The sequence below is a fragment of the Ovoidimarina sediminis genome (genome assembly GCF_032586175.1).
Lineage (GTDB): Bacteria > Pseudomonadota > Alphaproteobacteria > Rhodobacterales > Rhodobacteraceae > Ovoidimarina > Ovoidimarina sediminis.
Map to the genome: position 1 here is coordinate 223367 of NZ_JAWHTE010000004.1, position 55792 is coordinate 279158.

The 55792-nt window shown below is 65.0% G+C and carries 55 protein-coding genes and 2 pseudogenes (2 of these 57 cut by a window edge); 36 read left to right on the plus strand and 21 right to left on the minus strand.

The genetic code is table 11. From position 1 onward, the window contains the following. The 3 genes from RXV90_RS07205 to RXV90_RS07215 all read left to right on the plus strand — a co-directional run. On the plus strand, positions 1–354 hold the final stretch of the coding sequence (locus RXV90_RS07205) for a tripartite tricarboxylate transporter permease (protein ID WP_316647837.1). 1164 nt of this gene lie to the left of the window's left edge; the window shows 354 of its 1518 coding nt (coding positions 1165–1518); its start codon lies beyond the left edge, outside the window; it ends in the stop codon at positions 352–354. Between the two features lie 246 nt (positions 355–600). Then, positions 601–1494, plus strand: coding sequence for a hypothetical protein (locus tag RXV90_RS07210; protein WP_316647838.1), 894 nt, complete (start codon positions 601–603; stop codon positions 1492–1494). Next, positions 1479–2162 (plus strand): phosphotransferase, encoded by a 684-nt coding sequence (locus RXV90_RS07215; RefSeq protein ID WP_316647839.1) that lies wholly within the window; start codon positions 1479–1481, stop codon positions 2160–2162. Before RXV90_RS07210 ends, RXV90_RS07215 begins: the two co-directional genes overlap by 16 nt. On the opposite strand, the gene RXV90_RS07220 is transcribed toward RXV90_RS07215, so the two are convergent. Both RXV90_RS07220 and RXV90_RS07225 read right to left on the minus strand, forming a co-directional pair. Next, complete coding sequence (locus RXV90_RS07220; protein ID WP_316647841.1) at positions 2126–3334, minus strand: sigma-54-dependent transcriptional regulator; 1209 nt, start codon at positions 3332–3334, stop codon at positions 2126–2128. The genes RXV90_RS07215 and RXV90_RS07220 overlap by 37 nt on opposite strands. 1 nt (position 3335) lies before the next feature. Then, positions 3336–4715, minus strand: a complete 1380-nt coding sequence (locus RXV90_RS07225) for a sensor histidine kinase (RefSeq protein WP_316647843.1) — start codon at positions 4713–4715, stop codon at positions 3336–3338. A gap of 216 nt (positions 4716–4931) precedes the next feature. Here RXV90_RS07225 and RXV90_RS07230 point away from each other — a divergent pair, with 216 nt between their 5' ends. The 13 genes from RXV90_RS07230 to RXV90_RS07290 all read left to right on the plus strand — a co-directional run bounded on the left by RXV90_RS07230 (position 4932) and on the right by RXV90_RS07290 (position 19070). Next, on the plus strand, positions 4932–5825 hold the full coding sequence (locus RXV90_RS07230; protein ID WP_316647844.1) for a UTP--glucose-1-phosphate uridylyltransferase: 894 nt from the start codon (positions 4932–4934) through the stop codon (positions 5823–5825). A gap of 117 nt (positions 5826–5942) precedes the next feature. Continuing rightward, positions 5943–7502, plus strand: coding sequence for a response regulator (locus RXV90_RS07235; RefSeq protein ID WP_316647845.1), 1560 nt, complete (start codon positions 5943–5945; stop codon positions 7500–7502). Then, positions 7495–8697, plus strand: coding sequence for a glycosyltransferase (locus RXV90_RS07240; protein WP_316647846.1), 1203 nt, complete (start codon positions 7495–7497; stop codon positions 8695–8697). Before RXV90_RS07235 ends, RXV90_RS07240 begins: the two co-directional genes overlap by 8 nt. Then, positions 8697–9869 carry a glycosyltransferase family 4 protein gene (locus tag RXV90_RS07245; protein WP_316647847.1) on the plus strand — a complete coding sequence of 391 codons (1173 nt, stop codon included), beginning with the start codon at positions 8697–8699 and terminating at the stop codon, positions 9867–9869. The genes RXV90_RS07240 and RXV90_RS07245 overlap by 1 nt, the downstream gene beginning before the upstream one ends. Then, on the plus strand, positions 9866–11626 hold the full coding sequence (locus RXV90_RS07250; protein WP_316647848.1) for an ABC transporter ATP-binding protein: 1761 nt from the start codon (positions 9866–9868) through the stop codon (positions 11624–11626). The genes RXV90_RS07245 and RXV90_RS07250 overlap by 4 nt, the downstream gene beginning before the upstream one ends. Continuing rightward, the gene (locus tag RXV90_RS07255) at positions 11623–12825 is read left to right on the plus strand and encodes a phosphotransferase (RefSeq protein ID WP_316647849.1); all 1203 of its coding nucleotides are present in this window, start codon (positions 11623–11625) and stop codon (positions 12823–12825) included. Before RXV90_RS07250 ends, RXV90_RS07255 begins: the two co-directional genes overlap by 4 nt. Further along, positions 12812–13954 carry a phosphotransferase family protein gene (locus RXV90_RS07260; RefSeq protein ID WP_316647850.1) on the plus strand — a complete coding sequence of 381 codons (1143 nt, stop codon included), beginning with the start codon at positions 12812–12814 and terminating at the stop codon, positions 13952–13954. The genes RXV90_RS07255 and RXV90_RS07260 overlap by 14 nt, the downstream gene beginning before the upstream one ends. Further along, on the plus strand, positions 13951–15051 hold the full coding sequence (locus tag RXV90_RS07265; RefSeq protein ID WP_316647851.1) for a glycosyltransferase: 1101 nt from the start codon (positions 13951–13953) through the stop codon (positions 15049–15051). Before RXV90_RS07260 ends, RXV90_RS07265 begins: the two co-directional genes overlap by 4 nt. Further along, entirely contained in the window at positions 15048–15644 is a 597-nt protein-coding gene (locus tag RXV90_RS07270) for a histidine phosphatase family protein (protein WP_316647852.1), read from the plus strand. The genes RXV90_RS07265 and RXV90_RS07270 overlap by 4 nt, the downstream gene beginning before the upstream one ends. 11 nt (positions 15645–15655) lie before the next feature. After that, entirely contained in the window at positions 15656–15862 is a 207-nt protein-coding gene (locus RXV90_RS07275; protein ID WP_316647853.1) for a hypothetical protein, read from the plus strand. Further along, on the plus strand, positions 15859–16707 hold the full coding sequence (locus RXV90_RS07280) for a hypothetical protein (RefSeq protein ID WP_316647854.1): 849 nt from the start codon (positions 15859–15861) through the stop codon (positions 16705–16707). The genes RXV90_RS07275 and RXV90_RS07280 overlap by 4 nt, the downstream gene beginning before the upstream one ends. A gap of 242 nt (positions 16708–16949) precedes the next feature. Beyond that, complete coding sequence (locus tag RXV90_RS07285) at positions 16950–17366, plus strand: universal stress protein (RefSeq protein ID WP_316647855.1); 417 nt, start codon at positions 16950–16952, stop codon at positions 17364–17366. Positions 17367–17414: 48 nt separating this feature from the next. Continuing rightward, positions 17415–19070, plus strand: coding sequence for a BCCT family transporter (locus RXV90_RS07290; RefSeq protein ID WP_316647857.1), 1656 nt, complete (start codon positions 17415–17417; stop codon positions 19068–19070). 106 nt (positions 19071–19176) lie between these two features. Here the strand turns inward: RXV90_RS07290 and RXV90_RS07295 are convergent, their stop codons facing one another. The 4 genes from RXV90_RS07295 to RXV90_RS07310 form a co-directional block, all read right to left on the minus strand. Beyond that, a complete protein-coding gene (locus tag RXV90_RS07295) occupies positions 19177–20133 on the minus strand; it encodes an ABC transporter ATP-binding protein (protein ID WP_316647858.1) in 957 nt (318 codons plus the stop codon). Continuing rightward, a complete protein-coding gene (locus RXV90_RS07300) occupies positions 20130–22013 on the minus strand; it encodes a dipeptide/oligopeptide/nickel ABC transporter permease/ATP-binding protein (protein WP_316647859.1) in 1884 nt (627 codons plus the stop codon). The genes RXV90_RS07295 and RXV90_RS07300 overlap by 4 nt, the downstream gene beginning before the upstream one ends. After that, positions 22010–22957 carry an ABC transporter permease gene (locus RXV90_RS07305; protein ID WP_316647860.1) on the minus strand — a complete coding sequence of 316 codons (948 nt, stop codon included), beginning with the start codon at positions 22955–22957 and terminating at the stop codon, positions 22010–22012. Before RXV90_RS07305 ends, RXV90_RS07300 begins: the two co-directional genes overlap by 4 nt. A 98-nt stretch (positions 22958–23055) precedes the next feature. After that, on the minus strand, positions 23056–24633 hold the full coding sequence (locus RXV90_RS07310) for an ABC transporter substrate-binding protein (RefSeq protein WP_316647861.1): 1578 nt from the start codon (positions 24631–24633) through the stop codon (positions 23056–23058). Between the two features lie 103 nt (positions 24634–24736). Here RXV90_RS07310 and RXV90_RS07315 point away from each other — a divergent pair, with 103 nt between their 5' ends. Continuing rightward, positions 24737–25408: a DUF1028 domain-containing protein gene (locus tag RXV90_RS07315; protein ID WP_316647862.1), complete on the plus strand. Its 672-nt coding sequence runs from the start codon at positions 24737–24739 to the stop codon at positions 25406–25408. Between the two features lie 3 nt (positions 25409–25411). Here RXV90_RS07315 and RXV90_RS07320 read toward each other — a convergent pair whose 3' ends face one another. Then, entirely contained in the window at positions 25412–26179 is a 768-nt protein-coding gene (locus RXV90_RS07320; RefSeq protein WP_316647863.1) for a FadR/GntR family transcriptional regulator, read from the minus strand. Between the two features lie 61 nt (positions 26180–26240). On the opposite strand from RXV90_RS07320, the gene RXV90_RS07325 reads away from it, so the two are divergent. Further along, positions 26241–27464, plus strand: a complete 1224-nt coding sequence (locus tag RXV90_RS07325; RefSeq protein ID WP_316647864.1) for a M20 family metallo-hydrolase — start codon at positions 26241–26243, stop codon at positions 27462–27464. Between the two features lie 11 nt (positions 27465–27475). Here the strand turns inward: RXV90_RS07325 and RXV90_RS07330 are convergent, their stop codons facing one another. The 4 genes from RXV90_RS07330 to RXV90_RS07345 form a co-directional block, all read right to left on the minus strand. Continuing rightward, positions 27476–28900: a hypothetical protein gene (locus tag RXV90_RS07330; RefSeq protein ID WP_316647865.1), complete on the minus strand. Its 1425-nt coding sequence runs from the start codon at positions 28898–28900 to the stop codon at positions 27476–27478. Positions 28901–28916: 16 nt separating this feature from the next. Next, positions 28917–30440 (minus strand): aldehyde dehydrogenase (NADP(+)), encoded by a 1524-nt coding sequence (locus tag RXV90_RS07335; protein WP_316647866.1) that lies wholly within the window; start codon positions 30438–30440, stop codon positions 28917–28919. A gap of 179 nt (positions 30441–30619) precedes the next feature. After that, positions 30620–32350: an L-arabinonate dehydratase gene (gene araD, locus RXV90_RS07340; protein WP_316647867.1), complete on the minus strand. Its 1731-nt coding sequence runs from the start codon at positions 32348–32350 to the stop codon at positions 30620–30622. Positions 32351–32479: 129 nt separating this feature from the next. Then, the gene (locus RXV90_RS07345) at positions 32480–32740 is read right to left on the minus strand and encodes a hypothetical protein (RefSeq protein WP_316647868.1); all 261 of its coding nucleotides are present in this window, start codon (positions 32738–32740) and stop codon (positions 32480–32482) included. Positions 32741–32765: 25 nt separating this feature from the next. On the opposite strand from RXV90_RS07345, the gene RXV90_RS07350 reads away from it, so the two are divergent. Then, positions 32766–33707 carry a sulfatase-like hydrolase/transferase gene (locus tag RXV90_RS07350; protein ID WP_316647869.1) on the plus strand — a complete coding sequence of 314 codons (942 nt, stop codon included), beginning with the start codon at positions 32766–32768 and terminating at the stop codon, positions 33705–33707. A gap of 27 nt (positions 33708–33734) precedes the next feature. After that, a pseudogene (locus RXV90_RS07355) lies at positions 33735–34232 on the plus strand (DsbA family protein); the annotation flags it as partial. A 50-nt stretch (positions 34233–34282) separates the two neighbouring features. On the opposite strand, the gene RXV90_RS07360 reads toward RXV90_RS07355, so the two are convergent. Further along, positions 34283–34477, minus strand: coding sequence for a heavy-metal-associated domain-containing protein (locus tag RXV90_RS07360; protein ID WP_316647870.1), 195 nt, complete (start codon positions 34475–34477; stop codon positions 34283–34285). Positions 34478–34635: 158 nt separating this feature from the next. Between RXV90_RS07360 and RXV90_RS07365 the strand changes: the two genes are divergently transcribed. The 3 genes from RXV90_RS07365 (at position 34636) to RXV90_RS07375 (ending at position 38065) form a co-directional block, all read left to right on the plus strand. Further along, entirely contained in the window at positions 34636–37146 is a 2511-nt protein-coding gene (locus RXV90_RS07365; RefSeq protein ID WP_316647871.1) for a heavy metal translocating P-type ATPase, read from the plus strand. 13 nt (positions 37147–37159) lie between these two features. Continuing rightward, positions 37160–37552: a Cu(I)-responsive transcriptional regulator gene (cueR, locus tag RXV90_RS07370; RefSeq protein ID WP_316647872.1), complete on the plus strand. Its 393-nt coding sequence runs from the start codon at positions 37160–37162 to the stop codon at positions 37550–37552. Positions 37553–37753: 201 nt separating this feature from the next. Further along, positions 37754–38065 carry a hypothetical protein gene (locus RXV90_RS07375; protein ID WP_316647873.1) on the plus strand — a complete coding sequence of 104 codons (312 nt, stop codon included), beginning with the start codon at positions 37754–37756 and terminating at the stop codon, positions 38063–38065. Here RXV90_RS07375 and RXV90_RS07380 read toward each other — a convergent pair. The 3 genes and pseudogenes from RXV90_RS07380 to RXV90_RS07385 form a co-directional block, all read right to left on the minus strand. Continuing rightward, positions 38062–38301 (minus strand): hypothetical protein, encoded by a 240-nt coding sequence (locus tag RXV90_RS07380; protein ID WP_316647874.1) that lies wholly within the window; start codon positions 38299–38301, stop codon positions 38062–38064. The genes RXV90_RS07375 and RXV90_RS07380 overlap by 4 nt on opposite strands. A gap of 89 nt (positions 38302–38390) precedes the next feature. Next, a pseudogene (locus RXV90_RS25830) lies at positions 38391–38606 on the minus strand (hypothetical protein); the annotation flags it as partial. Between the two features lie 95 nt (positions 38607–38701). Further along, the gene (locus tag RXV90_RS07385) at positions 38702–38998 is read right to left on the minus strand and encodes an antitoxin (RefSeq protein WP_316647875.1); all 297 of its coding nucleotides are present in this window, start codon (positions 38996–38998) and stop codon (positions 38702–38704) included. Between the two features lie 175 nt (positions 38999–39173). Here RXV90_RS07385 and dusA point away from each other — a divergent pair, with 175 nt between their 5' ends. The 3 genes from dusA (at position 39174) to RXV90_RS07400 (ending at position 41264) form a co-directional block, all read left to right on the plus strand. Then, positions 39174–40175 carry a tRNA dihydrouridine(20/20a) synthase DusA gene (dusA, locus tag RXV90_RS07390; RefSeq protein WP_316647876.1) on the plus strand — a complete coding sequence of 334 codons (1002 nt, stop codon included), beginning with the start codon at positions 39174–39176 and terminating at the stop codon, positions 40173–40175. Beyond that, positions 40172–40939 (plus strand): hypothetical protein, encoded by a 768-nt coding sequence (locus RXV90_RS07395; RefSeq protein ID WP_316647877.1) that lies wholly within the window; start codon positions 40172–40174, stop codon positions 40937–40939. The genes dusA and RXV90_RS07395 overlap by 4 nt, the downstream gene beginning before the upstream one ends. A 184-nt stretch (positions 40940–41123) precedes the next feature. Beyond that, positions 41124–41264 (plus strand): hypothetical protein, encoded by a 141-nt coding sequence (locus RXV90_RS07400; protein WP_316647878.1) that lies wholly within the window; start codon positions 41124–41126, stop codon positions 41262–41264. On the opposite strand, the gene RXV90_RS07405 is transcribed toward RXV90_RS07400, so the two are convergent. Genes RXV90_RS07405 through ccmI form a run of 3 tightly spaced genes read right to left on the minus strand, consistent with a single transcriptional unit; the run spans position 41261 to position 43205 of the window. Next, a complete protein-coding gene (locus RXV90_RS07405) occupies positions 41261–41509 on the minus strand; it encodes a DUF1289 domain-containing protein (RefSeq protein ID WP_316647879.1) in 249 nt (82 codons plus the stop codon). The genes RXV90_RS07400 and RXV90_RS07405 overlap by 4 nt on opposite strands. After that, entirely contained in the window at positions 41506–41967 is a 462-nt protein-coding gene (gene ruvX / locus RXV90_RS07410) for a Holliday junction resolvase RuvX (RefSeq protein WP_410482351.1), read from the minus strand. The genes RXV90_RS07405 and ruvX overlap by 4 nt, the downstream gene beginning before the upstream one ends. Positions 41968–41978: 11 nt before the next feature. Beyond that, positions 41979–43205, minus strand: a complete 1227-nt coding sequence (gene ccmI, locus RXV90_RS07415; protein WP_316647882.1) for a c-type cytochrome biogenesis protein CcmI — start codon at positions 43203–43205, stop codon at positions 41979–41981. A 185-nt stretch (positions 43206–43390) separates the two neighbouring features. Between ccmI and RXV90_RS07420 the strand changes: the two genes are divergently transcribed. The 7 genes from RXV90_RS07420 (at position 43391) to RXV90_RS07450 (ending at position 50071) form a co-directional block, all read left to right on the plus strand. Further along, complete coding sequence (locus tag RXV90_RS07420) at positions 43391–44638, plus strand: sarcosine oxidase subunit beta family protein (protein WP_316647883.1); 1248 nt, start codon at positions 43391–43393, stop codon at positions 44636–44638. 265 nt (positions 44639–44903) lie between these two features. Further along, positions 44904–45131: a hypothetical protein gene (locus RXV90_RS07425; RefSeq protein WP_316647884.1), complete on the plus strand. Its 228-nt coding sequence runs from the start codon at positions 44904–44906 to the stop codon at positions 45129–45131. Positions 45132–45248: 117 nt separating this feature from the next. Continuing rightward, positions 45249–45434 (plus strand): hypothetical protein, encoded by a 186-nt coding sequence (locus RXV90_RS07430; protein WP_316647885.1) that lies wholly within the window; start codon positions 45249–45251, stop codon positions 45432–45434. A gap of 51 nt (positions 45435–45485) precedes the next feature. Continuing rightward, on the plus strand, positions 45486–45815 hold the full coding sequence (locus RXV90_RS07435) for a sarcosine oxidase subunit delta (protein WP_316647886.1): 330 nt from the start codon (positions 45486–45488) through the stop codon (positions 45813–45815). Continuing rightward, positions 45812–48811, plus strand: a complete 3000-nt coding sequence (locus RXV90_RS07440) for a sarcosine oxidase subunit alpha family protein (protein WP_316647887.1) — start codon at positions 45812–45814, stop codon at positions 48809–48811. The genes RXV90_RS07435 and RXV90_RS07440 overlap by 4 nt, the downstream gene beginning before the upstream one ends. Continuing rightward, positions 48804–49370: a sarcosine oxidase subunit gamma gene (locus tag RXV90_RS07445; RefSeq protein ID WP_316647888.1), complete on the plus strand. Its 567-nt coding sequence runs from the start codon at positions 48804–48806 to the stop codon at positions 49368–49370. Before RXV90_RS07440 ends, RXV90_RS07445 begins: the two co-directional genes overlap by 8 nt. A 101-nt stretch (positions 49371–49471) precedes the next feature. After that, on the plus strand, positions 49472–50071 hold the full coding sequence (locus RXV90_RS07450) for a superoxide dismutase (RefSeq protein ID WP_316647889.1): 600 nt from the start codon (positions 49472–49474) through the stop codon (positions 50069–50071). Between the two features lie 298 nt (positions 50072–50369). On the opposite strand, the gene RXV90_RS07455 is transcribed toward RXV90_RS07450, so the two are convergent. Next, on the minus strand, positions 50370–50909 hold the full coding sequence (locus tag RXV90_RS07455) for a DUF6647 family protein (protein ID WP_316647890.1): 540 nt from the start codon (positions 50907–50909) through the stop codon (positions 50370–50372). A gap of 107 nt (positions 50910–51016) precedes the next feature. Between RXV90_RS07455 and RXV90_RS07460 the strand changes: the two genes are divergently transcribed. Beyond that, positions 51017–51925, plus strand: a complete 909-nt coding sequence (locus RXV90_RS07460) for a LysR substrate-binding domain-containing protein (protein WP_316647891.1) — start codon at positions 51017–51019, stop codon at positions 51923–51925. Between the two features lie 3 nt (positions 51926–51928). Here RXV90_RS07460 and RXV90_RS07465 read toward each other — a convergent pair whose 3' ends face one another. After that, complete coding sequence (locus RXV90_RS07465; RefSeq protein WP_316647892.1) at positions 51929–52480, minus strand: LOG family protein; 552 nt, start codon at positions 52478–52480, stop codon at positions 51929–51931. Positions 52481–52591: 111 nt separating this feature from the next. Here RXV90_RS07465 and RXV90_RS07470 point away from each other — a divergent pair, with 111 nt between their 5' ends. Then, positions 52592–54022: a LysM peptidoglycan-binding domain-containing protein gene (locus tag RXV90_RS07470; RefSeq protein WP_316647893.1), complete on the plus strand. Its 1431-nt coding sequence runs from the start codon at positions 52592–52594 to the stop codon at positions 54020–54022. A gap of 267 nt (positions 54023–54289) precedes the next feature. On the opposite strand, the gene RXV90_RS07475 is transcribed toward RXV90_RS07470, so the two are convergent. Continuing rightward, the gene (locus RXV90_RS07475) at positions 54290–55021 is read right to left on the minus strand and encodes an SDR family NAD(P)-dependent oxidoreductase (RefSeq protein WP_316647894.1); all 732 of its coding nucleotides are present in this window, start codon (positions 55019–55021) and stop codon (positions 54290–54292) included. Positions 55022–55124: 103 nt separating this feature from the next. Here RXV90_RS07475 and RXV90_RS07480 point away from each other — a divergent pair, with 103 nt between their 5' ends. Further along, positions 55125–55792, plus strand: partial view of an ABCB family ABC transporter ATP-binding protein/permease gene (locus tag RXV90_RS07480; protein WP_410482352.1) — the beginning only. It continues 1159 nt past the right edge of the window; only the first 668 of its 1827 coding nucleotides appear in the window; the start codon lies at positions 55125–55127; its stop codon lies beyond the right edge, outside the window.

The following is a 55792-nucleotide window of genomic DNA, read 5'->3' on the forward strand; positions in this document are numbered from 1 at the left end:
CTAAGGATGCCGTTCACGATCCTGGCGCCGATGATCTTCGTTCTGTCGATCGCGGGCGGCTATGCGGCGACGCGGGACATGTTCGATATCTGGCTGATGGTGATCTTCGGGATCGGTGCATTCTTCCTCAGAAAGTTCGACTATCCGCTGGCGCCCGCGGTTCTGGCCATCGTGCTGGGGCCGATTGCGGAGCCAACACTGCGTCAATCTCTTCTTTTGTCCTCGGGTGATCCGATGATTTTCTTCACGCGCCCGATCGCGGGGCCGATCACGGTGATCGCGCTGATCCTGATCTTCCTTCCGGCGCTGAAGCTTCTGCGGCGGGCGCCTGCCCGGCAGGGGGCTGCGGAATAGCCTGGCTGCGCCGGAACTCGCTCATAGGTTGATCGGGGCCACGTGAACTGGGGGAACTCACGCATTATCGGTCCGATGAACTGTGTAAGACCGTTCCGGCACTGTGCCAAAATCGGCAGGATGGGGTTCGAATCTCGATATTCGATGCGGCCCGAACGGATCGCTTTCGTTGGCACCTGCCGTTCGGGTCTGGGACATATTCGCAGGCTGGCCTCGATTGCCAGGCGGCTGCGGTGCCGTGCGCCCATGGGCGCGTTCGACCTGATCACGAATGCGCCGCCCGGCGGCCTGTCGGATCGGGAGAGCGGTGTTTTCTCGAACGTGACGATTTGCGAGCGTGGGGAGATGGCAGGGGCGCTTGCTGGCGGCGGCTACGACCTTGCCGTCTGCGACACCATCCAGATTCCGGGCCTCGCTGCCTATCCGGGCCGTGCGGTTCTTGTCTTGCGGGAGACGCCGGAGGCGCGGCTCGCGGGGTTTCACCGGGACGACGGCAGGCCGTGGGACAGGGTGATCGTGCCAAACCCGGCGGATCACTGGTTGCCCGGGGCGGGGGCGGAGTTCGCGCGTTCGGTGGAGCCGGCGGGCTGGATCACGCGGGCGGCCGGCCTGCGGCAGCCGGGCCAGAGCACCGGTATCGTCGTTGCCACCGGCGGCGGCGGAACGCCGGCGACGCGCGCACTTCTCTATCCGATGCTGGAGGCAGCGATCGGCGGGGCGCGGCGGCTTCTGCGGGAGCCTTTCGTGGTGCGGCAGGCGCTGGGCCCGAGGGCGGAAAATGCGGCGCTGTCAGAGACGAACGAGGTGTTCGACCCGGGCGGGGACCTGAACGCCATCTTTCGTGACGCAGATCTGGTGATCTCAACGGCCGGTTACAACTCGGTGCTCGAACTTGCCGGCACTGACACGCCCGCCTTTCTGGCCGCCGTGCCGCGCAGCCTGGACGATCAGGTGGCGCGGGTGCGGCTGTGGGGCGGCAGGCTTGGCTTCGGGATGGAACCCGACCGGGTGGAAGAGGCATCGCGCTGGCTGGCCGATCAGATCGATCGGCCTCGTCGCCGGGCTCCGGTTGATCTGGGCCCCGACGGCGCGGAGCGGGCGGCGAATCTTATCATGGACATGCTATGCCCGGTTTCGTGAAAACCTATGGCGATGCGGCTGTGGCCGCAGAGGCCATCCGCCGGGCCGCGGCCCTGCGGGCAGGGGGGGTTGACACGCCCTACGGGCGTCTTGGCGCAACGCCGCACGAGGTGGTGTTCGACCGGATCGATGGGGAATCCGGCTTTCCACTTATGCGCGAGGCGGGGGAAGATCTTCTGCGGTGTCTTGCCTGGGTTCACGCATGCGACGTGCCCGACCTGCCCGCCTATGACCCTCTCAAGCGCATTCGCCCGCGGATCGGGCTGGCGACCGCCGACCCGGTGCGCGCCGTTCTCGGGGAGAAGGTGCCGACGGGCACCGCCACGCTGCATGGCGACCTGCATGTCCGACAATTCGTTCGGGAGAGCTCTGGCCGTGTCTGGATCGTTGATCTTGACGACATGGCGCTTGGCCCGCCTGAAGCGGACCTCGCGAATTGCGCCGCGCACGTCATGACGGCGGAGGAGTGCGGCAAGACCCTTTGGGGCGAACGGGTTGGCGCGATGTGGCGAGGGCTCGGCATGGCATTCGACGCGGATATCTTCTTCCAGTTCCTGCGCTTCGCGCTGGTGCGGCGGCACCTCAAGCTGCGGGAGGCGGGGCGGCCCGATTGCGAGGAGAAGGTTGTCGCCTACCTGCGCGGAAGTTCGAACTTTTCCATCCTGTAGCGCAGGGTGTCGCGGCTGATGCCGAGAAGCTCGGCCGCGCGCGAGACGTTGCCGCCGGTTCGGGTGAGTGCCTTGTTGATCGCACCCAGTTCCACGTCCCGAAGCGTCGGTATGTCGCCGGTCTGGCCCTCGCCGATGGCGCGGATGTGCGGGGTGTCGATCTGCCCGTCGGTCTGAAGAAGCATCGCGCGTTCGATGCAGTTTTCGAGTTCCGACACGTTTCCCGGCCAGTCGTGTTCGAGGAGTTTCGCGCGCGCGGCCGAGGTGAAGCGGGGCCGGGCCTCGCCCCGTTCGCGCGCGATCCTGCGGGCGAACAGATCGGCGATGGGTAGAACGTCTGCTGCGCGTTCCGAAAGGGGCGGCATGTCGATCCAGCCGACCTGAAGGGCGTAGAGAAGTTCGGGCAGGATATCCTGCCCCGGGGTGAGGTGACGTTCGGATGTTGCGATCAGGGCCGGTGGCGTCTGGCTCTGCGTCAGAAGGTGCAGGAGCCGGGCCTGCCCGGCGGCCGATAACCCGGACACATGACGCAGAAGAAGGGAGCCGCCCGCCGCCCGGTCGAACAGCGTGTCGAGTTCGGCCTCGTCGGAGAGGGCGCAATCGAGCGTCTCGAGCGGCCTGTCGGGGGCAGCCGTTTCGTGGAGCGCAAGGGCGGCAAGGGATTTTCCGGTTCCTTCTGGCCCGATGATCAGTACGCCGGGGCGCGGGTCGGCGGACTTGCCCAGCTTGCGGATCGTGGCGCGCAGCGCGTTGGCGGCGGAGGACCGGCCGATGATCCGGTCGGCCCCAGTCCTGTCCAGCCCGCCCTGCATCTCGTCCAGCATGAGTTCGCTGGCAATCGCGGCGATGGAGGAGAGCGGCGTGGGCTTAACCAGGAAATCACGCGCGCCGGCTTTCATTGCCCGCACGGCGATGTCGATATCGCCGTGCCCCGTCATCATCACGACGTTCGTCTGGCTTTCGGTGCTGCGGATCCATTCCAGCACGTCGAGCCCGTCATCCTCGTTCAATTTGTAGTCGAGGATAACGAGGCGTGGCGCATCGCGTTCGATCATCGCGCGGCCCGAGGCGGCGTCGACGGCGTAGCTGGCGGAAAAGCCCCGCCGTTCGAGGAAGCTGACGATCGAGCGGGCGAGCACCACTTCGTCTTCGACGATGAGAATTCCGCTCAACTTACGCCCTCGCCGGAACGGTCAGGGTGACTTCGACCCCGCGCTCGGGCCGGTTCTTCAGATCGAGCGTGCCGCCCAGCCTCTCGGCGATCCTGCGGCCGAGGGCGAGCCCGACGCCGAGGCCCGAGGATTTCGATGTCTGGAACGGCACGAAGAGCTTGCGGATCTGTTCGTCGCTGAGCCCGGGGCCGGTATCGGCCACCTCTATCGCGATGCGCCTGCCGGGGGCCGCGTGCCAGCCGATGTTCAGTGTGCCGCCGGTGCTCATCGCCTCGATCGCATTCGACAGGATGGTGTTCAGCACTTGCTCAAGCTCGGCCGAACCGGCGCGGGCAACGGGGCTGTCGGAGCTTTTGGCGAGGGTGACGGTGATACCGCGCTTTTCCAGTTGCGCGGCGAAGCCCGCGAGGCATCGCTGGATGATCACATCCACATGGGCGATGTCGCCGGCGCTGTCGGGCTCCGCGCGGGTGCGGGTTAGGAAGGTGCGGATCCAGGCCTCCAGCCGATCCACCTGATCGGTGATGTCGTGGATCGTGCGGCGGCTGTCGTCGGGGATATCGTCATCGGCCACAAGCTCTGCACAAGAGCGGATCGCGGCAAGCGGGTTTCTGAGCCCGTGGGCGACCGCGGAGGCCATTTCCCCCACGACGGCCAGCCGTTCGGTTTCGACGAGCCGCTGTTCCTGGCGGTGCAGGATGCGGGTGGCGTAGACGACGACCGTCAGGAGGGCGGTGAACAGCACCACGCCGGAAATCAGCGCACCCACCCAGGCGAGGGTGACGACGCCGTGAATCGTTTCTAGAAGGCTGGCGGGGGCCTTGTAGACCTCGACCGCGCCAATCACGCCGTTGCCGTCTTCCGACCAGATCGGAATATAGAATTCGATGAACTCATTGACATGGTCGGGAAGCCCGACGTGTTCTTCCTTCTCGCCCCGGTCGACCACGACGATTTCGGGGTGAAGTTCGCCCCGAAGCGCCGTCTGCAACTCGTCATTGTCGTCGAAGACCAGCCCGATCAATTCCGAGTCGCTTGACCACAGAACCTCGCCCGAGGGGGCGTAGACATTCGCGCGGAATACATCTGGCAGGCGCGAGACGTGCAGGAAGAATTCCTGCGTTTCGGGATCGTCGGTGGGATCGGTGATCCGCGTCATGCCGAGGGAGTAGGGATCTTCCTCTTCAACCCGCACGATGGAATTCAGAAATTCCATCGACACAACGGCATCGCGCATCATCATGTTCCGGGTCATGTAATTGGCCAGGTACTGGCTGAGCACGCCCGTCGTGGTGAAGATCGCAAGGAAGCTCGTTACCACGAAGATCGTGAGCACCTTCATGTAATGCGGTGAGTCGCGAAGTGACAGAATCTGCGGCACCGGCTGTGCTCCCATGGAATCACCTGTAGATGGATACGATCCATCCGACTTTGTCCGATAGGGAGACAATCAACCGGAGTTATAGAGCCGGGATTTGGGCGATATCCCCCAAAAGTTGAGGAACACCTCCCCCAGAACACACCGAACGCGCCGTCGCCCGGCCGCGCCTTGCCTGTCAGTGATCTTGGTCGATGAACCGAGCTGAGGGCAAGACAGATGACGAAACCTTCCGTAACCAGGGCCGTTTTTCCAGTGGCAGGGCTGGGCACGCGATTTCTGCCTGCGACGAAGGCGGTGCCGAAGGAGATCATGACGCTGATTGACCGCCCGCTCGTTCAATACGCGATCGACGAGGCGCGGGCGGCAGGGATCGAAGAATTCATTTTCGTGACGGCGCGCGGAAAGGGAGCGCTTGAGGACTACTTCGATGAGGCCCCGGCGCTGGCTGCGGCGCTGCGCCGGCAGAGCAAGCACGAGCTTCTGGCCGGACTGAAGCGTACCGAAATGGCTTCGGGCGCCATAGCCTATGTGCGGCAGCGCGAGCCGTTGGGCCTTGGACACGCCGTCTGGTGTGCAAGGCATCTGATCGGGGATGAGCCCTTTGCGGTGATCCTGCCCGATGACGTGATCGCGGCTGAAACGCCCTGTCTCAAACAAATGGTGAAGGCCCATGCAGAGATCGGGGGAAACCTTGTAGCCGCGATGGAAGTGCCGCGCGCGCAGGTCTCATCCCACGGCATTCTGGATGCAGGGGGCGTGCGGGGCGACGTGATCAGGGTACGTGGCATGGTGGAGAAACCCTTGCCCGATGCCGCGCCATCGACCCTTGCAGTGATCGGCCGCTACATCCTGACGCCCGAGGTGCTTGGTCGTCTGGGCGGACAGGCGGCGGGCGCGGGGGACGAGATCCAGCTGACCGACGCCATTGCCGCCGAGATCGGCGGAACCGGCGTGCACGGATTTCGTTTCGAGGGCCGGCGCTATGACTGCGGCTCGAAGGCGGGATACTTGCAGGCCACCGTGGCATTTGCGCTCGCTCGTGACGACATGAAGGACGAGTTCGCAGATTTCCTCAATTCCATCATGGAGTTCCGGGTCGCGGCGGAATGACCGAGGTGGGGGATTTCCCCCAAAACGGCTTGGGGCATTCGCCCAAAACGGCGGGGCTGCCGCCTGCCGCGCCCCCGCGTCCTGGGTCATGCTGAAATGGACATCAATGAGGCCGGAATGATACGGATTCTTCTTGCGGAAGACGAACCAGTGCTGGCGCGCAACATCGCGCGCTCCCTCGAACGGATGGGCGCACAGGTGACCCATGCGCCTTCTGCTGCGGCGACACGCGCGGCACTCGCTCTCGGCAGTTTCGATCTTGCGATTGCCGATATCTCGCTGGGTGATGGCGACGGCATCGAGGTGCTTGGCGATGTCTCAGACAAGCTGCAGGGCACGCCGGTGATCGTGATGACGGGGGAGGACAGCGTCGACAACCGGATGCGCGCCGAGAACCTGCCGGTCGCGGCGTTCCTGACGAAGCCCTTCGCGCTGTCACGGCTGCGCGAGATCGTTGGCGCCCTGACGCGGATGTCGGCGCAGAGCGCTTCGCCAGCAACCGGCCCTTCGGTCGTGATGTATTCCCACGATACGATCGGTCTTGGGCATATGCGCCGGAATTCGGCAATCGCGCGGGAACTGGTAGCGCGCGTGCCGGGGCTTTCGGTGCTGATGCTGGTGGGGTGCCCGGCCGGTATGGTGTTCGACCCGCAGCCCGGGATCGATTACGTCAAGCTGCCATCGCTCGCCAAGCTGGGGCGCGGCGTGTTTCAGGCCGGATCGCTGAGGATCGACGCCGAGACGACTCGGGCGATGCGTGCCCGGATCATCGAGGGTGTGCTGAGCACGATCGAGCCGGATATCTTTCTTGTCGACCATGAGCCAGCGGGCGCGATGGACGAGTTGCGCCCTGTTCTCGAGGGTCTCAGGGACAAAGCTCATGTGCGCACGGTGCTTGGACTGCGCGATATTCTGGACGATCCGGCCCGCACCCGCGTGGCCTGGGCCGAAGGCGGGACAGATCGCCTGATTTCCGATTTCTACGACCACGTCCTCGTCTATGGCGATCAGCGTTTTTTCCCGAGCGTGGAGGCCTATGGGCTCGAGGTTCTGAAACCCGGGGCCGTCACCGAATGCGGTGTTGTTACGACGGTTCGTCAGCAGGTGCGTCCCCCATCCCCTCGGGCGCCCTCGCGGATCGTCGTCTCGGGGGGCGGCGGTCGGGATGCGTTCCCCCTCATAGAAGCCGCGATCAATGCGGCCGAGACGCTTCCCAATCGCTGCCGGCCGCGGTTGACCGTAGTGACCGGCCCGCTGATGGATGCCGAACTCAGATCGGAAGCGCTTCGCATCGGTGCTGTTGCGGGCGTTGAGGTGCTGGAGCGCGTTTCGGATCTGCCGGCGCTGATGGGGGAGGCGGATCTTCTGCTGACGATGGCCGGCTACAATTCGATCAACGAGGGGCTTGCGGTCGGATGCCCGATCGTCACGGTGCCCCGGCTAGGCCCCTCATCTGAGCAGCGGCTGAGGGCCGAAGCGCTCGAGAGGCTCGGACTGGCACGTTATCTTCGGCGCGAGGATCTGAGGCCTGAAACGCTGGCCCGGATCATGCGGCAGACCCCGCCGCGCCCCAACCCCCAAAGCCTGAAAATGGACGGGGTGCGCATGGCCGCGCGCATCCTCGCGCGGATGATCGGCGAGGTCCGTCATCCGGACAGGGAGCGCGCCCATGCCTGACCGCCGGATTGCCTATGTGTTGAAACGGTTCCCCCGCTTCAGCGAGACGTTCATCTTGAACGAGCTTCTCGCCCATGAGGCGGCGGGGGCGGACGTGGATGTCTTTTCTCTTCTCGCCCCGCCCGAGGAGCCGCGGCATGCGCGGCTGGCCGATCTGAGGGCCGAAGTCACTGTGCTGAAATCGGTTGGCAAGGGGAGGGCCGGCGCGCCCGGGGCAGGGGATGCCGCACTGTTTTCAGGGAAATCCGTCATGGAGATCGGGGCGCTTCAGGCGAAGGCCGAGGCCATTGCGGAGCGGGCGGCGGGGCGGGGCATCACACATTTCCACGCCCATTTCGGTTCGGACGCGACGACCGTGGCCTGCCTTGCGGCGCGGATCATCGGGGGCACTTATTCCTTCACGGCCCACGCCCGCGATATCTATCACACCTATGTTTCGCCAGAGGCCGATGCCGCGATGCGCCGGGCGAAACTGAGCGAGGCCGCGTTCGTGGTCACCGTTTCGGATTACAATGCGCGGCACCTTCTGACGCTGTGCCCAGAGGCGCGGGTTGTGCGGATCTATAACGGGATCGATCTTTCAGTGTTCCGGCCGGCCCCGGCGGAGGCCCGTGTTCCCGGGCAGTTGATCGCCGTCGGACGGATTGTGCCGAAGAAGGGCTTCGATGTGCTTCTTGCCGCCTGCCGGATCCTCAAGGATCGCAGTGTGCCCTTTGATCTGTCGCTTATCGGAACCGGGCCGGAAGAGGCCGCGCTTCGGGCGCGGATCGCGCGGTTCGCCCTTGGGGGGCAGGTCCGGCTTGAGGGGGCCTTGCCGCAGGAGACGCTCGCGCAAAGGATGGCCTGCGCCGAGGCTGCCGTTTTGCCCTGTGTCGTCACAGAAAGCGGCGACCGGGACGGGTTGCCGACCGTGCTTCTTGAGGCGATGGCGCAGGGGCTGCCCGTCGTGACGACGACGGTGTCGGGCGGGCCCGAGATCGTCGCGGACGGGGTGACCGGGCGGCTTTGCGCGCCGGGCGATGCGGTGGGGCTGGCGGAGGCCCTGCAGGAGGTTCTGGCGGACAGGGCCCGCGCCCGGGCCATGGGCCAGGCGGGCCGGCGGCGGGCGGAGGCGCAGTTCGATCTGGGCGAAAATGCCGCGCGGTTGCGCGCCCTTCTGATGGATCCGGCACTTGCGGTGCGGGAGGCGGCGTGATGCGGATTGTCTATGTCTCCGCCGATCGCGGCATTCCGATCTTCGGGGAAAAGGGGGCCTCGATCCACATACAGGAGATGATGCGTGCGTTCGGGGCGCTGGGCCATGAGGTGCGCGCCGTCACCGCCCGGCGCGGCAGCGGGGATAGCCCGGGGCTTTCGGTCGAGGAGGTTGCGCAGGTAACCGCAGGCACAGAACGCGCGAGCAAGGAGCGCGCGGCCATGACGCAGGCCCGGGCGATCGAAGCGCGGCTGCTGGCGCTTTATCGCGAGTGGCCGTTCGACATGATTTATGAACGCTATTCGCTCTGGTCCGCCGCGGGGTGCCGTGCGGGCACGGCGCTCGGGGTGCCGGTGATCACCGAGGTCAATGCGCCGCTTGTCCTGGAGCAGGCCGCCTTCCGCACGCTTGTCTGCGAGGCAGAGGCGCGCGCCATCGAGGCCGAGGTTTTCGCCCGCTCGACGGCATTGGCTGCGGTATCGGGGCAGGTTCGGGAGTACGTTATCCGCGCTGGCGGCGAGGCGGCCCGCGTGCACGTGACCCGGAACGCCGTGGATACCTGGAATTTCCGGCCAGACGTGCCCCCGGCGGACCTGCCGGATGTGCCGGACGGGGCCTTCGTCATCGGTTTCACAGGATCGCTGAAGATGTGGCACGGGGTCGATACGCTTCTTGACGCCTTCCGGCTGTTCCGGGAACGCGAACCGCGGGCGCATCTTCTGATCTGCGGCGACGGACCGAAGCGGGGCTGGATCGAAGGTTTCGTGGCCGGTGCGGAGTTGCAGAAGGCCGTAACGCTTGCGGGTTGGGTCGATCACGCGCGCCTGCCAGCGATGATTGCGCGCATGGATGTCGCCACGGCGCCCTATCCCGGGTCGGAGGCGCATTATTTTTCGCCGCTCAAACTGTTCGAGTACCTCGCCATGGGCCGCCCGGTCGTGGCGAGCGATATCGGACAGACTTCGGAGCTTCTGAAAGGCTCGGCGGCGGCGATCCTCTTGCCGCCGGGGGATGCGCGGGCGCTGGCCGAGAGTTTTGCCTATCTGGAACGAAACCCGGAGGTGTGCGGGCGCATGGCCATGGCTTCCGCTGCCGAAGGCGCGCGGCATGACTGGACGGACAACGCCGCGCGTGTGCTGGCCCTTGCCACCGGCGCGAGCGTGGCGGCATGAGCCGGCGGTACAGTATCGCGCCGGGCACGCTCTGGCGGCTGTTTCGCCGGATGGGCCCGCATATGCGGCCGCATCGCAGGAAGCTGGCGCTTGGCGGGCTTGCGATGGTCGGCGTCGCCCTGGCCGAGGTCGCACGGCCCTGGCCGCTGAAGATCGTCTTCGATGGCATCCTGATCCTGCAGGAGACGCCCGATCCGGTCACGACATGGCTGACCTCGGCATTTCCCACGGGCGACATGCTTCTTGCCGCAACCGCGGTCGCCATCCTGGGCATCGCGCTTCTTGGGGGGGGCGCGGGGTTCGCGCAGGCCTATCTGATCGCCGCGGTCGGACAAAAGGTGGTGGCGCAGATCCGGCTCGATCTTTACCGCCATATCCAGCGTCTGTCGCATTCCTTCCACGACACTGCTTCGTCCGGCGACATCATCGCCCGGCTGACGGGCGATGTAAGGATGATGCGCGATCTCCTGATCGATGCCGTCGTGTTCTTTGCCGCGCGTATTCTGGTGATCGCCGTGACGATCGGTGTGATGGCCTGGATGGACTGGCGGCTGACGCTGGTGGCGCTTGCGATCCTGCCGCCGCTCTGGGCCGTGACGCGGTATTTCGGCGGCCGCATAAAGGGGGCGGCGCGCAAGCAGCGACGGAAGGAAGGCAAGATCGCCGTCGTGATGACCGAGGGGATATCTTCGATCAATGTGGTGAAGGGCTTTGCGCGCGAGGCCTATGAGGCGGAGCGTTTCGCAAAGCAGAACAATTCGTCGGCCGAGGCGGGCGTCGTGACCACGCGGCTTGCGGCGAACATGGACCGGGTGACGCAGGTACTTCTCGCCCTCGGGACGGCGCTTGTCCTGTGGTACGGGGTGACGCGGGTGCGCGTCGGAGCGATCAGCCCGGGTGACTTGCTGGTCTTCACGGCCTATCTGTCTTCTCTCTACAAGCCCGTGCGGAAGATGGCCGCGATGACCGCCCGGGTGGCGAAGGCGACGGCAAGCGGCGAGCGCCTTCTGGAGATCTTCGATCTGGTGCCGGAGGTGGAAGAAAGACCGGGGGCCGTCGATGCCTGCCGGCTGGAGGGCCATGTACGGTTCGAGGCCCTGACCTTCGCCTATCCCGACGCGGAACCCGTTCTTCGAAATGCAGATCTTGCGATCGATCCCGGTGAGATCGTCGCGATCGTCGGACCGTCGGGGACAGGCAAAACCTCGGCCACGCGGCTTCTGATGCGGTTCTACGATCCGCTGTCGGGGCGTGTGACGGTTGATGGATGCGATATCCGGTACCTCACGCTCGACAGCCTGCGGGGCAATATCGCGGTTGTCCTGCAGGACAGCGTGCTGTTCGGCACCTCGGTGCGGGATAACATTGCCTATGGCAGGCTTGATGCGAGCGATGCCGAGATCGCCGCTGCCGCCCGCGCCGCCGAGGCCGATACCTTCATTCGCGCGCTGCCGCAGGGCTATGACACGGTGCTGGGTGAGCGAGGCGAGACGCTTTCGGGCGGTCAGCGCCAGCGGATCGCGATTGCCCGCGCGATCTTGCGGGACGCGCCGATCCTCATCCTGGACGAACCCCTGAGCGGGCTTGATCCCGTCACGGGACGGAGCCTTCTTGTCGGCCTGCGCCGTGCGGCGGCGGGGCGGACCACCTTCCTCATCGCCCATGATGCCCTGACACTGTCGCTGGCGACCCGGGTGGTACGGCTGGAGGCGGGCCGGTTCGCAGACAGCCCGCCGGACCGGAGCCTTTCGGCATGACGGCGGTTCTGGAGAAGAAGGAAGGCCTGCTTGCACAGTGGGCCTCGGGACGGCCCGTGGCGGGGATGTCGCTTCTGCTGGGTGAGGCGCCGCGCCATGTGCGTCTGAAGCGCGTCCATTTCTCCCGCACCCGTCCCGTGCAGCTTGAGTTCGTCGCCACGCTGCGCTCCGGCCTCGATGTCCCGGTGATTGCCGAGCACTGCCACCGTGAAGCCGAGGCGCATGCGGCGCGCGTGAGCGCGAGCCTGATGAAATCGCGGAACGGGCAGCGCGCGGGCCTTTCGGCGGCGGCTGTCGTTGCAGACCGAGAGGCGGGGCTTGTGCTGCGCCGCCCGGGGCTGGACGAGCGCTTGCCGGGCCTGAAGCTTCTTCACGATCGCGGGGCGGCGCGCGCGGTGCTGGCGGATCTGACCGGGCGCGACCCGGGGCCCGTGGCCGTGCGGCTTGTTGCGCACCGTTTGGGCAAGCGCGCTGTTCTGAGGATCGCCCTGCCGGGCGGGCCGGTCTTTGCACGGCTTCGCACGGTGAAGAGCGGGGAGGGCGCGGATCGGTTGGCACGGCACCGGGCGCTTTGGGAGGCCTTGGGCAGAGAGGGCCACCTGCGCATTCCGAAGCCACTTGGCGCAGCACCGGATCTTGGGCTTGCACTGTTCGGAGCGTTGCCGGGGCAGGCGCCCGCCTTCGGGCCGGAAGATTGCCGGGCCATCGACCGGGCGCTCGAAACCCTTCGCGGGCTCGATCCGGCGGGCCTGCCGGCCCACACCGAAGGGGACGAGGCGCGCCTTCTTCTGGGCTGGTTCGAACGGTGCCGCGATTACATGCCCGCGCTTGCCGACGCGATCGGGCCGAAGCTTCACCGGCTGTTTGCGGAGATGTCGGTGCGGCCCGCCGTTCTGAGGCCCTGCCACCGGGATCTGCACGAGAAGCAGATCCTGATCGCGCAGGGGATTGCGGGCCTCCTGGACTTCGACACGCTGTCGCTGGCCGACCCTGCCCTCGATCCGGGCAACCTACTTGCCCATCTCTTTCTGGCAGGGCGGGAAGAGAGGTCTTTGAACGCAGCGATCGGCGGGCCCGGCGTGCGGCTCTGGCGCCGGGCAGCGCTGTTCCGGCTTGCGATGATCCGCGCGTTTTCCTCTGCACCAATGGCCGAACTTCGGCGCCTTGTGGACGAGGCCAGTGCAGATGATCGCGACTGACGACCCCGATTTGCCGGGCCTAAGCCGGCTTTGCCCCAAGGCCCTGCGGCGGATCACCGGGGCCAAGACGGTATCGCTTGCGCGGCTGCGATACCGACCGGGGCGGCGCGCAATCCTGCATGTGGAGACCGGGGCGGGCGGTCAGGGAGCGCTTTGGTTCTTCGAGGGCGGGAAGGGGCGGCGGCTTGCGAAGCGGAACGGCGCCGCCGTGTACGACACAGAGACCGGCGCGCTTTACGAGCCCTTTCCGAACGATCATCGGATGCCGCAGATCCGCGAATTCCTGGATCGGTTCGATACGATTGCCCCGCCTCTTCTGGGCGGGGCGCCGGATGGCATGCCCGAGGTGCTTCGCTACCGTCCGGGGCTTTCCTGCACGTTTCGCTGTGGGGTGGCGCAGGGCGGGCCGGTTTACGTGAAGCTGATCAGCGGTGAGAAGCCCGAACGCCTTGCGGCGATGAACCGGCGGATATCGGAGGGGCTTCGAGGAGGACCGGTCTTTGTTGCCCGCGCGGTTGGAACGGATGCCGGCCTTTCCGCAATCGCCTATGCCGGGGCGCGGGGGCGACCCCTCGACGCGACCCTGGCGCAATCGGAGGGGATCGAACCCCTCCGGCAGGGGATCGACGCGATTTCGCGGTTCTCGGAGTTGAAGATCACGCCCGAACGTCGGATGACCGGGGCCAATCTGACGGCGCGCGCGGCGGAGAGCGTGGCCATGGTGGCGGCGACGGTGCCGGAGGCGCTTCCCGTCGCCGAGAGAGTGTTCGCACGCGTCGACGGCCATGTGCCGTCGCTTGAATGCTGTCCGATCCACGGGGACGTGAAGCTCGAGCATCTGTTTCTGGACGGCGGCGAGACGACGCTTATCGATATCGAAAGCGTTTCCCTCGGCCCGCCGGACCATGATCTTGCCCAGCTTTACGGGCGTATTTGGATGGCCGAACTCGAGGGTCTCTTGCCGGAGCCCCGCGCGGCGCGAGCAGCGGAGGAGGTGCGCCGCGCGGCCGGGCCGGGTTTCGAGTGGTCCCGGGACGTGGTGGCGCTGAGGCTTGCAAAGTATTTCGCGCAGCGGCCCGCGCCCGAGGCACCGCGCCGGATCGCAGCGATCCTGGAGCGGATGGGGTGACGCATCGCGTGGCTCATGTGCTGAACAGCCCGGGCCGGGGCGGCGTGCCGCGCGTTGTTCGTGCGCTTGTCACCCATGCCGATCCGGGGCGCATCAGCCCCCATGTCTTCTATCTGAAGAACGGGCGCGGGGATGACCTGTTCGAGGATCTGGACATTCCGCGACGCGTGGCGGCCTCTGGCAGCAAGAGCGCGGCGATGACCGAGCTTGTCGGGTGGCTTGATGCGCATCGGATCGACATCCTGCATTGCCATTCCTTCCGCCCGAACCTTTACGGGCGGATGGCGGGCGCGGTGCTGCGGCCCGCAGGGCTGAGGATCGTGGCGCATTACCACAACGATTACAGCGACAAGTGGACAGGGGATGCCCTGCATCTGGAGCGGCGGCTGGCCGGGGTGACGGATGCGGGAATTGCGGTGTCCGAAGCGGTGGCTGACCATGTGGCCAAGCGGGTTGGCCGAGTGCCCGATGTCATCGAGAATGGTGTCGATTTCGGCCGGATCAGGGGCGGGAACAGGGGGGCGGGCCGCGCGCGACTTGGCATCGCGGCGGATGAGCTTGCCGTGGGGCTTGTCGGGCGGATCTGCCGCCAGAAGGGCACCGATATCTTCGTCGAAGCCGCGATCAGCGTTCTGGCGAGCCTGCCACAGGTGCGATTTCTGATCCTTGGTGATCCTGAGGAGGCCGCGCTTCAGCGCCTGTTGCAGGACCGGATCGTTGCGGCAGGGCTTTCCGGGCGGGTCACTTTTGCCGGGCATCGCGATGATATGGCGGATTGCCTGGCGGCCCTCGACATTCTCGCCGCCCCTTCGCGCTGGGAGGGGTTCGGGCTTATGCTTGCCGAGGCGATGGCAGCGGGCGTACCAGTCGTGGCGACTGCGGTGGGCGGTATCCCTGCGGTCGCGAGCGGGGCCGCGACGCTGATCCCCGCAGAGGATCCCGAGGCCCTTGCGCTGGCGATCCTTGCGCTCTTGCGCGATCCCGGCCGACGGGCGGCGATGCGCGCGGCCGGGCTTAGCGCGGCAGAGCGCTTTGACTGGGCGATGTCCGCGACAAAGCTCGATGCGATTTATGAACGGATTGGCGGCGGGCGATGATCCTTCACGTGATACGGCATGGTGAGACGGAGACCAGCGGGAAAACCTATGCCGGGCGGAGTGACGTGCCGCTGAATGATAGGGGTCGGGCAGAAGCGCAGGAGATTGCCCGCCGGCTTGGTGACCAGCCGATCACGCTTATCCTGACGAGCCCGCTGGCGCGCGCGGTCGAGACAGCGGCGCCGCTCGCATCCATCCGTGGCGTTGTGCCGGTTGAGGAGCCTGCGCTGATGGAGATCGATTTCGGCATCTACGAGGGGTGCCCGAAGGCCGAGACGGGCCTGCGCCTGCGCAAGACCCATGCTGTTGACCCTGTGCCAGGGGGCGAGGCGCTTCGGGACGTGTGGGGCAGGGCGGGGCAGGTTCTTCACAAGGTGGGGCGCACCGGTGTCGCGCCCGGCGCGCATATCGCACTTGTGGGCCACTTCTGGATCAACCGGCTGATCCACGGGCGAGCAACCGGCATGACATTCGATGCGGCATGCAGGGCGCGCGCCTACCGTCCACGGACCGGATCGGTCGAGACGGTCGCCTTTGGCGTTGCCGACGATGCCCGCCGATGGCCCAAGAATGGCCACACTGCCCCTGCATAGACGGGCCCGAGATGGGCACGTTTCTGAGCATTCTCTTGGTTGCCGCCGTGACGCTGGGGATCTACTACCTCCTCGCCCGCGCGCTCTGGCGGCGTATGATCGCATTCTGGGCTGAGCTGCGCGGTTGGGTTGGCGCAGGCAACAACGTTGTCGACGAAGTCGTGCCGAGGGCGAGCTACCTGCTTCTGTTCTTTCTGCTTCTGTCGCTTGCGCTATGAGTTTCGTCGAACCCAAGCCACCACTGTCCGAGCGGATCGCCGCAACCACCACGCGAAGCCCGCAGGCCGTCACCATTCTGGTCATACCCGGGTTGGCAATCGTCCAGGAATTCGCGGCAGCCGAGAGCTTCGCTACGCTTGCCGCGGTTTTGGCGAGTGGCGGGCTTTATGCGCTGGCGATATGGGCGTTGATGCGCGGATTCTCGGACGAACAGGCCTTTCGGGCCGCGCCTGAGCCACGCGCGCCGCTGCCGCTGAAGGCCGCGGGTGTTGCGCTTGCCTCCGCTGCGACTGGAATTCTGGCTGGCCTCAAGTGGGGTACGCCGCTGGTGATCTCGCAATATGTGATAGGGTGCGCGGTGCTTGCGGCCCTTTCCTTCGGGCTCGATCCCTATTGGACGCACAAACCCGAAGCCGCGACACCGAGATCGCGGCTTGAGGCCCGGCTGCGCGCCATCGGGCAGTTGCTGAATGCGGCCGATGACCAGGCGCGATCGATCGGTGACGAGCAGCTTTACGGAGCGTTCCAGACGTACCGCGCGTCGGTCGAGCTGCTTATCGAGGCCATTCGCGCGGCACCTGACAGGGCCCATTCGGTCAAGCGGCACCTTGGCCCGCTTCTTTCCGGTGCCGCAGAGGCGGGGCGGCGCTATGTTACGATCCTGCGCATCGCCCCGAATGAGGCGGCGCGGGAAACAATCCTCGATCTTCTGGCCAAGCTAGGGCGCGAATACGACCGCGCTGCCCGCGATTATGCCGCCGGGGATCTTCGCGCCCTGGCGATCGAGGCTGATGTTCTGGAAGAGATGCTTGGCCGGCTTGGGCCGGAAAGGCGTGACGGCTGATCCCCGCACTTTTCACAGCCCGTCAATCGCTGGCTGATCGGGATCCGATGGCCCTTCTGCGACATGCATTATGTCGGTTTCGGCACAAGGACCGCCGTGACCGTTTGTATCCCCGGAAGAGGGCAGGTTAGACTGCCCCAGCAATCGCGCCTCGGTGCGGCGGCTCAAAACAAAGAACGAGCGGGTGTGTTGCTCGGTTTCAAAGGGCAACTCCGGACCCGCCTGCCAAAGGGAGGAGTGCCTTGTTTAAACGGATAATGGCGCCGGTGGATCTGGCGCATGTCGATGGATTGAGACGCGCATTGGATTGCGCGGCCGACCTTGCGCGGCACTACGATGTGCCGGTGTCCTATGTCGGGGTCACGTCGTCGGCACCAAGCCAGCTTGCGCATAATCCAGAAGAGTTCGGCGAAAAACTGAAGGCGTTTGTATCCAGCGAGGCCACGTCTCACGGGGTCAATGGTACGGCGCATGCCGCGGTATCGCATGACCCGACGACCGATATCGACGACGCCCTGATGCGGGCGATCGACGAGACCGGTGCGGATCTGGTCGTCATGGCAAGCCATGTGCCCAATGCGCTTGACTACATCTGGCCGTCGAATGGCGGGAAACTTGCCGAGCACGCGAAGTGTTCGGTCATGGTCGTGCGTCCCTAGGCGACACGCAGGACATAACTGAACCACAATCAACACGGGAGCCGACACATGTCCGACGAAACCGCTAATCAGGGGATACCCGCGCCCGAAGGCGCGTCCCAGATTATCGAGACTGATTACAAGATAGGTCAGGACAACATCGCAACGCAGATCGGGCCCTTCGGGCTTGATATTCACAATCCGGTTTTTGTTATTTCGGGCCTGTCGATCGTGGCCTTTGTTGCTTACGCGCTGATGGCGCCCGATCAGGCGGGCGAATTCTTCGGCTGGCTGCGGCCGACGCTGACTTCGACTTTCGACTGGTTCTTCCTGTGGTCAGCGAACATCTTCGTCATCTTCTGCCTGATCCTGATCGTGACACCCTATGGGTCTGTTCGACTGGGAGGCGAGAACGCGACGCCGGATTACGGGTATGCAGGGTGGTTCGCGATGCTTTTCGCCGCGGGTATGGGCATCGGGCTTATGTTCTTCGGGGTGCTTGAGCCTGTCTATTACTTCGGCACACCCTGGGGGGACGAGCCCCTGGGTGTTGTCCGGCCATTCACCGAAGATGGCGCGCTGATCGAGGAGAATATCGAGGCCGCGCGCCGGATGGCGCTGGCTGCGACCTCGTATCACTGGGCGCTGCATCCCTGGGCGATTTATGCGGTCGTGGCGCTGGCGCTAGCGCTTTTCACTTATAACAAGGGACTGCCGCTGACGATCCGTTCCGCCTTTTACCCGATCTTCGGCGAGCGTGTCTGGGGCTGGACCGGCCACATCATCGACACGCTGGCGGTTTTCGCGACGCTCTTCGGTCTGGCCACATCACTTGGCTTCGGGGCACAGCAGGCGAATGCGGGGCTTGAGTTCGTTTACGGCGTGCCCAACAACGTGACCGTGCAGGTCATCCTGATCATCGCGATCACGGCGGTTGCCCTGATTTCGGTGCTGCGCGGCCTCGACGGCGGTGTGAAGCTTCTGTCCGAGATCAACATGGTAATCGCCTTCGTCCTGCTTTTCTTCGTCCTCTTCGCGGCCGGAGCGGGCACGATCGTGACAGAGTTCGGCAAGGGCATCGTCGCCTATTTCCAGGAGGTGATCCCGCTGTCGAACCCGCATGGGCGTGAAGACACCGGCTACATGCAGGGCTGGACGGCGTTCTACTGGGCCTGGTGGATTTCCTGGTCACCGTTCGTCGGCATGTTCATCGCCCGCGTGAGCCGGGGCCGGACGGTGCGCGAGTTCGTGATCTGCGTGCTGATCATCCCCTCGCTTGTCTGCATGTTCTGGATGGCCGTCTTCGGCGGCGCCGCGATCGAGCAGGTGATCGCTGATCCTTCGGGAAGCGCGGTGAAGGCACAGGTCATCGACAGCTACAACCCGCCCCTGTCGCTGTTTGCGATGCTGGGCGAGTTGCCGCTTGCCGGGATCACTTCGACAATCGGGATCATCCTCGTGATCGTGTTCTTCGTGACATCGTCGGACAGCGGATCGCTTGTCATCGACACCATCACGGCAGGCGGCAAGGTTGACGCGCCAGTGCCGCAGCGCGTGTTCTGGTGCACCTTCGAGGGGCTGGTTGCGATCGCTCTGCTGATCGGCGGGGGTCTTGGCGCGCTTCAGGCGATGGTGATTTCGACGGGGCTTCCCTTCACGATCATCCTGCTTCTGATCTGCTGGGCTGTCTTCAAGGGCCTCGTGGAAGAGCGCCGGTCGACCTGATCCGGGGCGTAACTCGCAGGAAAGACGGGGGCCGCCTGGTTGGCGGCCCTCTTTCTTTTGGGCAGGGGAGTGCAGGGGGCGGATGTTGCCTTGACCGCCCGCGCCTTCACTCCGTCAGCGGATGAAAGCAGGCCACGTCCGACGCCCCGGCGCGTTCGAGCTCCGGTATCTCCGCACGGCATCGATCGCTGGCCCGCGGGCAGCGCGCCGCAAAGGCGCAGCCGGGCGGCGGGTTCAGGGGATCGGGCAGTTCGGTTCCCGTGGCCTCGGGCGCCGACAGGGGCCGGCCCACCACCGGCGCGCTTTGCGCCAGAAGCTTTGTATAGGGGTGCTTCGGGGCTGCGAAGATTTCCGTCGCAGGCCCGATCTCAACCACCGACCCGAAATAGAGCACCGCGATCCTGTCACTTACGGCTTCGACCACAGCAAGATCATGGCTGATGAAGAGATAGGTCAGGTCGAACTCTGCCCTGAGATCCGCAAGCAGGTTCAGCACCTGCGCCTGAACGGAGACATCGAGGGCCGAGACGGGTTCATCCAGGATCAGGATGCGTGCATTCGCCGCCAGGGCCCGCGCAATGCCGATGCGCTGGGCCTGCCCACCGGAGAATTCGTGCGGATAGCGATCAAGAAACTCCTCGCGCAGGTTTACGCTGTCGAAGATTTCCGATATCCGCCTGCGCCGTTCGGCGGCCGGCATCCCGTGAAGCCGCTTCAGCGGTGCTTCCATGATCTGACGGATCGTCTTTCGCGGGTTGAGTGACGAAATCGGATCCTGAAAAACGTACTGGATGCGCTTGCCGAATTCGGCGGGGTCGGAGGCATCGAGGGCGACGCCCTCGATCTCGATCTGCCCGCCCGAAGGTTGCAGTAGCCCCACTAGCATCCGCGCTAGGGTGGACTTGCCGCAGCCCGACTCGCCCACGATCCCGAGCGTTTCGCCCTGCTGCACGGTGAGCGACACCGGGTGCACCGCTTTCACCGATCCCGTGGCGCTGCCGAAGAGTGTGCGTCCGACCGGAAAGGTTTTCGAGAGCTCCGTCAGCTTCAGCGCCTCTGTCATTCCGCCGCCTCCCGCGAGGTGGATTCGGGGAACAGGCACCGCACGCCGCGGGTGCCGTCGGAAACCAGTGGAATGTCGCCTTTCCGGCACTCCCCTTTCGCTTTCAGACAGCGCTCGGCGAAGGCACAGCCTTTGGGCAGGTTATCGACCACAGGCGGCAGGCCCGCGATGGCTTCGAGCCGCCGTTTGCCGCCGCCCAGTTCGGGGACGCAGGCCATGAGGCGGCGGGTGTAGGGATGGCGCGGGGTTTCCAGGATATCCGCCGTGCGGCCTTCCTCGACGACCCGGCCCGCATACATCACCGCGACCCTGTCGCAGAGCTGGGCGACGACACCGAAGTCATGGGTGATGAAGACGATCGCGAGGCCGCGCGACCGCCTGAGATCGTCGAGGATCGTGAGCACCTGTGCCTGAACCGTCACGTCGAGCGCCGTCGTCGGTTCGTCGGCGATGATGATGTCGGGATCGTTCGCGAGCGCCATGGCGATGCCGACGCGCTGGCGCATCCCGCCCGACATTTCGTGCGGGTAATCCGAGATCCGCTTCTCGGCATTCGGGATGCGCACGGCCTTCAAGAGTTCGATCGCCTTCGCCCGACCTCCGGCCTTGCCGATCGTGCGGTGTGCGCGGATCGCCTCCACCAGCTGATCCCCGATACGGTAAAGCGGATGGAGCGTGGCCAGCGGATCCTGAAAGATATAGGCCACGTTCCGCCCACGCATATCGCGCAGCCGCCGGTAGGGCGCGCCGATCATGTCCTCTCCGTCGTAATACGCCGCGCCGCCGGTCACGACGCCGGGCGGCGAGGCAACAAGCCCCATCACCGAAAGCGCGGTGACAGATTTGCCTGAGCCGCTTTCGCCGATGATGCCGAGGCATTCGCCTTTTTCCACGTAAAGATCGACGCCGCCCACCGCGCGATAGACGCGGTTCTTGACGTGAAACTGGGATTCAAGCGCGCGAACCTCCAGTAGCCCGTTTCCCGCCGGCTTCGGCGCCGCGCTTTGCCTCGCGACGCGCGTTGCGGCCATCGGGCGCGACAGGGCCCCGGATTTCAGGTGCGGATCCAGGGCATCGCGTACCCCGTCGCCCAGAAGGTTGATAGACATCACGATGACCAGGATCATCACCCCCGGAACGATCGAGGTATGCGGGTTTGAGATCAGGGCGGAGCGTGCCTCGCCCAGCATCGAGCCCAGATCGGCTTGCGGGGGCTGCGAGCCAAGCCCGAGGAAGGAGAGGCCCGCCGTTTCGAGGATCATCCAGCCAATCGTCGTCGACATCGCGATCACGATCACCGGGATCACGTTGGGCAGGATCTCGGACAGGATGATCTGGGTATGCGAGAGGCCCGACAGCCGCGCGGCATCGACGAATTCCTTGTTGGCGATGCCGACGGTGATGCCGCGGATGTTTCTGGCGAAGAACGGCACGTTGACGGTGGCGACCGCGATCAGCGCGTTGAACAGGCCGGGGCCGAGGGCGGCGACGATGGCCAGCGCGAGCAGGATGTAGGGAAACGCCATCAGCATGTCGACGCCGCGCATCAGGATATTGTCGGTGCGTCCGCCGTAATATCCCGCGATGATCCCGATCGCCGCGCCGATCGTGGCCGCGGCGATGGCGGCGGCAAAGCCCACGGCCAGCGAGAGCCGCGTGCCCCAGAGAAGCCTAGACAGAAGATCGCGCCCCAGGTGATCGGTTCCGAGAAGGGCGCCTTCGGAAAAGACCGGCCGGAACCGGTTCGACGTATCGGTGACATCGGGGTCCGCGAGCGGAAGAAGCGGCGTGACAAGCGCCAGGAGAACGACGGCTGCCAGGACGATCCCGCCGGCAAGTGCAAGCCGGTTGCGGGCCAGTAGTTTGAAAAAGTCGGTCACGTCTTGATCCTCGGGTCGAGCAGGCTTTGCGCCACGTCGACCGCGATGTTGAACAGAACGTAGCAGGCGGCCACGAAGACGACGCCACCCTGCACCAGAAGGATATCGCGCTTGAGGATCGCATCCACCAGCATGCGGCCCACGCCGGGCCACTGGAACACGATCTCGATATAGACCGCGCCCGACAGCACGAAGCCGGCCTGGATGCCGAGGACCGGGATGATCGCCACCATCGCCGCCTTCAGTGCATGCCGCCAGATGACGCCGCGCTCATGCACGCCCTTTGCGCGCGCTGTGCGGATGAAATCCTGCCGGAGCACCTCAAGCATGGCCGACCGCGACAGCCGCGCGATCACGCCGGTTGCGACCACGGCAAGGGCGAGGGCGGGCATCGTGAGATGCGTGATCAGCACCCCGACGGTCCGGTCACCATAGATCGGCCACATGCCCGAGACGGGAAACCAGCGTAGGTTCACCGCGAAGAAGAGGATCATCGTCATCCCGAGGAAAAAGGACGGGATTGATATGCCGAGCAACACGGCAAAGGTGATCGTCTTGTCGGCCCAGCCATACTGGTTGGCGGCCGAGATCACCCCGGCGACGACGCCCAGGATCGCACTGAGCACAAAGGCGGTGCCGGCGAGAAAGAGCGTAGCGTTGAACCGTTCCAGCACCTCGTCCAGGACCGGGCGGTTCAGCGCGAAGGAGGTGCCGAAATCGCCCTGAAGCATGTTTCCGAGCCAAATGAAATATTGCTGGACGAGCGGCTTGTCCAAGCCGAGGTCACGGTTCAGCTTCTCGACATTCTCGGGCGTTGCGTAGCTTCCGAGGATGGCGGTCGCCGGATCTCCGGGGATAAGCGCCATGATCAGGAAGACGATCACAGTGATCCCGAGCAGGACGGGGATCGCGGAAAGAAGTCGCTTCACGATGTAGCCCGTCATCGCCCGGCTCCTTCATCTTGGCCCAAATACTCGCGGGGGAGCGCGAGGGGGCAGCCGCCCCCTCGCCCTGGTCGGACCGGCAACGCCCGGTTCGATCCTCAGTTCTTCACGACATCGTCTAGCAGAAGGAAGAACGATGGCTGGAGAGAGAAGCTCTCAACCCGGTCGCTCGTCACCGCGTTCTGTTTCCAGTTCGCGACGAAAACCCAGGGCGCGTCCTCCTGAACGATCGTCTGCATCTCCTTGTAGAGGCGCGCGCGTTCGTCCTGGTCGGTGGCGACCCGCGCGGCTTCCAGAAGCTCATCCACCTTCGGGTTCGAATAGTAGCCCGAGTTGAAGCCACCCTGGTCGGGCCAGGCCGCAGTGCGGAGCGCAAGGAAAGGCAGGGTATCGGGATCGTTCGTCATCCAGGCCATTTGCGCCATGTCCGCCTTGCCTTCGAGGCCCGGGTTCACGTTGCCGAGGAAGGTGTTCCACTCGTAGGTCTCGATCTTGACGTCGAAGCCCACCGCTTCGAGATCGGCCTGCATCGCGGTGCCCATGGCCACGGGATCGAGCATGCCGGAGCCGCCTTCGGTAACGTAGAACGTGAGCTCGGCCCCCTCCGCCCCGGCCTCGGAGATCAGCGCGCGCGCCTTCTCGGGGTCGTAGGGATAGGGTTCGAGATCCGGGTTGTAGGCCCAGGCGAAGGCCGGCGGGGTCGGGCCCGCGGCGACCTCGGCGGTGCCTTCGAGCACATCGTTGACGATGGCTTCCTTGTTGATCGCGTAATTCGCGGCTTGGCGCACGCGCTTGTCCGCGAAGGGCCCTTCCTTTGCGTTCAGGATCAGGAACCAGACATGCGGCCCGGCCTGCTCATGCACCGTGTAGGCATCGCCCTCGAATTGCGAAAGCGCCACAGGCGGCACCTCGACCATCAGGTCGATCCCGCCGGCCAGCATTTCCGCCGTGCGCGTATTGGCGTCGGTGATGGGCCGGAAGACGACCGCCTGAAGCTTCGGCGCACCGTCCCAGTAATCGGCATTCGCCTCGATTACCACGGCTTCGTTGGAGCGCCATTCGGCGAAAGTGAAGGGGCCGGTGCCCGAGGGGTTCCGCCCGAATTCCGCTCCGTGCTCCATAACCGCCGCGGGGGAAACGATCAGGCCCGTGGGATAGGCGAGGTTCGACAGGAACGGCGCGTAGGGCGCGTTGAGCGTGAACCTCACCGTCATGGGATCGATGACCTCGACGCCTTCGACCGCCGAGAAGAAGAAGGCCAGCGGGAAGGGGCCCGTGTCGTGATAGGGATGGCTCTCGTCCAGCATCCGGTCGAAGTTGAATTTCACCGCCTCGGCGTCGAAGGTGCTGCCATCGTGGAAGGTGACGCCGTCGCGCAGGGAGAAGGTGTATTCCGTGCCGTCCTCGCTGATCTCCCAGCCGGTGGCAAGCGCGGGCTCGACCTCGAGGGTCCCGTCCTTGTAGCGCACGAGCCCGTCATAGACGTTCATCAGGATGCGGAAATCGTTGACGGCGGTGACCGCCGCCGGATCCAGCGCCTTCGGTTCGGCGATCTGACCGACGATCAGGACGCCGGGCGGCGTCTGCGCCCCGGCGCTGCCGAGTGTTCCGAGGGTCAGGGCAAGCGCCGTCCCGGCGGCGAGCATGCCGCGGCGCGTAGCGTGGAAGAGCGACATTTTGGTTTCCTCTCCTGTTGGTTTGTCTCTAATTTATCATGATAAATTGCATCAGGCCAAATTTTCATGATAAATTCAACCCCGCAGCTTTCCGGAGGCCTCGATGACAATCTCAATCCTCGCTTTCGACCAAGAAACGGGCACTTACGGCGGCGCCGCAGCCACCGGAAGCCTTTGTGTCGGGGGGTGGGTTCTGCGGGGTGACCCCGAATCGGGGATGTCCGCATCGCAGGGATCGTTGCCCAGCACGCTCTGGGGCACCGCTGTTCTGGATCGCATGAAGCGTGGTGAGGATGCCGAAACAGCCGTGGCCGCCGTGACGGGGGCAGATGCCGGGCGGGCAGAGCGACAGCTTGCAGCACTCGACCCCGGCGGCGGGACGGCCCATTTCACCGGGCAGAACAGCATACCGACCGCGGGCGCGCGCTCTGCGCGGCATGTCGTGGTCACTGGAAATCTTCTTGCCTCCGAAGATGTGCTTGATGCCGGTCTTTCCGGGTTCACGGGAACGAACGGGGCGCTCGACGCCCGGCTCCTTGCGGCACTCGCGGCCGCTGCCGGGGCCGGGGGGGACAGCCGCGGCCTGCAATCGGCCGCGCTTCTCGTCGTCGCCCGAAAGCGCCCGCCGCTGACCTTGCGTGTCGATCTGTCGGAAGATCCCCTGGCCGCGCTGACCGAACTGCACCGCCGCGCCACGAACGGGCCCTATGCGGACTGGGTGCGTCACGTTCCGACGCTGGACGATCCCGAACGCGGCGATCCCTATGCGCCCTGAGCGCTACTCGGCGATGAAGCGCTTCATGACCTCGGCTTCCTGGGCATCCATCAGCGCTCGCGCCATTTCCATGTGGCTTCGCATCACTTCGCGCGCCCGCGCGCCGTCGCCTTGACGCAGCGCGGCGATAAGATCGGTCTGATGCCGCCGCCCGCGTTGCCAGAGATCGTGATTCGGCGTCGTGTAAAGGCGCTTGTAGACGGTCAGGTCGGTCAGGATCTGCGCCATGAAGCTGATGAAGAATCCCAGAAGCGCATTCTGTCCGAAATCGGAGAGACGCGCGTGAAACCTGAGCGAGGCAATATGCTGGCGGCGCTCTTCATCGGCATCTACCGCGGGATCGGCGTAGTGCTCCATGATCGCTTCGAGTTCGGCAAGCTGCGCGTCCGAGAGCTTGCCTGCCAGCGTTGCCGCCAGTTCCGGCTCCAGCGCGATCCGTACCTGGTAGATATCGGCAATCGTCACGTCCCGGAAATAGAAGTAGTTCGCGAGAAGTGCATGCGCCCTTTCGCGCGTCACTTCGCCAACAAAGCTGCCGCCCCCGGGCCCGGTCTTCGTCTCGATGAGCCCCTGCGCCTGAAGAAGGCGCATCGCCTCGCGGATCGTGCCTTTCGACATGCCGAAGCGGGCGATCAGCTCGGCCTCTCCCGGCAGACGGTCGCCGGGCTTCAGCCCTCGCTCCACCACGAGTTCCTTGATGGCGTCGGCCACGCGCAGGGGGCGAGAGCGCCGTGATCGCCCCTTTTGCTCCTGAGAGAGTGCCTCGCTCATCCGTATCTCCGGCCCATTGGAGGATAGGAAACCTATTTATCATGATAAATACAAGGCCAAGATGACCTACGGACAAACCGCCGCCGCCCGCCTGCAACAGATCGCCCAAGCCTCGGCCTCCTCCGAGGGCATCACCCGCCTGCCGTGGACGACAGAGCACCGCGTGGCGCTGGCGGAGATCACCAACTGGATGGAAGACGCCGGCCTGACAGTGTCGCTCGATGCTGCCGGAACCCTGATCGGTGCCACGCCCAATCCGCACGGCAAGCCGGTGCTCCTGATCGGATCGCATCAGGACAGCGTTCCGTCGGGTGGGGCATTCGACGGGATCATGGGCGTGGCGCTCGGCTGTCTCGCCGCTAAGGTTCTGGAAGCTCGGGTCGACACTCTGCCATTTGCCCTCGAGATCCTCGCCTTCGCCGACGAGGAGGGGGTTCGGTTTCCGACCGCGCTGATCGGGCCGCGCGCCCTGGCTGGCACGCTCGACCCCGCAGCATTGGAGATGACCGACCGGGACGGGGTGACGATGGCCGAAGCCATGGCAGGGTTCGGCGTCGATCCGTCCGCCGCCCATGCCCTTGCGCGCGATCCCGCGACGGTGTTCGGGTATGTGGAGCTTCATATCGAACAGGGCTGGGTCCTGGAAACGCGCGACCTGCCGGTCGCTGCGGTCAGCGCGATCTGCGGGATTTCGCGATTTGAAGTGAGCATCGAGGGCGAGACAGGACATGCGGGCACCGTCCCCATGACGGGGCGTCGCGACGCGCTTGTCGCCGCCGCGCGTATCATATCGCTGGTGGCCGAAGAAGGCGCGTCGCTTGGCACCCTTCGGGCAACCGTGGGCCAGGTTGTGGTCAGGCCGGGCGCGGTTAATGCCATACCGTCGGACGTTCGCTTCCCTCTGGAAATCAGGGCCGAAAGCGATGCGGCGCGCGAAGCGTTCGAAGCCCGGGTTCTGAGCCGGGCGGGTGAGATCTGCGACAAGGCGGACTGCCGGCTCACGGCACGCCGGAGCTATGTGCAACCTGCCGCGGCCTGCGCCCCGATCCTCACACGTGCGTTCGAGGATGCGATGGCGGATTGCGGCATCGCGCCCCTGACCATCCCTTCCGGCGCAACCCATGATGCGTCGGCCATGGCGGATCTCTGCCCGATCGCCATGCTGTTCGTGCGGTGTCGTGGCGGGATCAGCCACCGGCCGGACGAGCATGCGAGCGCCGGAGATATGGGGGTGGCGATCGACGTGCTGGTCCGGGCGATCGAGCGGTTGGGGCAGACTGGCTAAAGCCGCGTGCGTCAGGTTCCGCCGGTCAGGAGATAGAAGAGCGGCACGAGGATCAGCGCGGCCATGAGCGTGAATCCGAGGCTCCACCCCCATGTCAGCGTGCGGGGGGCGATACCCGAGGCGCGCGAGACGATCAGCACCACCGTCGCAAAGGGCGAAAACGTCATCGACAGCGCCCAGCCGCAGGAGATCGAGAAGGCGATCAGCGTGGGATCGCCGGGCAGGACCGGGAGTTCGGCGAAGAAGGATCCCATGAAGACCGCCATCATCGTGGGCGAAAGCGCGAGAAGGCTGACGACGCAAAGGAACGGCGGAATGGCGGCGAGGAGCACCCAGTCAGGCATCGCTTCGAGACCAAGCGTCTCGGCCACCGCTGCAGCGGGGACAAGCCCGGCCGCGGCGCGCCCGATATAGCCCGAGCAGGCCAGGGTGATTGCCACGTTTGCTGATCCGGGCAGCTCGACCGCCACGATCTCCCGCAGCCGCGGTGCCAGCGCGGCGAGGCCAGCCCTTTCCGGAAAGCCGTTCTGCGCGGCCAGCCAGCCCACGACCATGACGGGGCAGGCGGCGAGCACCCCGAACACCGCGGTTTCGTCGAAGAGCCGGACGAAAAGCACCACAAGGCCAAGAAACCAAAGTGTGGTTGCGGCGAAGCGAAGCGCTGCGCCCCGAGGAAAGACCATGAGTTTGCGGATGCCCTGCGGACGGTAGGCTCGGAACTTCAGGCGATCTTCGAGAGCGCCAAGGATCATCAAGATCACGAAGAGGCCGAAGCCGTAGCCGATCCACTGGCTGCGTTCGACGCCCGGCAGAAGCTCGGCCACGATAAGTGGTGCGAAGGCCGTGGGCGACCAAGTGACCGACCAGGCAAAGCCCCTGAGAAGCGCAGAGATCTGGCGCTGTTCGCGCACCGGGTTCAGAGCATCGCCCGGTGCAGCGCGCCGGATCCCCTGTTGGATCAGAGGGACGAGAAAGCTGATGACGCTCACATTGAAGAGGATGGCGAGGAAGGCCGTGCCGCCGTTCAGGGCGTAGTAGCGCCGGCCCGGGGGCTGGCGGGTGAGGTATTCGCCCATAATCTCGACCGAGGGCGAGGTGGCCGCCGTTGCCTGCAAGAGGCCCAGCAGCAGGATGAAGGCCATCAGGAATGTTGCCTGGTCGAGGGCACCGGCCAGAATGCCCGTGGGATCGGGTTGGCTGAGGGCGACGATCGCCGAAAGAACTGCGCTTGCGCCTATCAGGTAGAGTTCGCGCAGACCCAGCCGGCGGACAGACAGGGCCAGAACCGCGCCCATCGCGAGCCAGGCGGCTTCCTGAATGGTGCGGGAGTCGCTGAACCGGGCGGTGAGCTCCAGTGAGGCCACGGCGGCCAGGAGCACGGCAAGCAATGGCAGGCGCGGGCGCGCCATCTGCGCCGTCGGCGTGCCGCCGGTCACTCTATGGCGCCCCGTGTCAGGAGAGATCCCCCGGCAAAAGCGCATCGGGCAGGTTCTGGTAGCAGACCGGGCGCAGGAACCGCCGGATCGACAGCGTGCCAACGGAGGTGGCGCCGAAGTTCGTGGAAGCCGGGTAGGGGCCGCCGTGAACCATCGCGTCCGCAACCTCCACCCCGGTTGGGAAGCCGTTCGCAAGAACGCGCCCCGCCTTTCTTTCAAGGATCGGCAGCAGACGCCGGGCCAGCGCCGTGTCGCCTTCGTCGAGGTGGAGTGTTGCGGTCAGCTGACCGTGAAGGGAGCGCGCGATGTCTTCCATCTGGTCTGCGCCGTTCGTGCGGACGATCAGGCCCAGGGGGCCGAACACCTCTTCACCGAGGGCGGCATTGGATAGCCAGGTTCCGGCGTCGGTTTCATAGAGATACGGTGTGGCGTTCCGTAGGTCGCAGACCGATGTCAGCACTTCCTGCACCCCGGCGCTCGAGGCCACGCGGTCGCGGCCCTCGCGATAGGCCGCTGCGATCCCGTCGGTCAGCATGGTCTGGGGCGCCGCCTCGTCCAGCGCGACCTTTGCCGCGGCGACGAAGGCGTCGCCGGCCGCACCGGTATCGATGACCGCGATGCCGGGGTTGGTGCAGAACTGGCCCGCGCCCATGGTAAGGGATCCGGTCCAGCCCTGTGCGATGGCCTCGCCGCGGGCTTTCACGGCCTCGGGAAGAAGGAACATAGGGTTGACCGAACCCAGTTCGCCGAAGAACGGGATCGGCTCTGGCCGCGCTGCGCAGAGATCGAAAAGCGCCCGTCCGCCCGCGAGCGATCCGGTGAAGCCGACCGCCTTTATAAGCGGGTGCTGGACGAGCGACTGCCCGACATCCCGCTTGCCGCCCTGGATGAGGGAGAAGACGCCGGGATGCACGCCGGAGGCAGCGATTGCGGCATGGATCGCCTCGGCCACGATCTCGCCCGTTCCGGGATGTGCCGAGTGGCCTTTCACAACGACCGGGCAACCTGCGGCGAGCGCGGCGGCGGTATCGCCGCCCGCCGTCGAGAAGGCGAGCGGGAAGTTCGAGGCGCCGAAGACGGCGACCGGCCCGATCGGGCGCTGGACGAGTTTCAGATCCGGTCGCGGCAGAGGCTGGCGGTCGGGCAGGGCTGGATCGTGGCGGCGATCGAGGTAATCACCCTTGAGTATGTGCTCGGCAAAAAGGCGAAGCTGGCCGGTGGTACGCCCGCGCTCGCCCTGGAGACGCGCTTCGGGAAGCCCCGTCTCGGAACAACCGATGGCGGTGATCGCATCGGCGCGTGCCTCGATCTCGTCGGCGATGGCGTTCAGGAAGGACGCGCGGCTTTCACGGGTGGAATAGCCGAAGCTCCAGAACGCGTCTTCCGCCGCGGTGCAGGCCCTGTCGACATGGGTCGGCGTGCCGATCGAAAAGCTGTGCGCTGTTCCGTCGGCCGGATCGGATTGAAAGGAGGTGTCGCCTGCAACCCACTCACCTGCGATGAGGTGTTTGCCGTGCGGGGTGAAATTGTCTTCAGGCATTTTGTGCTCCTATTGCCCGTTCCTGTCTCGGTGCGTGCCGTGGCCGGCAATCTTGGCGCCGGAGGGAGCGCGTCGGGTTTTACACGCTCCGCAGTCGGTCGCCACTTCTTCCGTCATCCTAGCGGGAATGACAATCACACTGCCGTCCGGAGGATATCTCCGGGATGCGCAGTGCAAGGTCAGTTGATCTCAGGCTCTGCGACCGGCCTGCCGAAATCGGTACGCAGGAAATCGAAATCGCAACCCTTATCCGCCTGCTCGATGTGCTGGGCAAAGACCCAGCCATAGCCCCGCTCATAGCGCGGTTCGGGCGGTGTCCAGCGGGCGCGGCGCGTGGCGAATTCTTCTTCCGTCAGGATCACGTTCAGTGTGCGGTTCGGTACGTCGATCTCGATGATATCGCCGGTTTCGATCAGCGCCAGCGGCCCCCCAATGAAGGCCTCGGGCGCGACGTGGAGTACGCAGGCCCCGTAAGATGTGCCCGACATGCGCGCATCGGACAGCCGAAGCATGTCGCGGTGGCCGTGTTTCAGAAGCGCCTTTGGCATCGGGATCATACCCCATTCGGGCATGCCCGGGCCGCCTTTCGGGCCCGCGTTTCTGAGGACAAGCACGTGATCCGGTGTCATCGGATAATCGTCGTCGTTGATGATGGTTTTCAGTTCGGCATAACTGTTTGCGACGATCGCGGGGCCCTTGTGCGTCTGAAACTTCGGATCCATCGCGGCGGGTTTGATCACCGCGCCGTCCGGCGCGAGGTTGCCGCGCAGCACGGCAAGCGACCCTTCGTGATAGGCGGGATTCGACAGGGGGCGGATGACGTCTTCGTTGAAGTTCCGGGCGCCTTCGATGTTCTCGCCCAAGGTCTTGCCGTTCACAGTTGTGACGGAAAGATCGAGCTTGTCGCCGAGTTCCTTCATCAGTGCGGGCAGGCCGCCTGCGTAGAAGAAATCCTCCATCAGGTATTGTTTCCCTGACGGTCGAATGTTGGCGAGAACCGGGGTGGTGTGGCCGATCTCGTCAAGCGTTTCGAGGGTCAGGGGTACGCCCGCGCGCCGCGCCATGGCGATAAGGTGAATGATCGCATTGGTCGAACAGCCCGTTGCCATGGCGACGGTGACCGCGTTGCGCGTGGCGGCTTCGGTAAGGATCTTGTCGGGTGTCAGGTCTTCCCACACCATCTCGACGATGCGCTTGCCGCAGGCATCGGCCATGCGCTTGTGGCCCGCGTCGGGGGCGGGGATCGAGGAGGCACCGGGAAGCGTCAGGCCGAAGCCTTCGGCGATCGACATCATGGTCGAGGCCGTGCCCATCGTCATGCAGGTGCCGTAGGAGCGCGCGATCCCGCCTTGCACGCCGTCCCACTGTTCCTTTCCGATGGTGCCGGCCCGGCGTTCGTCCCAGTACTTCCAGACATCCGTGCCACTGCCCAGCGCCTCGCCCGCGTAGTTGCCGCGCAGCATCGCGCCCGCGGGCAGGAAGATGAAGGGAAGCCCCATGGACAGCGCCCCCATCACCAGCGCGGGAGTGGATTTGTCGCAGCCGCCCAGAAGCACCGCGCCATCGACGGGGTGCGAGCGCAGCGTTTCTTCGACCTCGAGCGCGCCCATGTTGCGGTAGAGCATCGAGGTGGGTTTCAGGAATTGCTCGGAAAAGCCGTGAACCGGCAATTCCACGGGCGTTCCACCCGCCTTTAGCACGCCTTTCTTCACGAAATCCGCGCGGTCCCGCAGGTGGTGGTGGCAGGGCGATAGGTCGGACCATGTATTGATCACGGCGATGACCGGCTTGCCTTCCCAATCGTCTGCGTTCCAGCCCATCTGCATCGCGCGGGACCGGTGGCCCATGGAGCGCAGGTCGTCGGGCGCGAACCATCGGGCGGAGCGGAGATCTTCGGGTGTCTTCGTCATGGAGGTCTCTCAGGAAACGGACACGGCGCGGGCGGCCATTCACCGGATGATGACACCTGTCGGCATAAGGTCAACGCGCGAACGCCAGTTGACCGCGCATGTCACAACGGATCGTCCCTGTCCCGGAAGTTAGCCCAGCCGGGCGGCCGCCGAAGCCGACGCGTCAAGAATGGTATCAGCTAGCGCTGGGTCATTGACCATGCGCGAGAGTGTTACGGCGCCCACCAGCAGCGAAAGGCGCGCATAGCCGATCGACGGATCGGAGCCGTCCTGCAAGAGCGCCGCGACGCGTTTGACGGTGGCGCTGGCTTCTTCGTGGATTGCGCCCTCCGTGCGAGCGATTTCCGAACCAAGCGCGGCAATCGGACAGCCCGTTCCGCGGTTGTCCACGTGAGCGGGGCGCAAATATTGGGACATGTACGAGGGCCGCGACATCCCAGAGCCCGAAGTGCCCTACATCCGGTATGAGGAGCGCGATCCCTGGTCTCAGCGGTATTTCATGACGATCCGGCAGGACGAATTCGAAATTACGCCGGAACAGCTTTACAATTCCCGCCGCGGATATTTCGCGATGGTCACCCATATCGATGAAATGGTTGGCGGCCTGATTGACGCGCTGGAAAGCGTCGGGCAGCTCGACAACACCTATGTCTTCCTGATCTCGGATCACGGGGAAATGCTGGGCGAGCGCGGCATGTGGTTCAAGTTCAACCCCTACGAGGCGTCGGTCAGGGTACCGATGATCGTGCAGGGCCCCGGGGTGAAGGCCGGCCACAGGGAGGAGGGGCTTGCGTCGCTGGTCGACCTGCTGCCGACATTCACAGACATTGCAAGCGGCGGCAGATTCGACGGGTTCGTCGCGCCTCACGATGGCCGAAGTCTGCTCGATCGGCCCGCGCTCGACAGCGCGGAGAACCGGGTGTTCATCGAGTCGACCGGCGAAAGCCTTTATGGCCCGGCCTTCATCATGATCGAAGGTCGGAAGAAGCTGGTTCATACGCGGACCGATCCGAAACTGTTCTTCGATCTCGATGCGGATCCGCTGGAACTGAACAATCTTGCGGAGGCGCCCGAACACCAGGACCAGATCAACCGGATGTTCGCGGCAATGATGGAAAGATGGGACGAGGAAGACCTTGAAGACCGGATCCGCGCCTCGCAGCGCAAGAGGCTGTTCGTTCAAGAGGCCATGAAGCACGGGCGCTTCCCGACCTGGGATTTCGGGCCCGACTACGACCCCGGCAAGGTTTACGTGCGAGGTGGCACCGATCCCAGCACGACGGCGACAAAGCAACGGGGCCGCTTCCCCTATGTCCCGGTGACGCCGCCGCAATTTCCGAGGGGGGCGAAGCGCTAGGCTCTTAGCACCGGTCGGGCGGATCAGGTGGCTGCAAAAGTTCTGTCCGACAATCGCAACCTGTTGGAAAACAACCCGAATGCTCCAGTGCTCGGCAACCCCGCCGGGGATGTGACGGTCGTCGAGTTCTTCGACTACAACTGCCCCTATTGCCGCCGCGCGAAGCCGCGTATCGAAGCGTTGCTCGAAGAAGACCCGAATGTCCGGCTGGTCTATCGGGAGTGGCCAATCCTTGGCGACGGGTCAGTGTTTGCGGCGCGCGCCGCGCTCGCGTCGCGGGCGCAGGGCAAGTACGAAGAGTTTCATTGGGCTCTGATGGGGATGGCGGGGCGGGCCGAGGAAGCCTCTGTCATGCAGGTGGCTGAACAGGTCGGACTGGATGTCGCACAGCTGCGCCGCGATATGGACGCGCCTGAGATCGACGCGCATATCGCGGCCTCGATGGAACTCAGCCGCACGCTTGGCTTTAATGGCACGCCGTCATTCGTGATCGGCGATGCGCTTGTGCCCGGTGTCATCGAGGCCGATCAGATGATCCGGCTGGCGGAGGAAGCACGCGCGGCAAGTCAACAACTTCAGACCGGCGCCGCTTCGTATCCTGCGGCCTTGATTGCATCAATCACGGCAGCGCTTGGCCGTTCTGTCGCGACCTCGACCGTGCGTGCGTTGAGGTCGGCGGAGACATTGGCCTCCGGATCGAGGGCAGTGATTTCTTTTGTGATTGCAGCCGTGCAGTGGCCGCAGCTCATTTCCCGGACGTGGAATTTCATGCGGGGTCCTTTCGTGAGTTGAAGACCAGATAGAGATTCCAGCAGGTGGAAGGTCAATCGGAAGAAATCAGCCAAAAGAAAAAATTGGTCGCGCCCCTTGAGATTCCAGTGACTGGAAGCCCTATGTCAGTCTCGAAGCCAATCTGAAGGGATTCGTCATGACCCATAACGTGCACACCACCTTAAGTATCGAGGGCATGTCCTGCGCGTCGTGTGTGGGCCGTGTCGAAAAGACCCTTTCTGCGCTGCCGGGCGTCTCTGATGTCTCGGTCAACCTGGCGTCAGAGCAGGCACGGCTATCAGTCGATAGTTCAGACCGGTTGCAGGATGCCGTCGAGGCGCTCGACAAGCTGGGGTACCCGGCGCGCACGTCCCGGATCACGCTTAACATCGCGTCGATGTCTTGCGCGTCTTGCGTCGGGCGGGTCGACAAGGCGCTCGCGGATGTACCGGGGGTGCTGTCGGTCACGGTAAACCTCGCTGCGGAGACGGCCGTGGTCGAGTATCTGGAAGGTGCGGTCACATCTGCCGACCTGATGGCTGCAACGGCTGATATTGGCTACCCGTCAGAAGTCGCAGAGGCGAACGCCAGCCAGTCACGCGTCGAACGTAAGGCCGAGGAAGCGGATGCGTTGCGTCGCAACGTCCTGCTCGCGGCTGGCCTGACCCTGCCGGTCTTCATGCTGGAGATGGGATCACACCTTATCCCCGCCTTTCACATGGTTATCGAAAGCAGTATCGGGACGCAGACATCGTGGATCATCCAGTTTGTTCTGGCGACCATCGTTCTCTTCGGTCCGGGCCGACATTTCTTCACCAAGGGCATACCGGCGTTGCTTCGCGGCGCACCGGACATGAACAGCCTCGTCGCCGTCGGAACGGGGGCTGCCTGGAGCTACTCGGTCGTCGCCACCTTCCTGCCCGGACTGCTGCCTGAAGGCGTGCGTGCGGTCTATTTCGAGGCCGCTGCCGTTATCGTGGTGCTGATCCTGATCGGACGCTGGCTCGAGGCTCGCGCCAAGGGGCGGACGGGTGCCGCGATCCAGGCTCTTCTGGGGCTTCAGGTGCGGACCGCGCGTGTCCTTCGCGAAGGAGAGACCGTCGAGTTGGACGTCGACGCACTGAGGCAGGGCGATACGATCCTCGTGCGCCCGGGCGAGCGCATTCCGGTAGATGGAGAGGTCGTCGAGGGATCAAGCAATGTCGACGAAAGCATGATCACCGGCGAACCCGTTCCAGTCTCAAAAACTGCTGGAGCCACCGTGACCGGCGGCACAGTCAACGGAACGGGCAGCCTGACCTTCCGAGCGTCGCGCGTCGGGGCCGATACCACTCTCGCGCAGATCATCCGCATGGTCGAAGAGGCGCAGGGTGCCAAACTGCCGATCCAGGGGTTGGTGGACCGGGTCACGCTCTGGTTTGTGCCTGCCGTCATGGCGATGGCTGCCCTGACGGTGGCGGTCTGGCTCGTGGTTGGCCCGGATCCGGCGCTGACCTTCGCGCTTGTGGCAGGTGTATCCGTGCTCATCATCGCGTGCCCCTGCGCCATGGGGCTGGCCACACCGACGTCGATCATGGTGGGAACGGGCAGGGCGGCCGAGATGGGCGTGCTTTTCCGGAAAGGGGATGCCCTTCAGGAGCTTTCGAAAGTCGACGTGGTTGCGCTCGACAAGACGGGAACGGTGACAGAAGGCAAACCGACGCTCACCGATGTGGTCGTCGCCGAAGGGTTCGACCGCGATACCGTTCTCGCGCTGATCGCTGCCGTGGAGGATCAGTCGGAACATCCCATCGCCGAGGCCATCGTTCGTGGCGCACGGAGCGAGGGGATCGCTGTTCCTTCAGCCTCCGGCTTCCGGTCGGTGACGGGATACGGGGTCGCGGCCATGATCGACGGGCAGGAGGTGATGGTTGGTGCGGATCGCTACATGATCCGCGAGGCTGTCGATATCTCCGCCCTTGTCGAAACGGAGAGGGATTTGGCTGGTCGCGGTCGCACCGCGCTCTTCGCAGCCGTTGATGGCAGACTGGCAGCCGTGATCGCGGTCGCCGACCCGGTGAAATCCGCGAGCCGCGCGGCGATCTCCGCCTTGCACAAACGTGGTTTTCAGGTCGCCATGATCACCGGCGACAAGCAGGAGACGGCGGATGCCATCGCCCGCGAGACCGGGATCGACCATGTGATCGCCGGCGTCTTGCCGGACGGCAAGGTCGCGGCGCTCGATGATCTGAGGCGCGGCGGGCGAAAGATCGCCTTCGTGGGCGACGGAATCAACGACGCTCCCGCGCTCGCGCATGCTGATGTCGGCATTGCCATCGGCACCGGTACGGATGTGGCGATCGAGTCAGCCGATGTCGTGCTCATGTCCGGCGACCTGCGCGGCGTGGTGAACGCGGTCGAGGTGTCGAGGCGAACGATGTCGAACATCCGGCAGAACCTGGTCTGGGCGTTCGGATACAATGTGGCGTTGATTCCGGTGGCTGCGGGCGTACTTTACCCGGCATTCGGGCTGCTCCTGTCGCCGGTCTTCGCCGCTGGCGCGATGGCTCTGTCGTCGGTGTCGGTTCTGACCAACGCCCTCCGCCTCCGCCGTATCGCACCTGCAATGAACGAACGCCCCTCGGCCGAGAGGCGTGTCCCGCAAACCCGAACCCAACCGGCGGAATAGGAGACTCGTACCCATGAACATAGGAGAAGTCGCGGAACGCTCGGGCATCCCACCGAAGACCATTCGTTACTACGAGGATATCGGGCTGGTGCGCCCGCAACGAAGCGACAACGGCTACCGGGCGTTTCGCGAAACCGATCTGCACAAGCTTGCGTTCCTCGGACGCGCGCGCGCGCTGGGGTTTTCCATCGAGGATTGTCGGACGCTGCTCGGTCTCTACGAAGATGAAAACCGCGAAAGTGCACAGGTAAAGGCGATTGCTGAAGAGCATCTAGCCGCGATCGACGAAAAGATCGCGCAGCTTCAATCCATGCGGTCGACGCTTTCGCACCTCGTCAGATCCTGCCACGGCGATGACCTTCCAGATTGTCCGATCCTCAGCGACCTGGCGGGCAACCCCGCCTAGTCTTTGCATCGTGACCAGTGCCTTCGCCGCAGGTAAGGCGGCGCCGAGGATCCTGGATTGCCACCCTCCGGCGCATGTGGCGACGGGAAAGATGACGGAGCTCGACGCTCTAATTGTCTGATAAAAATAAATAATCCTGATTTTCCGGAACCCTCCAGCGCTGGAGGGTTGTTTCTATAGAAACCAGCCCGGAGGGTCATCATGTCAGACGCAACGCATCCGAATACTCAAACGTCAAAGTCCTCGTACGCTGCGCGGCAACCCGAGCGAGAAACCGCGTCGGGGCATTCGAGGTCATCCTATGGCAAATTCATCGCCATGATCGGCACGTCGACGGCGATCATGCTCGCATTGATGTACTTCAATACCTTCCAGTGGGCGCACCTGTTCTGGTCCGAAACGCGCTTCTACATGGCGTTCGTGATGGGGGCGGCCATGGCGCTCGTGATGCTGACGTTCACCGTTGCCAGAATCGAGGAGGTGGGAACGCGTGGCTTGCGCGACTGCATCTAGGCAAAGCTCAGATTACCTTCACAAACGAACAGAACAGCTCCCATCCGCATGCGGGCGGCAAAGCCGAATTTCGCCGCCACCTTGGCGAGCTTCTTTGTCGACAACGCCGGATGTCGGAGCGCGTGGTGTACGGCACTCTGAAGCGTTGCGCCGCGAAACTCGTACATGGTTATCCCGGGCCGGTTTTGCAAAACCCCGGCAGACTGCCGCGTCTCGGTTAATCCACGGTTAATCATGCGTTCGGTTGCAATCCTCAGGCCTATCGCTGCATCCGCGACTGTGGCGTCGCTTGCGTCAGGACTTGCCATAGGAAACGGGAAACGGGCTATTTGAGCCGGTCTGACAGCCTCTGCACGACATCCATCTTCTCGTGCAGGACTGCAATGATGACGGGAACGTCGATCACGATCCAGAATATGTAGTGATGCTGACACCGATGGATGCAAACTCCGTCAGGCAGCCTCTGGAATGATCTTGAGCGCACCCGACCATCGCCGATCGCGTCGAGGCAATCTTCGATCTGTTCAAGATACCTATCCGCTTGTTCGGGACCTCAGGAGTCGAGTGTGTACCGCCAGATGCCCCGGAGATCCTCCTCCGCGGCGAGAGTGATCTGATAACCGGGCATGGGATAGGTCAGACCCCAGCACGCTTGCGTTCTTCGCGCCGAATTTCCTCAACGGACTTGCCGGAAAGCTCGCCGCGACGCGCCTGTTCGACTCTGGGATCGAGGAAGTTGGCCAAAGCGTTGAAAGCTTCGTCTTCGTCCATGCCGTCGAGGGCAGGGGTATCGCCAAGCGCGCGGCCCAAGACATAATCTTTGATGCTCTGCCCCTTGAGAGCAGCAATGGCCTTCAGTTTCTGGTGTTCTTCCAGCGAGATGTCGATCGAGAGTCTGGGCATGTGGAAAGGATATTCAAATCCGACCCACATTACAACATTTGTTGGAATGCTCGGTTCGGTGGTGCCCCTGCTTTAGGCCAGCCCCACCTGAACACCGCCCTCTACCTGCCTTTGCACGGGGTAGGGTGGCGGGCAGGCTTATGTGTGCGTAAGGTGTGCACTGCGGGCCCGTTTCAAATGCTACCGGCCCTAAGGAGATCGCTGAATGCCCCTGAACGCAGCCACCGAGGCAGCGCGGTTGTCTATTGCGCCGATGATGGACTGGACCGACCGGCACTGCCGGCGGTTTCACCGCGAGATCAGCCAGCACGCGTTTGTCTACACTGAAATGGTTACCGCGCCCGCGCTCGTTCGTGGCGGGGCACGCCATCTTCTGCGGTTCAATCCGGCCGAGCATCCCGTGGCCCTGCAGATTGGGGGATCGGACCCGGCGGAGCTTGCAACAGCCGCGGCGATGGGGGCCGACGAGGGCTATGACGAGATCAATCTCAATGTCGGTTGCCCCTCCGATCGGGTGCAGTCGGGGTGCTTCGGGGCGGTTCTGATGGAGCGTCCGGGCCTCGTTGCCGATTGTGTGCGCGCGATGATCGCGGCTCAGCCCCGTCCAGTAACGGTAAAGTGCCGGATCGGCGTTGATCAGCAGAACCCGGCCGATGTCCTTCCCGATTTCATCGCACGGATGGGGGATGCGGGCCTCGGCCACGTTATCGTTCACGCCCGCAAGGCATGGCTGTCGGGCCTGAGCCCGAAGGAAAACCGCGACGTGCCACCGCTCGATTACCCTCTCGTGGAGCGGATGAAGGCCGAATTCCCCGAGATGCGGATCTCGATCAACGGCGGGATTGCGAGCCTTGCGGAAGCAGAGGCGTTCCTGGCCCGTGGCCTCGACGGGGTGATGATCGGACGCGCGGCCTATCACACGCCGATGGAGATCCTGGGGGCCGCGGATGGGCGAATATTCGGGGATGCCAGGCCACCCCGCGCGGCCCATGACGTCGCCCGCGCGATGATCCCGCATATCGAGGCGCATCTGGCGGAAGGGGGGCGGCTCCACGCAGTGACCCGTCACATGCTCGGGCTGTTCGCCGGGCGGCCCGGCGCGCGTGTCTGGCGGCGGATGCTGAGTGAAGGGGCCCATGAGGACGGCGCGGGCCCCGAGCTGATCGAGGAGGCGCTGGCCCGGATCCCGGAGGCCCGCGCGGCGTGACCGCGGCGCTCGGCACCGATCACCTGATCTTCCCGCCGCACCCGGCGACTCTGGCCTGGGTCCGCGCCGCGTATGACGTGGCCATGCCGCTTGTTGATGATCCGGCCCATGCCGGATGGTGGCGCCACGGGGCAACGTGGTTCGCAGGGGTGAACCTCTTGCCGAACGGCGCCGATGGCGCGGTCGGCGGTGTGCCGCTAGCGGGGCCCGCGTTCGATTGGCTCGCGGGGCAGGGGAGGCTGCCTGCGCGATGGGACAAGGCCCAGATCTCAGTCGTCCGTCCCGGCTATCCCCGGCAGGATCCCGGCGAAGCCGATGCTGCGCACCGGTTTCGCCGGCGCCGCGATGCGGCCCATCTCGACGGCCTGCTCCCGGTCGGGCCGGACCGCCGCCGCATGATGCGCGAACATCACGCTTTCATCCTTGGTTTGCCGCTGACGGAGGCAGGGGAAGGCGCAAGCCCGCTTGTCTTCTGGGAAGGCAGCCACGAAATCATCGCGGCGATGCTCCGTGCGGCCCTCGGTCCGCACCCGCAAGCCGATTGGGGCGCAATCGATCTGACCGACATTTATGCGGAAACCCGGAAACGCATCTTCGACACCTGCCGCCGCCGGACGATCCGGGTGAAGCCGGGTGGTGCGTATTTCCTCCATCGGTTCACTGTTCACGGGATTTCGCCTTGGGAGGACGGCGCTGAAGCCGCGCCGGAAGGCCGTGTGATCGCCTACTTCAGGCCGGAAAATAACATTAAATCATGGCTTTAATCCCCGAAGTCCCCGAGGGGTCCAAAAGAATAAAATGTAATCGAATTCACTAATATTGCATTAGTAAACATAATATTGCCACAATTCGAGCCTAGGTTGACCGACAGTAAACGAGTGAACCGTAACCCCCACCGGCCCAACGTGCTCTCTTACGGGTCGGAGCGGACAGCTTGGAGTAACGAGTATGGCGGACCGAGTTCCGACACCTCTGCTGGTCCTTGGCCTCGTCATGGCGCTCTGGACCGTGGCAACAGCCATCGGCGTCACTGACGGGCCAAGCGGCGGCTTTAACGACCCCATGAGGCTTCTCAAGGGCTTCTTCTAAGATCCGGCATCGCCACGCCGTCCAAGGCGCGCGGCACGCCCTCCGCGACGGCCCTTCGGGGCCGCCGTGCGGTTCGGAAGATCGTCCATGATCGCCCGGCGTGCCTCTGGCGACAGCCGTGCCCAGCCGGCGATTTCGTCGATCGACCGGGCGCAGCCGGTGCAAAGCCGCGTTTCGGGATGCACCACGCAGATCTTCACGCACGGGCTTTCGATCTCGTGTCTCTTCCAGATATCGTCGGTCACTGCGCCTGCCTCAGATGTGCCAGCCTGTCGAGCACACCTTGCAAGATATAGCTCGCGGCCACATGGTCGATCACCTCTTTGCGACGCGCCCGCGACGTATCCGCCTCAAGAAGCGCGCGTTCTGCGGCGACGGTCGAAAGGCGTTCGTCCCAGAAGGCGATGGGCAGGGGCAGAACCCCTGCAAGGTTGCGGGCAAAGGCCCGGGTCGACTGGCTGCGCGGCCCTTCGCTGCCATCCATGTTGCGGGGCAGGCCAAGGACAATACCGGTTATCGCGCGTCCCTCCGCGATCGCCTTGAGCCGCGCGGCATCTGCGGTGAACTTCACCCGCTTCACCGTTTCCAGAGGCGTCGCGACCGAACGCATCCCGTCCGACACGGCAACGCCAATGGTCTTCGTTCCGAGGTCGAGCCCCATCAGCGCGCCCACGGGCGGAAGCGCGGCCGCGAATGCCTCCATATCCTCTTCGATCACTGGGCGATTCCGGCATCGCGCGCGGCGCGCAGGATCGGCACCTGCATCGCCTCGTCGGGAAAGGCCCGCTGCGCCTCTTCCCAGATCGCCCGCGCCCGGTCCTGCTGGCCGAGAACCCCGAGCGCGCGGATCAGGCGGGCCCAGTCCTCGGGCGGCCCGCCTTCAGTCGCCAGCCGCTCCGACAAGCCGGTCACCATGCCCTCGATCATCTGCATTCGTTCCGCCGGGCTCATCTCTTCGGCGGCCGCGATATCCGCCTCCGTAGGGCCCCGCATCTGGGTTGCGGCGGGCGGCACGTAGTTGACGCCGGCCAAGAAGGCCAGATCCTCGATCTGCGCACGGATCGGCGTCACCCAGGGATCATCGGGGGCGGAGCCTTCCAGAAGCGCGCGGAAGATCCGGAAACCGACATCGGGCCGCCCGGTCTGAACCGCCAGAAGCCCCGAGTAATACCGCGCCGTTCCGTTTGCAGGATCAAGCTCCAGCGTTCGGCGCAGCACCGCCTCGGCTTCGGGAGAGACATAACCGCCCGCAGCCAGAACCAGCAGGTCCGCAAGCCGTGCGTAATCCGCCGCACCCGCACCGTCGCCCTTGATCTCGACGACCCGGGCCTGTGCTTGGCGGGCTGCGGTGAAATTGCCAAGCTGCGCCTCATAACGGGCAAGAAACTCATGTCCCTGAATATCGTTAGGTCGCTCGGCCACCGCGGCGCGAAGCTTTTCCATCAGATCAAGAAACTCCGCGTCTACATCGACGGGTGGGGAGGGCGGGATCTGCGATTCTGCCGCTGCCTGATCCGGTCGGGTCAGCCGCATTTCTTCGGCCATGTCGATCCGGGCCTGCAGCGGCAGGTCGGGATAGCCTGGCGCGCCTACGACGCTGTAGAGCAAGCCGCCACCGCCGATCAGTACCAGCGCCACGAACCCGGCGGCGACCATCGTCGCCGCTCTGGGCGCGGCACCTTCCGCCGCTTCTTCCGTAGCGGCGCGGTCGGCCTCAAGCAGGCGGCGCGATACCTCCAGCCTGATCTGCTCGGCTTCGGCCTCTGCAATGACGCCGCGCTCCAGATCCCGCTCCACTTCCTTCAGCTGGTCGCGATAGACCTGCACGTCGGAGACGGCGGAACCCTCCACCCGGCCATGCCGAAACAGGGCCAGGCCAAGAAGCAGGGTCACGAGCCCGGCGAGGGTTGAAGAGGCGATCCAGAACATCTTATTGGTCATCTATAGCCGCAGCCGGGCCTGCGAAAGCCCCGTCCGGCCGGAGACCGCGCGCCCCGATGTCGCATTTTGGCCGAAAGCGACGCTCAAGGCTTGGCATCTCTCGCGCAGCCGGACAAAAACAGGTCCGATGTGAGGGCCCGGGGATCAAGAAACCGACCGGGCCACATGAGGAACCGGGGCTGCCCATGCAACGCTATTCCGTTTTCGCCGTGGCGCGCGAAGCCATGCGCTTTCACAAGGGGTGGGAGCGCGCCTGGGCCTCGCCAGAACCGCGCAAGAAATACGATGTGATCATCGTCGGTGCCGGTGGCCACGGGCTGGCGACAGCCTATTGGCTCGGCAAGAACCACGGGATCAAAAACGTCGCCATTCTCGAAAAAGGCTGGCTCGGCGGCGGCAATACGGGCCGGAACACCACCATCATCCGCTCGAACTACCTCCAGGATCCGTCTGCCGCAATCTATGAAAAAGCCCGCTCGCTCTATGAGACGATGAGCCAGGATCTGAACATGAACGTCATGTTCAGCCCGCGCGGCGTGATGATGCTGGCCCAGACAGAGCATGAAATCAGAGGCTACAAGCGCACCGCCCACGCCAACTCCCTGCAAGGGGTGCAGACCGAATTCATCGGCCCCGAACGCGTCAAGGAACTCTGCCCGATCATCGAGATCCGCGGCCCGCGCTACCCCGTCCTCGGCGCCCTCTGGCAGGCCCGGGGCGGCACGGCGCGGCACGACGCAGTCGCCTGGGCCTATGCGCGGGCATGTTCCGCGATGGGCATGGATATCCTTCAGAAATGCGAGGTTACGGCTGTTCGCTCCGAAGGCGGCAAGGTCACGGGCGTCACCACGAACAAGGGCGATATCGACTGCGACAAGCTCGGCATCGTCGTCGCCGGCCATTCGGGCGTTCTGGCGGAAATGGCGGGCTTCCGCTTGCCCATCGAAAGCGTCGCGCTTCAGGCGCTCGTCTCCGAACCGATCAAACCCTGCATGGATGTCGTCGTGATGGCCAACACCGTGCACGGCTACATGAGCCAGTCCGACAAGGGCGAAATGGTGATCGGCGGCGGCGCGGACGGCTACAACAACTACACCCAGCGGGGCTCGTTCCACCACATCGAGGAAACGGTGCGCGCGCTCGTCGAAACCTTCCCGATCATCTCGCGGCTCAAGATGCTCCGCCAGTGGGGCGGGATCGTCGACATGACCGGCGACCGCTCGCCCATCATCTCGAAAACACCGCTGGAAAATTGCTTCATCAACTGCGGCTGGGGCACTGGCGGCTTCAAGGCGATCCCCGGCTCGGGCTGGGCCACGGCAGAGATGATCGCAAAGGGCGAACCGGGGCCACTGGCGGCAGAGTTCGGGCTCGACCGCTTCAAGGAAGGCCGTTTCATCGACGAAAGCGTCGCTGCGGGGGTGGCGCATTGATGTCGGCGTTTGCCGGCAAACGCCAGGCCGCGAAAGCGGTTGCGCAGCACCCGCATGCGGCGCGGCCGCCCGTCATGACGCCATACGACTCCCGTCTCGCGGGTCTCGTGGCCTATTCCCGCGGAAATCCGCCGTCGGCCACCCTTGGCCGACAGCCCCCCGCCATTCCTGCGGGTTCTGGCCCAAAACGCCACCCTGTGCATGCCGCTATTCCGGCGACTCGGGGCTCCCGGTCATCCTTTCCCACGCGAAAGGAGACCGCATCATGTCCGACTACGACACTCAGCACGCCCGTCACCACGGCCGGCCGATGGACTATTCGAACGACGGTTCCGGCATCGGCCTCTGGATCGTCCTCGGCCTTCTGGCCGCGCTTGCCCTCATCGGCATCCTCATCGCCGGTTCCGGCGGCGGCGCGGTTGATGGCGCGGCCCCAGCCACGGCCGAACCAGGCGTCATCGAACCGGCCACCGGCACGGGCGCTCCGAACTGACGACCCTGCCTTTCCGGATCGCCCCGGCGGGCGCTTTTGCGCGCCCGCCGAACCGGCGGCCTTGACCTTGGCGGAAGCGCTCTTACCTCCCCGACAAACGAATACGGAGAGGGCAAGATGCAAGCCATCCTTCGGCGCCTGCCGACATCTGAGCAGATCGAACGCAACAAGGCCAAGCTGGCGGGGTTCGCCGCCGGAATCGTTGTGCCGATCGTGGCCGTTCTATTCTTCGATGCCGTCCGCACGGGCGAAGGCCTCTACCAGCCGCCGTCCGAGCCTGTGGTCATCTACCCGAACCTCTGACCCTTCCGGGGGCCACGCCCCCATCCATCCACCACATAAGGGGATAGCGCCATGCTGATCCTCCACTGTCCCTATTGCGGGATCGATGCCGACGAGACGGAGCTTTCGCCGGGCGGCGAGGCGCATCTGAAGCGCTTCGGTCCCGGCGCCTCCGACGAGGAGTTCGAGGGCTACCTCTTCCACCGCGAGAACCCGAAAGGTGTTCATCTCGAACGCTGGCGCCACGCCCATGGATGCGGCAAGTGGTTTCACGCCGCGCGCTGCACCGTCACGCTCGAGGTCTTCGGCACGTATCCCGCGCAGGTCACCGAACCCCCGCAGGAGATCCGCGACGCCATCTCCGCCAAACGCCCCGGCTGGTCCTGGAGGGACTTCTCATGAGCCACCGTCTCACTTCCGGCGGCCGCCTCATCGACCGCGACCTGCCGATGGACTTCACCTTCAACGGCAAGCGCATGACCGGCGCGGCCGGCGACACGCTCGCCTCGGCCCTGATGGCGAACGGGCAGAAGCTCGTGGGCCGCTCGTTCAAATACCACCGCCCGCGCGGCATCATGGCCGCCGGCGCGGAGGAACCGAACGCGCTCATGAACCTCGGAACCGGCCGGCGGCTGGAACCGAACCAGCGCGCCACCACGACCGAGCTTTTCGACGGGCTCGCCGCGGCGAGCCAGAACCACTGGCCAAGCCTCGAATTCGACGTGGGCGCGGTCAACGCCCAGCTCTCCCGTTTCCTGCCTGCAGGCTTCTATTACAAGATGTTCATGTGGCCGCAGAGCTTCTGGAAGCATGTGTACGAACCCTTCATCCGCCAGTCCGCGGGCCTCGGAAAGGCGCCGAACGCCCGTGACGCGGACACATACGAACACTTCCACACCCACGTGGATGTCCTCGTCATCGGCGGCGGCATCGCCGGGCTTCAGGCCGCCACGGCGGCGGCGCAATCCGGCGCATCGGTCCTGATCGTCGAGCAGACCGCGCATTGGGGCGGCCGCGCTCCGGTGGATGGGGCCACGATCGACGGCAAGGATGCGGAAACCTGGGTATCCGAAACCGTCGATACGCTGGAAGGCCTGGAAAACGTACGCCTTCGCACCCGTATCATGGGGGCAGGGGTCTACGATCACGGCTATGTCCTGGCCTATGAACGACTGACAGATCACGCGCCCGAGATGGATGGCCCCCGCCACCGTCTTTGGAAAATCCGCGCCGGTCAGGTCGTGACCGCAACCGGCGCGATCGAACGCCCGCTCTCCTTCGCGGGCAACGATCTGCCGGGCGTCATGCTGGCCTCCGCCGTCCGCGACTACGTGGTGAATTACGGCGTCGCGCCGGGCAACCGCACGGTGATCGTCACGAATAACGACGATGCCTACCGCACCGCGCTCGCGCTTCATGATGCGGGGCTCACGGTAAAGGCCGTGGTCGATGCCCGCCCCGAGGCGAAGGGCGCGCTGCCCGAGGCTGTCCGCGCCCTCGGCATCCGCGTGGAAACCGGCACCGGGATCGCCAAGGTCAACGGTATCGCGAAGGTCGACGGCGTGATCCTGACGGCGCAATCCGGAACGAGCGAGGCGACCGAGGAACTCGCCTGTGACGTGGTCGCCATGTCGGGCGGCTGGTCGCCCGTCGTGCACCTCTGGTCCCATTGCGGCGGCAAGCTGACATGGGATGACGCTGCGGCGATGTTTGTCCCCGATCCGTCCCGGGCCCCCACCGGTGCCGACGGCAAGCCCTTCGTTCACACCGCCGGCAGCGCAAGCGGCCGGACGGATCCGGCGGGCGCGCTCGAAGACGCCACGCGGGCCGGGCTCGCCGCTGCCGGAGCAGGGGAGATGACGGCACCATCCGCCGAGGCCCCGGCAGAGGATCCGATCCTGCCCGTCTGGATGATGCCCGCAAACGCCGGCACGAATCTCAAATCCAAGATGTGGCTCGACTTCCAGAACGACGTGAAGGTCTCCGATGTGCAGCTCGCCGCCCACGAGGGCTATGAAAGCGTCGAGCACACGAAGCGCTACACCACCCTCGGCATGGCCACCGACCAGGGCAAGACCTCGAACATCAACGGTCTTGCGATCCTCTCGGATGCGCTCAATGCCCCGATTCCCGACGTCGGCACCACCACTTTCCGCCCGCCCTACACGCCGATTTCCATGGGCGCGATCGCTGGCGAGGCGCGGGGGAAACTCTTCCAACCGATCCGCCGCACCCCGATCCATGACTGGCACGAGGCGAACGGCGCCCATTGGGAGCCGGTGGGCCACTGGCGCCGCCCCTATGCCTTCCCACGGGAGGGCGAAAGCATCCATGACGCCGTGATGCGCGAGGTGAAGGCCACCCGCGAAACTGTTGGATTGCTTGACGCTTCCACGCTCGGCAAGATCATCGTCAAGGGCCCCGACGCGGGCCGCTTCCTCGACATGATGTACACCAACATGATGTCGACGCTTCCCGTGGGCCGCTGCCGCTACGGCCTCATGTGCACCGAAAACGGCTTCCTGACCGATGACGGCGTGGTCGCGCGCCTCGCCGATGACACCTGGCTCTGCCATACGACGACAGGCGGCGCCGACCGGATCCATACCCATATGGAGGAATGGCTCCAGACGGAATGGTGGGACTGGAAGGTCTTCACTGCCAATGTCACCGAACACTACGCCCAGATCGGCGTCGTGGGGCCCGACGCCCGCAACGTGGTCGAGGCGCTGGGCGGCGACATGGATCTTTCGGCAGAGGCGCTGCCTTTCATGCATTGGGCCGAAGGCAAGATCGGCGACTTCGATGCGCGCGTTTTCCGCATCTCCTTCTCGGGCGAACTCTCCTATGAAATCGCCGTCCCTGCGAGCCAGGGGCGCGCCTTCTGGGATGCACTAATCGACGCCGGGCAGGCCTTTGGCATCACGCCCTACGGTACCGAGGCCCTGCATATCATGCGGGCCGAAAAGGGCTTCATCATGATCGGTGACGAAACCGACGGCACGGTAATCCCGCAGGATCTGGGCCTTCACTGGGCGATCTCGAAGAAGAAAGAGGATTTCCTCGGAAAACGGGCCCAGGACCGCGCGCATATGACGGATCCCGACCGCTGGAAGCTCGTGGGGCTCGAAACCCTCGACGGCTCGACACTTCCCGATGGCGCTTATGCGATCGAGGATGGCCGCAACGCCAACGGCCAGAAGAACGTGCAGGGCCGCGTGACCTCCACCTATCATTCGCCGACGCTCGGGCGTGGCATCGCCATGGGGCTTGTGCGCCACGGGCCGGACCGCATGGGGGAGGTGCTGCAGTTCACCAACCCGGGCGGCTCGCCCATTGAGGCGAAGATCGTCACCCCCGTATTCTTTGACCCCGAGGGGGAGAAGCAGAATGTCTGATCAGAAAAGCGCGCTTCCGGGTGCCCGCCATGACGGGCTCGTCACGGTTACCGAGGCCGGTCTGCGCGGGATGATCACGCTCAAGGGCGATCTCGCCTCCGACGCCGTGAAACATGCGGCGACCTCCGCCACCGGCACCGACATGCCCGGCATGCGCGGCATCACCACGGCAGGCAGCAAGGGCCTTGCCTGGATGGCCCCGGACGAGGTGCTGATCCTGCTGCCGAGGGGTGACACCAGCGCGGCACTCGCCGCGATCGCCGAGGCGCTGAAAGACGAACACCACCTCGCGGCGGATGTCTCCGACGCACGGGCCCTCTTTACCCTCGAAGGGCCGAAGGTGCGCGAAGTCCTCGCCAAGCTGGCCCCTGCCGACCTGTCCCCAAAAGGCCTTCCGCCGGGCGAGATCCGCCGCACCCGCGTCGCTCAGGTCGCCGCCGCGATCTGGTTCGAGAGCGACACGAAGGCCCACCTGATCTGTTTCCGCTCCGTGGCGGAGTATGTGTTCGGCCTCCTCTCCAACGCTGCCGATCCGGCAGCCCCGGTCGATCACTTCTGATCCGCGCCCGGAACTCTTTCAGTCCAGAGGGGGTTGACCAGACGAGTGGTGCGGCACAGGTATGCCGCAACGAAAACCCAAAGACCGAAAAGGGGGGCCCCATGGCTTTCGAACTTCCCGATCTTCCCTATGCGCACGACGCTCTCGCCTCGAAGGGCATGTCGAAGGAGACGCTGGAATACCACCACGACCTCCACCACAAGGCCTATGTCGACAACGGCAACAAGCTGATCGAAGGCACCGAGTGGGAGGGCAAGTCCCTCGAAGAGATCATCACCGGCACCTATGACAAGGGCGCGGTGGCCCAGAACGGGATCTTCAACAACATCTCGCAGCTTTGGAACCACAACCAGTTCTGGGAAATGATGGGGCCGGGCGACTCGAAGATGCCGGGCGAACTTGAAAGCGCGCTCACCGAAGCATTCGGTTCCGTCGACGAATTCAAGTCGCAATTCTCCGCCGCCGGCGCGGGCCAGTTCGGCTCGGGCTGGGCGTGGCTCGTCAAGGACACGGACGGTTCCCTCAAGGTGACGAAGACCGAAAACGGCGTGAACCCGCTCTGCTTCGGCCAGACCGCGCTTCTCGGCTGCGATGTGTGGGAGCATTCCTACTACATCGACTTCCGCAACAAGCGGCCCGCCTACCTCACGAACTTCCTCGACAACCTCGTGAACTGGGAAAACGTCGCTTCGCGGATGTGAGAACCGCTGAAACAGACGCAAAAGGCCCTGGAGCGATCCGGGGCCTTTTTCGTTATTGCTCCAGGTGCCGACACCACGCGATTGCAGGCTGCGGCTGCCAGAAACGGAAGGCTCATCGTCGTGCCCAAGTGTGGACACTACATTCCTCTCGAGCTGCCAGACGCAATGCATGCGATCCTCGAGGAAGGCGTCGCCGATCTGGCATGACCCATCAATTCCCGACCATGAACGGCTTCGCGCTGCCTTTTCGACAGTGCCCGTTACGCAGCGTCGAGTCAGGCAATTTGTCAGCCACCCCTCACTCCGGATGAATATCCTTCGGCGTACACCCCGCCTCCAGCACCACGGCAATCCAGTTCACGTCCGCCTCGAGCCCCCGTTCCCCAAGCCACCGCTCCTGCAACCTGTAGGCCGCCTCTTCCTGCGCGCCCGGGCAGTACCAGTGATGCACCGCCTGGCGGTGGTGAACGAGTTCGTGAAGCAGAACGCTCACATCCTCCGCATCCCCCGCATCCCAGGGCTCGACCAGGTAGACCGTCCCGCTGTCAGGGTCATAAAGCCCCCGGGTCCGCCCATGGCCGCGCCCCGCCAGCCCTGAAAGCCCGGCTGCCCTTTCCGGCTGGATCAGCAGGATCTCCGGCAACTGATCCCGCCGCTCCCATGGCGCTTCCCGGTCCAGCCAATCCTCAAGAACGGTTACGAGCGTGCCCATATCCGTCGCGTGCCGCCAGGCCGGATCGGGATCAAGCCGGAACCCCGCCTCTCCGGGTACGGCAGAAACAAGCATGCAGAGAACCGGCGCTGCCAGCCAGCGGCCGGCGCGATCAAGGAAGGTCATGACGTGATCCCTTCGGGCTTTGTAAGTTGACGTTTGGATGTTAGGCTTTGCGAAACAGGCGCGCAAAAGACCTGTTTTCACTGGGTGCTGAAGAAAATTCACTCGCCATGGGACGCAAACTGCCACCCTTCGCCGCCGTCCGTGCCTTCGAGGCTGCGGCACGCCTCGGCAGCTTCTCGAAAGCTGCGGATGAGCTGTGCCTGTCGCCCTCCGCGATCAGCCACCAGGTCCGCGCGCTGGAGGCGTTCCTCGACACCCGGCTCTTCGAGCGTGACGGCAACCGCACCGTCCTGACGCTGACGGGCCGCGCCTATGCCGGGCGGCTCACCGGGCTCCTCGATGCCTTCGACGAAAGCACGCAGGATGTCCGCCGAAGCGCGTCAGAGACGCTGCGGGTCCTCTGCACCCCTGGCTTCGCCGCCCGCTGGCTCGTCCCCCGGCTCGATCGCTTCGCCTATCCCGAAACCGTGCGGCTGCGCGTCTCCGTGGGCGCGCCCTCCACCGATTTCCAGTCGAACGACGCCGATGTGGTGATCCACTGGGCCGACAGCCCCGTGCCCGGGTGCGAGATGCTGCCACTCATGCAATCGGGCCGCTATCCCGTCGCCGCACCCGCTCTTCTCGACCGCCACCCAATCTCCGATCCGCGCGACCTTCATCATCTGACGCTGATGCATGACGAAACGATGGATAAATGGGGCGAATGGTTCGCGGCGGCTGGCTGCCCGGCGCCCGTATTCCCGCGCGGCCCCGAATTTCCGAATTGCGAACTTGCCACCACGGCCGCCGAACAGGGGCTCGGCGTGGCGCTCGCCTATGACATGATGGTGCGCGACACGGTCGCCACGGGCCGCCTCGTGCGTCTCTTCGATACAGTCACCATGCCCTTCGTGATCTACTCGATGGTCTACCAGAGCGCCCGCGCCCGCGACCCCCTCGTCACCGCGTTCCGAGACTGGGTGTTTGCCGAGGTGCACCCCGATGGCCGTCCCCAGAGCGCACGGGCGGCGGAATAGCGCTCAGCCGCGGCTCAGCCGGGCAAGGCAGGCGTCCACATCCGACATGACCTCCAGATGCGCCGTCAGCGAGGGATCGGCAAAGCCTTCCGCGATCACGTGATCGATCAGCCCCACGAGCGGGTCCCAGTACCCGTCCGTATTCAGAAGCAGGATCGGCTTCGAATGCAGGCCCAGCTGTGCCCATGTCAGCACTTCGAAGAACTCGTCGAGCGATCCCGCACCGCCTGGCAACACCACGATCGCATCGGCGTTCATGAACATCACCTTCTTGCGCTCGTGCATCGTCTCCGTCACGACGAAGGCGGTCAGGTTCCGGCGCGCCACCTCGCGCTTGAACAGGTGCACCGGGATCACGCCGAAGGTCTCGCCGCCCGCGTCCTGTGCCGCCGCCGCCACCGCGCCCATGAGCCCCACATCTCCCGCCCCGTAGACAAGCCGCAGGCCCGCTGTGGCAAGCCCCTTTCCAAGCGCCTCCGCCGATGCCCTGTAGGCCGGCCGCGCCCCGAAGCGCGATCCGCAATAGACGCAGACTGATCCGATCCCCTGTGTCATCCGACCTCCTTCAAAAACGGTGCTTTGACCCCTGTTATTCCTGTTGATAGTCTCGCTCAAGCCGCCGGAACGGGACGCCGGTCGCACGGGGATGCAAGAGACGTAAACAAGATGTCGAATGACAGCGAACAGGCCGGCACGGGCACCGGCAGCAGACAGGCTGTGTGGATTGCCGGGGGGCTTGTGATCGCGGCCATTCTCGCGGGCGTGCTCTGGCAGTCGCGCGAAGGCCAGGAAAAGCTTCCGCTCGACACGGCGGAAGAAGAGGCGCCGGCGCCCGCCGCGCCTGAACCGGTGGCGGCCGCAGATCCCGCCCCGTCCCCGGAACCGGCGCCCGAAGCTGCGCCTGCTCCGGCGCCCGAAGCTGCGCCGGAAGCCGACACCGAAACGGTCGAGGCTCCGGCCGAGGACGCTCAGCCCGCGCAGGAAGAGGCCACGGTGGCCGCCGCGCCTCAGGAAACGCCCGCACCACCCGACGCGCCCGCCGCCATTTCGCCGAGCTTCGATGTGGTGCGCGTCGAACCGGATGGCTCGGCCCTCGTCGCGGGGCGCGCGGCCCCCGGCGCCCGGGTGGAACTGCAGATCGACGGGGTCGCGGTTGGCGATGCCACGGCCGACGCCACGGGCGGCTTCGTCGCCATGCTGGATCTCGGTCAGGCGGCCATTCCCCGTGCGCTCTCGCTCTCGGCGAGCGACGGCAACGGCGGCACCCAGGCCTCTGAACAGGTCGTGGTCCTCGCGCCTGCGCCCGAACCCGAACCCGAGAATGGCGCAGCGCCGGAACCGGCCACCGAAGTTGCGGCACTGACCGATACGGCGGCGGTTGCGTTGGACGAGCCCGCCACGCCCGAACCTCCCGCGCCGGAAGTCGCCGAAGCCGATCCCCCGGCCGCCGAAGCCGCCGAAGCCGATCCCCCGGCTGCCGAAGCCGCCGAACCCGAACAGACGGCTACCGAAGCTGCCACCGGACCGGTCGAAGACAGGCCCGAGCCTGCCGCGCCCACCGTTGTTCTTGCCGACGACACCGGCATCCGCATCCTTCAGGACAGCGGCCCGGGTCCCGAGGTCACCGACAACGTTGTGATCGATGCCATCACATACGATGCGGAAGGCGAGGTCACCCTCAGCGGCCGCGCCCCCTCATCAGGCTTCGTCCGGATCTATATCGACAACGAACCGATCGAACTTGGCGAGATCGGCGAAGACGGCCAGTGGCGTACCCCGCTGCCACAGGTCGACACCGGGGTCTATACGCTTCGCGTCGATCAGGTCGATGCCGGCGGCGCCGTGATCTCGCGCACGGAAACGCCCTTCCAGCGCGAAGCTCCCGAGGCGATCCAAAACCTCCAGCCCACCAGCGGCAGCGCGCCCCGCGCCCCTCTGGAACTTGTCACCGTCCAGCCGGGCAACACGCTCTGGGGTATATCGCGCGAGGCTTATGGCGACGGCATCCTCTATGTCCGCGTCTTCGAGGCCAACCGCGACAAGATCCGGGATCCTGACCTGATCTATCCGGGCCAGGTCTTCAACGTGCCCGAATAACCGCTTCATGTGGCTGGAAATATCCCGGGGAGCCGACCGGAGGGAGGCGGGGCGGAGCCCCGGATTTGCCCGCCGGTCTTTTCCGGTGGCCCCCCCCCCCATACGCCGGACCTGGCGCCACGGCCCCCGAATTGCACCCGGCCCGCCTAGGACGCCTTAGGTCCTGCACCCTGTCGCAGGGACCGACATCGATCATCGCACGCTTCACCTCGACATCGGTGATCGTCTCGTCGACGTCTCCGGGGACCGGTGAAAGTGACGCTCTCCTCACATCGCAGAATAACCGCCGTCAATGGGCATCACCGTGCCGGTGACGAAGCTCGCCTCGTCCGACAGAAGCCAGGCCACCGCCTGGCCCACTTCGCGCGGGGCGCCCCAGCGATCCATCGGCGTCCGCGCCATGATCCCCGCCTCGCGAGACCGGTCCGCGCCCTCGCGGATCGCCGCCGTCATCGGTGTTTCGATCCAGCCGGGCGCGATGACGTTCACGCGCACGCCGTCCGTCGCCCAGCGGCCCGCCAGCGCCTTCGTCAGCTGTACGACGCCACCCTTCGAGGCGCTGTAGGCCGGGGCATGGGGGCCGCCGAAGAAACTGTACATCGAGCCAAGCGTCACCACGGCACCGCCGGACGCAGCCAGAAACGGGTGCGCGGCCAGTGCGCAGCGCATCGTGCCCACGAGGTTCACCCCGATCACCGCCTCGAACCCGTCGATGTCCCACTCGCGGTCCTTCAGCAGGATCCCGGCACAGGTCACCAGGCCGTCGAGACGCTCCAATCCCCGAAAGCCCTCGGAAACGCTGGCGGTGTCGGTGACGTCCATGTGCCTCACCCGCACCCGCCCGTCCCAGCGGGCCTCGGCCTCCCTCACTTCCGCCTCGGTTGCGCCGGTCACTGTCACCTGCCAGCCTCGCGAAAGAAGAACTTCCGCGATCCCCGATCCGATCCCTCCGGTTCCACCGGTCACCAGAACGTGCTGCATCGCTCCTCCGTCAGCCATTTCCCAATGCCTATCCGCTTGGTCCGGGTCAGGCCAGCGTGCTCTATGGCCATTCCCGCCCATCCGGCCTAAACACGGGGGTCCGACGAAGCCCTGCCAAGCGATACGCCCTCCCGTGACCACCACAGACAACTTCGACAACGACGCCCGCCGCTCGGGCTGGCGCACGATCCGCAAGGTTGCGCCCTATCTCTGGCCCGACGCCTTTCCCTGGGTGAAGCGCCGGGTCGTTCTCGCTCTCGTGGCGCTCTTCGTGGCCAAGCTCGTCTCCGTCGCCACGCCGTTTTTCTACAAGGCCGCGGTGGATTCGCTTACGGGCGAGGCCCCCGATCCTGCCTGGGCGCTGGGCGTGGGGGCCATCGGCCTTACCGTCGCCTACGGTGTCGCCCGGCTTCTGACGGTCGCCTTCCAGCAGGCGCGCGATGCGATCTTCGCCGCCGTGGGTCAGCGCGCCCTCCGCCAGCTTGCGCTGGAAACCTTCACCCATATCCACGCGCTTTCGCTGCGCTATCACATCACCCGAAAGACCGGCGGCCTCAGCCGGATCATCGAACGCGGGGTCAAGGGCGTCGAATTCCTGCTGCGCTTCATGCTTTTTTCGGTCGGTCCGCTCATCATCGAACTGGCGATGATCGCGATCATCCTCGCGGTGGTGTTCGACATCTGGTATCTCGCCGTCGTCACCGTGACGATCGCGCTTTACATCTGGTTCACTTTCAAGGTCACCGAATGGCGCGTTCGCATCCGCAAGGAAATGAACGATCAGGACAC

Excerpts from the sequence above, each read along its gene's own strand:
- RXV90_RS07445 (WP_316647888.1), top strand. The coding sequence starts at position 48,804 with ATGTCTGATCAGAAAAGCGCGCTTCCGGGTGCCCGCCATGACGGGCTC.
- RXV90_RS07380 (WP_316647874.1), bottom strand. The coding sequence starts at position 38,301 with ATGATTAACCGTGGATTAACCGAGACGCGGCAGTCTGCCGGGGTTTTG.
- RXV90_RS07475 (WP_316647894.1), bottom strand. The coding sequence starts at position 55,021 with ATGGCTGACGGAGGAGCGATGCAGCACGTTCTGGTGACCGGTGGAACC.
- RXV90_RS07385 (WP_316647875.1), bottom strand. The coding sequence starts at position 38,998 with ATGTGGGTCGGATTTGAATATCCTTTCCACATGCCCAGACTCTCGATC.
- RXV90_RS07360 (WP_316647870.1), bottom strand. The coding sequence starts at position 34,477 with ATGAAATTCCACGTCCGGGAAATGAGCTGCGGCCACTGCACGGCTGCA.
- RXV90_RS07245 (WP_316647847.1), top strand. The coding sequence starts at position 8,697 with ATGCGGATTGTCTATGTCTCCGCCGATCGCGGCATTCCGATCTTCGGG.
- cueR (WP_316647872.1), top strand. The coding sequence starts at position 37,160 with ATGAACATAGGAGAAGTCGCGGAACGCTCGGGCATCCCACCGAAGACC.
- RXV90_RS07210 (WP_316647838.1), top strand. The coding sequence starts at position 601 with ATGGGCGCGTTCGACCTGATCACGAATGCGCCGCCCGGCGGCCTGTCG.
- RXV90_RS07290 (WP_316647857.1), top strand. The coding sequence starts at position 17,415 with ATGTCCGACGAAACCGCTAATCAGGGGATACCCGCGCCCGAAGGCGCG.
- RXV90_RS07240 (WP_316647846.1), top strand. The coding sequence starts at position 7,495 with ATGCCTGACCGCCGGATTGCCTATGTGTTGAAACGGTTCCCCCGCTTC.
- RXV90_RS07275 (WP_316647853.1), top strand. The coding sequence starts at position 15,656 with ATGGGCACGTTTCTGAGCATTCTCTTGGTTGCCGCCGTGACGCTGGGG.
- dusA (WP_316647876.1), top strand. The coding sequence starts at position 39,174 with ATGCCCCTGAACGCAGCCACCGAGGCAGCGCGGTTGTCTATTGCGCCG.
- RXV90_RS07215 (WP_316647839.1), top strand. The coding sequence starts at position 1,479 with ATGCCCGGTTTCGTGAAAACCTATGGCGATGCGGCTGTGGCCGCAGAG.
- RXV90_RS07270 (WP_316647852.1), top strand. The coding sequence starts at position 15,048 with ATGATCCTTCACGTGATACGGCATGGTGAGACGGAGACCAGCGGGAAA.
- RXV90_RS07325 (WP_316647864.1), top strand. The coding sequence starts at position 26,241 with ATGACCTACGGACAAACCGCCGCCGCCCGCCTGCAACAGATCGCCCAA.
- RXV90_RS07320 (WP_316647863.1), bottom strand. The coding sequence starts at position 26,179 with ATGAGCGAGGCACTCTCTCAGGAGCAAAAGGGGCGATCACGGCGCTCT.
- RXV90_RS07295 (WP_316647858.1), bottom strand. The coding sequence starts at position 20,133 with ATGACAGAGGCGCTGAAGCTGACGGAGCTCTCGAAAACCTTTCCGGTC.
- RXV90_RS07400 (WP_316647878.1), top strand. The coding sequence starts at position 41,124 with ATGGCGGACCGAGTTCCGACACCTCTGCTGGTCCTTGGCCTCGTCATG.
- RXV90_RS07365 (WP_316647871.1), top strand. The coding sequence starts at position 34,636 with ATGACCCATAACGTGCACACCACCTTAAGTATCGAGGGCATGTCCTGC.
- ruvX (WP_410482351.1), bottom strand. The coding sequence starts at position 41,967 with ATGGAGGCATTCGCGGCCGCGCTTCCGCCCGTGGGCGCGCTGATGGGG.
- RXV90_RS07350 (WP_316647869.1), top strand. The coding sequence starts at position 32,766 with ATGTACGAGGGCCGCGACATCCCAGAGCCCGAAGTGCCCTACATCCGG.
- RXV90_RS07235 (WP_316647845.1), top strand. The coding sequence starts at position 5,943 with ATGATACGGATTCTTCTTGCGGAAGACGAACCAGTGCTGGCGCGCAAC.
- RXV90_RS07440 (WP_316647887.1), top strand. The coding sequence starts at position 45,812 with ATGAGCCACCGTCTCACTTCCGGCGGCCGCCTCATCGACCGCGACCTG.
- RXV90_RS07315 (WP_316647862.1), top strand. The coding sequence starts at position 24,737 with ATGACAATCTCAATCCTCGCTTTCGACCAAGAAACGGGCACTTACGGC.
- RXV90_RS07435 (WP_316647886.1), top strand. The coding sequence starts at position 45,486 with ATGCTGATCCTCCACTGTCCCTATTGCGGGATCGATGCCGACGAGACG.
- RXV90_RS07375 (WP_316647873.1), top strand. The coding sequence starts at position 37,754 with ATGTCAGACGCAACGCATCCGAATACTCAAACGTCAAAGTCCTCGTAC.
- RXV90_RS07230 (WP_316647844.1), top strand. The coding sequence starts at position 4,932 with ATGACGAAACCTTCCGTAACCAGGGCCGTTTTTCCAGTGGCAGGGCTG.
- RXV90_RS07430 (WP_316647885.1), top strand. The coding sequence starts at position 45,249 with ATGCAAGCCATCCTTCGGCGCCTGCCGACATCTGAGCAGATCGAACGC.
- RXV90_RS07255 (WP_316647849.1), top strand. The coding sequence starts at position 11,623 with ATGACGGCGGTTCTGGAGAAGAAGGAAGGCCTGCTTGCACAGTGGGCC.
- RXV90_RS07260 (WP_316647850.1), top strand. The coding sequence starts at position 12,812 with ATGATCGCGACTGACGACCCCGATTTGCCGGGCCTAAGCCGGCTTTGC.
- RXV90_RS07465 (WP_316647892.1), bottom strand. The coding sequence starts at position 52,480 with ATGACACAGGGGATCGGATCAGTCTGCGTCTATTGCGGATCGCGCTTC.
- araD (WP_316647867.1), bottom strand. The coding sequence starts at position 32,350 with ATGACGAAGACACCCGAAGATCTCCGCTCCGCCCGATGGTTCGCGCCC.
- RXV90_RS07310 (WP_316647861.1), bottom strand. The coding sequence starts at position 24,633 with ATGTCGCTCTTCCACGCTACGCGCCGCGGCATGCTCGCCGCCGGGACG.
- RXV90_RS07280 (WP_316647854.1), top strand. The coding sequence starts at position 15,859 with ATGAGTTTCGTCGAACCCAAGCCACCACTGTCCGAGCGGATCGCCGCA.
- RXV90_RS07305 (WP_316647860.1), bottom strand. The coding sequence starts at position 22,957 with ATGACGGGCTACATCGTGAAGCGACTTCTTTCCGCGATCCCCGTCCTG.
- RXV90_RS07425 (WP_316647884.1), top strand. The coding sequence starts at position 44,904 with ATGTCCGACTACGACACTCAGCACGCCCGTCACCACGGCCGGCCGATG.
- RXV90_RS07455 (WP_316647890.1), bottom strand. The coding sequence starts at position 50,909 with ATGACCTTCCTTGATCGCGCCGGCCGCTGGCTGGCAGCGCCGGTTCTC.
- RXV90_RS07470 (WP_316647893.1), top strand. The coding sequence starts at position 52,592 with ATGTCGAATGACAGCGAACAGGCCGGCACGGGCACCGGCAGCAGACAG.
- RXV90_RS07335 (WP_316647866.1), bottom strand. The coding sequence starts at position 30,440 with ATGCCTGAAGACAATTTCACCCCGCACGGCAAACACCTCATCGCAGGT.
- RXV90_RS07450 (WP_316647889.1), top strand. The coding sequence starts at position 49,472 with ATGGCTTTCGAACTTCCCGATCTTCCCTATGCGCACGACGCTCTCGCC.
- RXV90_RS07420 (WP_316647883.1), top strand. The coding sequence starts at position 43,391 with ATGCAACGCTATTCCGTTTTCGCCGTGGCGCGCGAAGCCATGCGCTTT.
- RXV90_RS07460 (WP_316647891.1), top strand. The coding sequence starts at position 51,017 with ATGGGACGCAAACTGCCACCCTTCGCCGCCGTCCGTGCCTTCGAGGCT.
- RXV90_RS07250 (WP_316647848.1), top strand. The coding sequence starts at position 9,866 with ATGAGCCGGCGGTACAGTATCGCGCCGGGCACGCTCTGGCGGCTGTTT.
- ccmI (WP_316647882.1), bottom strand. The coding sequence starts at position 43,205 with ATGACCAATAAGATGTTCTGGATCGCCTCTTCAACCCTCGCCGGGCTC.